Source organism: Snodgrassella sp. W6238H11 (genome assembly GCF_016100525.1).
GTDB classification, from domain to species: domain Bacteria; phylum Pseudomonadota; class Gammaproteobacteria; order Burkholderiales; family Neisseriaceae; genus Snodgrassella; species Snodgrassella alvi.
Map to the genome: position 1 here is coordinate 173,015 of NZ_JACFSH010000001.1, position 57,671 is coordinate 230,685.

Genomic DNA, 57,671 nt, shown 5'->3' on the forward strand with positions numbered 1-57,671 from the left:
CGGCGCCAGCGGACCGAAAGTTTCCTCACGGGCAACTTTCATGTCCTGAGTAACATTTTTCAGTAATGTAGGCTGGAAGAATAATTCACCGTGATTATCTGCGGTTCCGCCGGTAACGATTTCCGCCCCTTTGCCAATAGCATCAGTAATATGTTCCTGAACTTTGTTAACCGCACCTGCATCGATTAATGGTCCGACAGTTACACCCTGATCCAGTCCGTTGCCTATTTTCAGTTTGGCAATGGCCTGAGCCAGTTTATCCACGAATTCATCATATACAGCACTTTGTACGTATAACCGGTTTGCACATACGCAGGTCTGGCCGGCATTGCGGAATTTGGAAATCATCGCACCTTCTACGGCTGCATCGATATCAGCGTCATTGAAGACGATAAATGGTGCATTACCACCCAGTTCCATAGATACTTTTTTTACAGTACCGGCGCACTGAGCAATCAGTTTACGACCTACTTCTGTAGAACCGGTAAAACTGAATTTTTTTACCCGATCGTCTTCAGTTAATACTTTACCGATTTCACTGGAGCTGCCGGTAATGACATTGACTACTCCGGGCGGGATGCCGGCACGCTGTGCCAGCTCAGCAATGGCCAGTGCAGATAATGGTGTTTGTGAAGCCGGGCGAATAACAAAAGTACAGCCGGCAGCCAGAGCCGGAGCAATCTTGCGGGTAATCATCGCATTCGGAAAGTTCCATGGCGTAATGGCTGCACATACGCCGATTGGCTGCTTAAGTACCATAATCCGTTTGTCGTTTGACGGTGCGGGTATGGTGTCACCATAAATACGCTTGGCTTCTTCTGAATACCATTCCAGATAGGATGCACCATAGGCAATTTCACCTTTAGCCTCAGCCAGCGGCTTCCCCTGTTCTGAAGTCAGGATAATGCCCAGATCTTCCTGATGCTGCATCATTAGCTCAAACCAGCGGCGCAGAAGATTACTGCGTTCTTTAGCGGATTTGGCTTGCCATGGTTTCAATGCTGCATGTGCTGCTGCTACAGCACGTTCAGCTTCTGCTGTACCCATGCGGGGCACGTCTGCCAGATTGTTTCCGGTAGCCGGATTGATAACTGAAATAACTGCGCCATTATCGGCGTTCAGCCATTGTCCATTTATATAACACTGGGTTTTTAATAATGCAGAATCATGCAATTGCATAGTTTTTTCCTAAAAAAACTGAAACAGACATGACAGGCTGCCGGTAAAATATTCTACCGGATCAGCCTGCAGACAATGAATATTATTGAGCCTGACGCAGGGCAGTTTCAAGTATATTCAATGCTTCATCAAATACATGATCTTCAATAGTAAGCGGATAGAGACAACGAATTACGTTGTAATACTGTCCGCAGGTCAGAATCATCAGACCGTTTTCCAGCGCCAGTTGCTGTACTTTTTTGGTACGTTCAGCATCTGGTTCTGAGGTACCGGGTTTAACTAATTCAATGGCGACCATAGAGCCTGGTCCGCGTACTTCTGCAATAGACGGAATAACTTCTTTTAAATTATTAAAGCGTTCTTTCAATCTGTTACCCAGAATATTGGCGCGCTCGCACAGTTTTTCTTCTTCGATAACATCAATAACTGCATCAGCAGCAGCCAGTCCCAGCGGACTACCGGCGTAAGTGCCGCCCAGGCCGCCTACTACAGGAGCATTCATGATGGCTTCTTTGCCTACTACACCGGAAAGCGGAAAACCGCCGGCCAGGGATTTGGCAATGGTCATTAAATCAGGCTGTACGCCGGTCAGTTCGGTAGCAAACATTTTTCCGCTACGGGCAAAGCCGGACTGAATTTCATCAAAAATCAGCACAATTCCGTGTTCATCCGCCAGCTGGCGTAAGGCACGCAGAAATTCATTTGGTGTAACATTAAAGCCGCCTTCACCCTGAACTACTTCGATAATAATAGCAGCAACATCGCTGGGTGCCAGATGGCATTTGAAAATATTATGAAGACCGTGCAATGCATCTTCAATGCTAACGCCATGCAGTGCATTCGGATAAGGTGCATGTACGATATCAGCAGGGAATGGCCCGAAATCTACTTTATAGGGTGCGATTTTGCCAGTTAAAGCCATAGTGAGATTGGTACGGCCATGAAAGGCACCGTTAAATGCGATTACACCACGTCTTTTGGTATAGGCACGGGCAATTTTAATGGCATTTTCAACAGCTTCAGCACCAGAGGTAACAAACATTGTGCGCTTGTCGCCGGCAATAGGTGCTCTGGCATTAATTTTTTCAGCAACCTTAGCATACAGCTCATATGGAACAGTATTAAAACAGGTATGCGAAAATTTCTGCAACTGATCAGCTACTGCTTTTTGTACTTTGGGATGCAGATGACCAGTATTCAGAACGCCGATACCTCCGGCAAAGTCAATATAACGTTTACCTTCAGGAGTCCAGAACTCAGCATTTTTAGCGTGATCAATATAAAAATCGCACATGAAACCGACGCCACGAGGGGCTGCGGCCAGTTGACGCTGACGAACATTGCTTGTTTGACTCATAATATTTTCTCCAAAAAAGTGCAGACCGGCCTAAGCAGGTTTTTACTAATATCAACGGTATGATATGTGTTCTGACAATATAATTAACTGACTGAATTTATCAGTCTTATAATTGATTGGTTTATTCGGTTAAATTACGGGATTAAATTTATACTGTCAATCTGGATAAATATTCTTCTAACGTATAATATTAAAAAAAATTCAATAAGAATGAAATTAAATGTTTTTATAATTGGTATTATTGGCAATTAATATTAATTATAAATATTATTTTAAGAATTAATTGCTTAATTTATGCGTATATTCTTAATTGCTGAGCGTCTGCAGGCAGGCAAATAAAGTGCAGCCTTATTTGATTATTGATTTCAATGATGTATAGATGTCAGTGTTAATTAAAAAGGCTAAACCGGTTGGATTTAGCCTGATAGAAATTGGTGTTGTGTAAAGTTATTCAGTTAAAACTAATCAATACTGTTGTTAAGAAACAATTTTGGTATGGACTGGTTTAGTAATAATCAGACAGAAAATAAATGAAACAGACACCATTGCAAGTGCAATGACATAAATAATGTGATGGCCGAAGCTGGCAGAAATTACGTCCTGTAACAAACCAGGCAGAATAGTACTGTATAAAGGCAATTGTTAAACAAATTAGAAATTAAATAGTTCAATTGGGAAGCTGATCCTGAAAATACAAGATACAGACATTGACACCCTTGATTAATTTTTATTGAACATGTCGAAGTAGGTTTGGTTAACGAAAAAACTATTGTAATTCCCACTCATTTTTGATGTCTTCAATAGATGGATTAGATTTTACTTTACCATTTACAAATACCAGCGGAAAAGCCATTGTTTTGACATACTCAACTCTGTCAATCATCTGATTTATTTCTCTTTCTGACATATTGGCTAGATTATGATTGAAAGTGTAACCACTAATTCGGGTAGCAGGAATATTCTGTTTATTTAATTCTGTGGCCAGATAATCAGCAATCTTTGCCTGTCGTGACGGACAATTGATTGGAGCCATAATGACAATTCCCTTACTTCCGGGAAGATTAACTGATATATCCAGAAAACCATATTGATCAGTTCTGGATTTGATATCTTGATCAAAATCAAAATCAGTACTGGAGTTGATATCCTGAACAAATATTTTTTTTTCTTGTTTGCTTTTATGCCATTGATAACCCGCAAAACACAGGGCAAAGAATGCTACTATTGTTAAAATGAATCTGTTCATTAATCTTCCACTTTTTGAGATTATCCGGTTATTTACAAATGTATATGCTTAATATCAAAGTAGAACCAAGCAAAAATAAAGTACGGGTTTATCAATTGGTTTTGCATCATGCGGATTGTAAACTTTCCTTGTCCTATTCGCAATATTTTGTATATTAATGTTAATTAAAAAACAATTTGTTAAATTCAAATAGGCTTTTTATCACTGAATGACGGAGAATTTATTTTTCTTTCTAAATTGTCTGAGTAATTCAGAGAAGCTCCTATTATTCTTTTGATAATAACTTTTGTTAATATATGATTTTTCCCAAACACCCACATTGCAACCAAACCTGTAACTATTTAGCGCCTTCAATGATGGCATCTTGAGTATGTTCAATAATTTTGCTACTGCCTGACTATCAATCAAAGGGCTTACGTTAACACCTGCATCCATACCGTGACTAAGGTCAAATTGTTGATAGTTTCTTAGAATTTAGGCACAAACTGGTCGTTGACAGCGCTTTGCACATAAATATGATTGGCACAGACTTAGGTTTGTCCGTCATTGTGGAATTTGAAAATTATGGCGCTGGTTACTGCTGCATCAATATCTGTATCATTGAAAACAATAGATAAAGCTTTCCCCAAGTTCTATAGAAATTTTTTTACTGAAAATGCTTATTACGCAATAAGTTTTGTTCCAACTTCGTTTTTAAAGTAATCCGGGTGGCAGTTACCGCACATACAGCTTCTGTGGTAACCATTTTAGGATTATCAGCCAGTTTTTCACCGATTGCAGGATTGGATACGGGTATGATTTTTTTATTATCAGCATTTAACCATTCACCATCAACTTAGCACTGGGTTTTGAATAACTTAGAATCATATAACTGCGTTTTATTTTCCCTGAAATATGACTATTTAAATGTTTTCAATTGTTAAACGATAATATGATTATGTCGGATAGTTTAGGAAAATATTTGTTTGTTAATGCGGATTTTTTCGCGGTATGAATTTATTTATTACTACAGTGCTTTATTGATATTGATAATAGATGTTTTAAGATAAGCCTATAGTCAGTTTTAGAACCTTGTTAGAATGGTGATTACGGTGCTGATCAGTGATTAACCTTTGAGGGCGATTTAATTGCTGAAGGCGGTGGCTGAATAATCAGGCACAAGATGAAAGATAAAATTACCATGGCTAAAGAAATGGTATAGATACTCTGATGTCCGAAGTTGGCCGAAATTACGCCCTGCAACATACCGGCCAGAATAATACTGCAAGAAATACAGTTATTAAACAATGTAGAAGCAACACCCGTACGTTTAGGTAATAAATCCTGGAAATAAATCAGACCGATACTGGCTATTATGCCGATAAATAAACCATTAAAGAATTGTAAACCAATCAGCATCCATTCGTTTTGGGTAGAAACCATACCGATATAAAATATGATGCCGCAAATGACTGCAAAACAAATCAGATTTTTATTACCAAAGCGCGGTACCAGCATGCTGGCAATCAGCATAGCGGGAATTTCAATGGCAGCAGCTATGCCCATCAAATGTCCGGGCAGTGAAGGTGAACCGGGCAGAATATCATCAATATATAAAGGCATATCAATCAAATACATCATATTGGCTGTACCCATACTGATTGAAGCGATAAACAGTAAAATGACATTAGGATTATTGAAAATCTTTTCTTTTGGCTCTTGTTTTTTAGTAACAGATGCCGGACGTTTTATGACAGGAAAGCACAGAAAAACGATTAGCATGGCTACAAAAAACATAGCTGCCGCACTCAGATACATAATGGTAAATCCGTAATTCACGGCTAATGCAAATGATAATGGCGGACCGATTACCCAGGCCAGTGACAATTGTGCCCGTAAAATGCCATTGAAAACGACAACGTTGCGGCCAGTTTTATCTGTATATTCACGTGCAGATGCAAAAATTTGCGGCATAGCTGCAGAGGTAAAAGCTGAAAAAAATATGCCTACGGTAACGAGGATAAAGTATTGGCGCGAAAATGCAAACGTAATGCAATTTCCTATGCCCATCAGACAACAAAATAGAATAATATTCCGTCGAACACCTTTATTATCAGAGTATTGTGCCAGCAGAAAGCTGATGACAATGCCGGCAACGGCATTGATTGAGTAAAACAAACCTACCTGATATGGATTAACCTTCACATCTTCGGCAAGATAACGGCTGAGTGTCGGTGCCTGCAATGCACCGGCAATACCAATAATAAATGCGGCAACCAGAAAAGAACCCAGAATAATATAAGCCTTTTGTTTTATCGCAAGGTTTTCTTCCATAACTGACTTTTCTATTCTGAAAAGAAAGAGTTATATCATAAATCATGGTTATAGGTATTTAAAACTCTTAATAAAATATCATATTTTTTTATTAAGTACATAAGTTGTTGTTAATTTGTTAATTAAATTTCAAATTGTGGATATTTATTTAATTTGAATTTATTAATAATAAATATAAATGCAGTATATATGAAATCGTGTTTGATAAAAAATAGGCACATGACTATAAAACCCGATAAACTTTTATTTAAAAATAATTGGCAGAGACCAGCGTTTGTATAAAGATATTTGATTATTACAAACTGGTTTAAATGATTAATTTTAAATGAAATTTTTTGGAAAATTTGAACAGTTTTTCAACGAAAGTTTCTAGTAATTGAGGATACAAAAAGTTGTTAATAGCTTTTTATAGTATCGACGATACCGGACTAAGCTATCAGAAGCTGTTTATTAACAAAAATTTTGCAGGATTAATCGGTTACAGGGTAAGCCGGATAATCCTGCAAAAGTAAATATTTAAATCAGCTTCTGTGTATGCAGCAGATTTTCAATTTGTTCTTTATTCCAGTTATTGCTTACAGCCAGTGTCAGGATAGCCACAGCAGTTTCCAGATTACATTTACCGCCGTTGATAACGCCGGCTGCACGCAATTCATGTCCTTGTGCGTAAACAGCAGAGGCACATCCCTGTAAAACCTGACTGATATTCAGAACAGGTATAGATTGCTCACTAATCTGTCTGATTGCAGCCAGAAAATTCCTATCATTAGGTGTATTGCCATTGCCATAGCTTTGTAAAATTACTCCGTCAGGCGGATTGTGAGTAAGACTGGTGGTAATCATTGCCAGATTAGCACCCGGAGTCAGAGTAAAGCAGTGAATTCTGGCTGATGTACTGATGTCATATTGTGCAGATAGGTTTGAATTGCCGGCAACAGGCAGATTAGTATTAAACCATCCTTCAGATTCTGACCATTGAGCCAAGGAACCAAACTGCGGATTGGCAAATGCGTCTGCCTGTTCTGTACTGATTTTGCTGCTGCCGACAGCCGGCCAGAGCTGTCTGTTAAAGGCAATGGCAGTTTGGGTAAAACCCGGCAGGCTGAATGCAGCTAGTGCAGTACGCAGGTTTTGTGGTGCATCACTGTTATCAGCTTCCAGGGGTAGCATGGCTCCGGTAAGGATAATGGGGATATTCAGTTTCGGCCGTGCCAGCGCAATTATATTGGCACTGTAGGCCATGGTATCGGTACCGTGCAGAATGAGCAGACCATCATAATTTTCAGCTTTGCTGTCTATCCAGTTAAGCCATGTCTCCCAGTTTGAAAGGGTAATCGCTGAAGAATCAATCAGTGGTTCACAAATAAACCAGTCGCATTTGAGCTGGTGACTGTATTCCTGAAAAATGGGCGCAGCCAGGCTGGCAAGATTGGCAGCCGGAGCCAGTCCGGCCGGTGTTTGCTGCATACCAATGGTTCCGCCAGTGTAGTAAACAGCCAGATGTTTCGGGGAGTTCATATATGCAGCCTTTCATACGGTTACTGGTATTAGTGCAAGCATATCACGAACGGGTTTTGTTTACTCTGGCTTACGCGTACAATAAGGTTTTTTCTGTGTCTGAAGAATGGTAATCATGATTCGTACTCGTTTTGCTCCCAGTCCTACCGGTTTTTTGCATATTGGTGGTGTGCGCACTGCTTTGTTCTCTTGGGCATTTGCACGTAAACATCATGGTAAGTTTATATTACGAATTGAAGACACGGATCTGGAACGTTCTACGGCTGAATCAGTGCAGGCAATTATGGATGGTATGCACTGGGTTGGTCTGGACTATGATGAAGGTCCGTTTTACCAGACAAAGCGCTTTGACCGTTATGCAGAAGTTTTACGTGAGTTAGTGGCTTCCGGTCATGCCTATTATGACTATACCAGCCGTGAAGAACTGGAAGCAATGCGGCAGGAAGCTGAGGCACGTGGTGAACACTTCTGGTATGACCGCCGCTGGCGGCCGGATGAAGGCAAAACACTGCCGCCTGTACCCGAAGGTGTTCAGCCGGTTGTACGTTTTAAAATGCCGCTAACTGGTGAAACGGCATGGGATGATTTGGTTAAAGGTCATATTGCCATTGCCAATCAGGATCTGGATGATCTGATTATTGCGCGTGCCGATGGTACGCCTACCTATAATTTCTGTGTAGTTGTAGATGATTATGATATGGGTATTACGCAGGTTATCCGTGGTGATGACCATGTCAACAATACACCTAAACAGATTAATATTCTTTTGGCTATGGGTGCAGCTTTACCTCAATATGCTCATTTGCCGATGATTCTGAATGAAAAAGGCGCAAAAATGAGTAAGCGCCGGGATGCAGTTAGTGTGGTTGATTATAACCGGCAAGGTATTTTACCGGAAGCTTTACTGAATTATCTGGCACGACTCGGCTGGGGACATGGTGATGATGAATTCTTCACGATGGAACAGTTTGTTGAATGGTTTGATTTAAAAGATGTCAGCCCTTCAGCCAGCCGTTTTGATCATGAAAAGCTGTTGTGGCTGAATGCGCAGCATATTAAAGCCAGTGATAATTCCCGTCTGGCTGAGCTGGTGCGTCCGCGTCTGACACAGCAGGGCATTGAAGTGACTGAGCAGCCGGATTTGGCTGAAGTGATAGCACTGGTTAAGGAACGTGCTCAGGATTTAAATCAGCTGGCTGAAGAATGCAGATATTTTTATGCTAAAGCCACTCCCGGAGAAAAGGAAGTAGCTAAACACTGGGATGCTGATGCTCCGGCACGTATGCAGCGCTTTGCAGCCCTGCTTGAACAGTTATCACACTGGGATGCGGAAAGTATTCACGCTCTTTTTGCACCATTTTGTGAAACAGAAAATATTAAAATGGGTAAATTGGGTATGCCTTTACGTCTGGCTGTATGTGGTACAGGAAAAACCCCGTCGATTGATCAGGTGCTGGCTTTATTAGGGCGCGATGAGGTATTGCGCCGTCTGCGTCAGAACTGAGTTTGATTTGCATTTACACAGGCTGCCGGTCTTGTGATTATTTGTCTACAGACAGATATTACAGTACCGGCAGTCTGTGTTATTTAGGCTAATAGTATTGAGTAAAAATTTTTTTTGTGTAAATAAAAAGCTGATTATGGATGTAAATTGTGTATTTATGGCATTTTTTGTAAGTTTGATACACAATTAATTATGCCGGCAGGTTGCTGCTGTGTTCTGCCTGTGGCACAATCTGCGCCGGTTTTGGATGAATGTAAATGAATACAAAAGCAAATTTATCACAACGTATTGTTGTTGGCATGTCCGGTGGAGTGGATTCATCGGTTACAGCCTGGCTGCTCAAGCAGGGCGGTTATGATGTGCGCGGTGTCTTCATGCAAAACTGGGAAGACGATAACGATGACGAATATTGTTCTATCAAGCAGGATTCACTGGATGCAGTAGCAGTGGCTGATCTGATTGATATGGATATTGATATTGTTAATTTTGCAGGTCAGTATAAAGATAATGTCTTTGCATATTTTCTTCAGGAGTATCAGGCTGGTCGCACACCCAATCCTGATGTATTGTGTAATGCAGAAATTAAATTCAAATGTTTTCTGGAACATGCGCTGAACGGTGGTGCAGATCTGATTGCAACAGGACATTATGCACGTAAGGATGTACGCGATGGCGTACATTATCTGCTCAAGGGGCTGGATCAGAATAAAGACCAAAGCTATTTTCTGTATCGACTGCAACCATACCAATTACAGCGTGCATTGTTTCCGCTGGGTGATCTGGAAAAATCTGAAGTACGCCGACTGGCGGAGCAGGCTCAGTTACCCACAGCCGGAAAAAAAGACAGTACCGGAATCTGCTTTATTGGTGAACGTCCGTTCAGACAATTTTTACAGCGTTATCTGCCTACTAATCCGGGTGCAATGGTGACGCCGGAAGGTAAAATTGTAGGTGAGCATGAAGGACTGATGTATTACACACTGGGGCAGCGCAAAGGTTTGGGTATTGGTGGCGACGGTGAGCCATGGTTTGTTGCCGGAAAAAATTTGTCGGATAATGAGCTTCTGGTTGTACAGGGACATGATCATCCACTGTTGTTCAGTCGCAGCCTGATTATGCATGATTTAAGTTTTACGACACCAGAACGTCCGGCAGAAGGGCGCTATGGCGTGAAAACACGTTACCGCATGCCTGATGCGGCGGCTCAATTGCGTTATCTGGCTGATGATTGCGCGGAACTGGTGTTTGATGAACCACAATGGGCAGTGACACCCGGTCAGTCTGCTGTACTGTATGCTGGCGCTGTGTGTCTGGGTGGTGGTATTATCAGAGATACCGACAGTCATAGTATTCAAAATAATTAATTTAATCACTTATATCAACAGACTGGCTGGCTACAGTCAGTCATCTTGCAGACAATGCTGATGTTCTGATTTGATGTTTTCTTTGCAGTCTGTTTTGACTGATATTTCCTTACTTCACTTTAAATTAGACGCATTGTTGCAGAGGAAAAAGATAATGGAAAAAATCTGGTTACAAAGTTATCAGGAAGGGGTGCGGGCAGAAGTAGATGTGCGTGCATATTCGTCAATTATTGACGTTCTTGACACCAGTGTGAAGAAATTCGGCCCGCAGCCAAGCTTTTCCAATATGGGTACTACACTCACGTATACTCAAACTGCTACTTTTGTAAATCAGTTCACCTCATATTTGCAGAATGTACTGAATCTGCAAAAAGGTGAGCGGGTAGCAATTATGATGCCTAATGTATTGCAGTATCCGATTGCGGTATTTGGGGTGTTACAGGCTGGCGGGGTAGTTGTGAACGTCAATCCTCTGTATACGCCGAGGGAATTAGCTCATCAGTTGATTGATTCCGGTGCGACTGCGATTATCGTACTGGAAAATTTTGCGCATACTGTGGCTCAGGTTCTGGAGCAGACTGCAATCAAGCAGGTGATAGTGGCCAGTATGGGCGATATGCTTGGCTGGCTGAAGGGTACTGTAGTGAACTTCATGCTGCGCAAAGTCAAAAAAATGGTGAAGCCTTTTCAGATTGAGGGGGCAGTTACTTTTCTGCATGCTCTGGAATTAGGGAAAAAACAACGTTTTACTCCGGTACCGCTTGAGCTGGAAGATTTGGCTTTGTTGCAATATACCGGCGGAACAACCGGTATGTCTAAGGGCGCAATGCTGACGCACGGTAATATTGTAGCCAATATGCAGCAGGCATCAGAATGGATTAAGGCAAATCTGGTGCTCGGAAAGGAAGTAGTAGTAACACCGTTGCCGCTATATCATATTTTTTCACTTACTGTGAATATTATGATCTTTGCTAATGCCGGTTCCAAAAATATTCTGATTACCAACCCGCGTGATATTAAAGCGTTGGTTAAGGTTCTGAAAAACAATCGGGTAACGGTAATGAGTGGTGTTAATACTCTGTTTAATGCACTGATTCATAATGAAGAATTTAAAACGATTGATTTTTCAACCTGGAAGCTTGTGCTAGGTGGCGGAATGGCAACTCAGAAAATGGTGGCGCAGGAATGGAAAGCCATTACGGGTGTGCCCATTATTGATGCTTATGGTCTAACTGAGGCCAGCCCCGGCGTGTGCGCTAATCCGCTGAATAATCCTGAATATACGGGTACTGCCGGTTTGCCGGTTTCGAATACAGATATTGAAATTCGTGATGATAACGGCAAGGTTCTCGGGGTTGGTGAAGTAGGCGAGTTATGGGTTCAGGGGCCGCAAGTAATGAAAGGCTACTGGAACCGACCAGAAGAAACAGCTAAAGTTCTTGATAGCCGTGGTTTTGTGGCTACCGGTGATATGGCTGAAATTGATGCTAAAGGTTATGTAAAGCTGGTAGATCGCAAAAAAGATATGATTCTGGTATCGGGTTTTAATGTATATCCGAATGAGGTAGAAGAGGTTGTAGCCGCTATGCCTGAGGTGCTGGAAGTAGCTTGTATCGGTGTACCTAATGAAAAATCAGGCGAAGCAATCAAGTTATTTGTAGTAAAACGAGATCCGAATCTGACTCGTGAACAAATTATTGCCTATTGCCGCCAGAATCTGACCGGCTATAAAGTGCCTAAAGATATAGAGTTTTGCTCAGAACTGCCCAAATCTGCTGTAGGAAAAATTTTGCGTAAGGATTTGCGAACAGAAAAATAATATTTTGTTATAAAAAACGGATACTGCTAATATAAGAGCAGTATCCGTTTTTTATTCAGTAAATAAAATGTAATAATTTATTTATTATGGGTATCAAATATAATAAATGATATAAACATATTTATAGGTTTTATTTGTTTAATATCCAAATCCTGTCTGGTTGTAATAAATAAATGAATTTACTAATTTTTTAGCTTAATTTATTGTTAAACTGAATCTTAAATCAGTCCAATTCTGATTGTAATTCAAATGGAATATTTAATTTAGAATGAATATTTTTAGTACTTGTTGTTGGCAATAATAAGAAAGCTGGAATTTTATTTTTAATTTTAAATTGTATTCTACTTTCAGTTATTTAGCAGAAATTCTTTAGATTAAGTTGATAACTAAAAAACTGATATTGCTTTCTGGAGCTGATTCTAATCATGTAAATATGCTCATGCTACTGAGGATAATAGTCAATTTTCTTTCTTATTTGAATACAATTAATATCAATAGCATAATGATATTATTCAGTATATTTATGCAGCAAATATGTCTGAATTAAGTAGTAATCAGGCTGAAATGCTGGGTAAATTCATATCCAGAACACTTTGTTTCTGGCTTTCACGAAATTCTGCCAGTTTTTGTGCCAGCTGCGGATTGTCATTGGCCAGCATGGAAATGGCAAATAAAGCAGCATTGGCTGCACCAGCTTCACCAATAGCAAAAGTGGCTACTGGTACGCCTTTAGGCATTTGGACAATAGACAGTAGTGAATCTTCACCGCGCAAATATTTACTTGGTACAGGTACGCCCAGAACAGGAACGGTGGTTTTGGCAGCAACCATGCCCGGCAGATGAGCAGCCCCTCCGGCGCCGGCTATAATCGCTTTCAAGCCTCGGGAACGGGCGGTTTCAGCGTATTCAAACATTAAATCCGGAGTACGGTGTGCGGATACAACCTGTATTTCATAAGGAATACTGAATTGCTGCAGAAACTGCTCTGCCTGCTGCATAATCGGATAGTCACTATTGCTACCCATAATAATGCCGATTTGCGGAGTGTTCATCGAGTTCCTTTTTTGATTGGTAACAGGTTTTTTAATTGATGCCTGGCTTTAACAGCGGCATTACTGTTGGGATAACTACTGATAATGTGCTGATAAGTAAGGCGGGAAATATCCTGCTGCTGTAAATGAGTCTGACATTGTGCCACCATATAAAGAGCGTTGGCACTTTGACTGTTTTGCGGATAAAGGCTGTTAAAGCGCTTGCCGATATTAATTACTGATTCACAATTATTCAAACGAGAATGGTTTTGCAGCAGCAGCCACATGCGCTCTTGTGCCTGGGCGCTGCCATTGCCACCACTATCAGCGTTTTTCAGCAGACGAATGCTTTGGCTATAAAGACCGGCATTATATAGCCGGCGTGCTTCGCTGGTATTATCATTAGTAGCGGAGGCTTTGACCGGAGTAGTGTGGCTGACCGGAGTACGTACATTCAGGTAGCGCGATAATGTATCTTGTTGCTGACGAATATCATTCATCTGGTTTTGCAGGCCATTGATCTGTATCTGTAAAGCATTCAGCTGCGCCTGAATCTGGCCAATCTGTTCAGTGGATTGGTTACTATTTGTGTGTACTTCTTCCGCCGCAGAAGTGCTAGTCACAACAGAGGAGGATGGTAGGTTACTGCAAGCACTGATGCAAAATGTAACTATCAGGATTAGGCTGAAATGGTATTGATTTAAACGTGAATTCATGTATTTTTCTCCTCTGGTTGTTTGTTATTATCTTTTCTGAATAAGTGTTAAACCATCACCAAGTGGTATAGTTAACGGAATTATCCGCGTATCGTTTATCAGGCCGGCATTGAACTGACGCATGATATGAACACTTTCTGATTCATTAGCGTTGGCTGTCTGTGCAACACGACCGTGCAATAAGACATTATCAATGGCGATAATACCGCCGGGACGAACCAGTTGCAGGCAGCGCTCAAAATATTGAGGAGTGGGTATCTTATCCGCATCTATCAGAGCAATATCGTAATAATTGTTTCGATTACTTGTAATCAGTTTATCGAGGGTTATTATTGCCGGCTGCAGATACAGCTGGATTTTATGGCTGACATTAGCCTCTTGCCAGTAGCGGCGGGCAATATCGGTATAGGTTACGTTAATATCACAGGCAGTGATATGTCCGTCTTCCGGCAGTGCCATTGCCATAGCTGTACTACTGTAACCAGTAAAAACACCAATTTCCAGATAGTTGCGAGCCTGAATCATCCGTGCAAGCCATACCATTAATTGAGCCTGTTCCGGTGCGATACTCATATTACCCTTGCGATGCCGTGCCGTTTCAGCACGCAGCTGTGCCAATAGTGGCGCTTCTGCAGGGTTTATTCCGGCAAGATATTGCCTCAGCTCCGGGGTATTCAGACAACCGTTCTGGCTCATAACGGGTTAAACAGAGATTATTCAGTTAGATAGGTATAACCTTTTTTCGGCAATTTGGCGGCAGCAAAGTTTGCTTCATCTTCCGGATTGAGCTGTACATCCCATAGCATGCCGCGATGTTCGATTTGTGCTTGTGCTTCTTCCGGGTGCTTAGTTAGAAATTCATTCAGAAACTGGGTAGTGTCAGACTGATAATTATACATATCGGTTTCTTCTTACATGATGAGTTCAGAAACGGGTGTATTATATACAAAGTAGGCAGTGGTAGTGAAGAAAATGCCGGCAGATTGCACTTGTCCGTGCGGTGAGGAATGATGAGATACGGATAGATAGGTTATACTATAGTACTTTATCGGTCGTGGTTGCTGCGGCACGCGAGTATTTTTTCACAAGCTTTTGTATTATTTATGCTAACAAAGTGGTTACACAAGGTTTTGCCGAGAAAGTCTGCCCGGCGTGGCAAAAGGCGGGAAATCTCATTGGCACAACACCATATTCAGGCAGATGATCTGAGTTTTGCAGCGGAAAAGGTTATCACCCGCTTGCAGAAGGAGGGTTATCAGGCTTATGTGGTAGGTGGTGCTGTGCGTGATTTATTGCTTGGTGTGACACCTAAAGATTTCGATGTGGCAACAGATGCTACACCCGAACAGATACATAAACTTTTCCGGCGCAGCCGCATTATCGGCAGGCGTTTTCCGATTGTGCATGTTATGGTTGGTCCGGAAACTATCGAGGTAACAACTTTTCGGGGCGGGGCAGTCAACAGCCATAATGAGCTAGGCCGGATTATGAAGGATGTGAGTTTCGGTACGCTTGAACAGGATGCAATGCGCCGGGACTTTACTGCCAACGCTCTATACTATGATCCGAAACAGCAGGTAGTTCTGGATTTTCATCATGGCGTTGAAGACATACTTAACCGGCGTCTGGTAATGATAGGTAATCCGGCTGAGCGCTATCAGGAGGATCCGGTGCGCATGCTACGGGCAGCCAGATTATCTGGCAAACTTGGCTTTACCGTAGATAAACATACATCTAAACCGATAGCTGAATGTGCGCAGTTGTTAAAGCGGGAACCGCCGGCACGGCTATTTGATGAAGTACTGAAAATATTGTTCAGTGGTTATGCACAGGCATGTTTGCGCCAGATGAATAATCTTGGTCTGAAAGATATTCATCCTCTACTTGATGCATTAATGCCGGGCGGCGAAAGTAATGATAATATTGTCGCATTGGCTCTGCACAATACTGACGAACGCCTGCGGGCAGATAAATCTGTATCTATGGGCTTTGTACTGGCGGCTGTATTATGGCCGCATATCAAAACAGTATGGCAGCGGGAACTTAATAGTGGTATGCGCTCCAGTGCGGCGATGAATGCGGCGATTACTTCAGAACGTCAGCATGTAGATAAAAACTGGGGTGTGCCGCAGCGATATAGTGTAACCATGCGTGAAATCTGGAGTTTGCAGCCGCAGTTTGAAATTATGCGCGGGGCGCGTCCTTACCGCTTACTCGGACAGCCGCGTTTTCGTGCTGCTTTTGATTTTATGTGTTTGCGTGCCAGTCTGGGCGAATTATCACAGGAGACAGTTCAGTGGTGGCAGGCTTTTCAGCATGGTTCAGATGTAGAGCGTGAGCAATTAATTCGTACTGCTTCGCAATCAGAAAAAAATTCAACAAGACAAAAAAGATACCGTAACAGACGTACCAACAAACCTAAGCAGGAGGAAGCATGAATTTAGTTACAGCGGTAATTGCTTTAGGGGCTAATCTTGATAATCCACGTAAACAGGTTGAAACAGCTCTGGCAGCTTTGAATCAGATCAAAGAGGTTCGGGTCAAGGCAATTTCACCACTTTATATTACTAAGCCGGTAGGGATGACTGATCAGCCGGATTTTGTCAATGCTGTTGTTCTGGTTCATACCACTTTAAGTGCTCATGAACTATTAAATTCTTTATTGGATCTGGAAAACCGACTGGGACGGGTACGTGAGGTTCCAAACGGACCGCGAGTGATTGATCTGGATATAATTGATTATGATCATCAGGATATTAATGATGCGGATCTGACACTGCCGCACCCGCGTGCGTGTGAACGTGCTTTTGTAATGGCACCGCTGGCTGCAATTGCGCCTTATTATGTAATTGGTACTCATGACAGTGCTTCTGTGGTGGCCGCGGCATTATTAAAGAAACAGCCGGATGCAGTAACTATAATTACTGAAATTACTGACGAACAGGAATAAAAACAGGGGAGCAGGGAGTATGGATTATCGCTACATTGTCGTAGAAGGATCTATTGGCAGTGGAAAATCAGCTTTAAGCCGCCGTCTGGCACAATATTTTGATGCTCTGCTGCTGTCGGAAATTCCGGAAAGCAATCCGTTTCTGGAAAAATTTTATCTGAATGCGACTAATCACGGGCTAGCCACAGAGATGCATTTTTTAATGCGTCGTTGCGAGGCAATAAATGTGATTTATGCAGAGGATGAGCGACGCTCGCGGGTTATTGCTGATTTTCTGCTTGAGAAGGATCAGATATATGTGCCGGTAATTTTGCGTGAAGAGGAACAGACTCTGTACTGGCAAATTAAGCAAAAAGTAATGCCGAAATTTCCGGTTCCGGATCTGGTGATTTATCTGGAAGCTGATGACGAGTTGCTTGATAAGCGTTTGCGTCAGCGGGATGACGGAATGGTTAATCTGTTTCCGGCTGGTTATTTACAGCAAATTCACGCTGAGTATCGCCGGTTTTTCCATTTATATCAGCATGCTCCGCTATTGATTGCTAATACTAATGAACTGGATTTTCTTGGTAATGACGATCATTTTGAACTGTTGCTCAATACCATTGCCAATATGCAGGGCAGCCGTAATTATCTCAATTTAAGCGAATAGTTATTTAAAATTGTTTGGTGAAATAATTATTTCCGTTGTCTGCGTGGATATTTCAGTCAATCTGATTTGTCGTAAATTAGCTATATCGGCATTTTATGCTGTTTAATTTGAGTAAAAAAATATCAATGACATTATTCTGTTAATTTGGTATTTATTTTCTCTTTGCGATGGATTTCAGACTTACAAACTGTACTTTTTATAGAAAAAAGTACAGTTTTTGTATATGGAATTGCAGAATTCGGATACGTATTTTTCCGGCATTACCGAGGATGAAATTACTGGTTTAGTACCAACATTGGATATATCCATATTAGATAAATAATTTTAAAGATATTCCAGTCATCAGATGGGAATAAAGGATGGCAAAATATTTGTTAATCTGTTCTGGTTTGGCTGTAGTCTGTGGTATTTTGCCGGTCATTACAACTAGCCGGATATTTGTTGTAACAAATTTGGGTTTCTTTAGCCGGAATGCAGGTTAAAAATAAATAAGCTGTTATTACCGGCAGTATTTTCTGATAAAACATAAATAGCGGATTTATCTGTATATGCATACTATTCATACTTTAAGGAAAATGAAGGCAGCCGGTGAAAAAATTGCCATGCTGACTTGTTATGATGCCAGTTTTGCCCGTCTGATGAGCGATGCCGGTGTTGATATATTGCTGATTGGTGATTCGCTTGGTATGGCGGTACAAGGGCAAACATCTACTATACCGGTTAGTGTTGATGATATCTGTTATCACACGGCTGCTGTAACACGAGGTAATCAACAGGCAATGATTCTGGCTGATCTGCCTTTCGGTGCCTATCAGCAAAGCAAAGAACAGGCTTTTGCTGCTGCAGTACGCCTGATGGTTGCTGGTGCACATATGGTGAAACTGGAAGGAGGTGCATGGATAGCAGAAACCACACAGTTTTTACAGCAGCGAGGTATTCCGGTATGTGCACATATCGGTCTTACGCCGCAATCCGTTCATACACTCGGTGGCTATAAAGTACAAGGTCGTGGTGAAGCCGCGGCACAATTAATGGCCGATGCTCAGGCTCATGCACAGGCTGGTGCTGATATGGTATTAATGGAGTGTGTACCCGGCCAGCTGGCAGCAGAGGTGACAGCAGCACTTAGCTGCCCGACAATCGGTATTGGTGCAGGTGTCGACTGTGACGGACAAGTTTTGGTAATGCATGATATGCTGGGTATTTATCCGGGTAAAACAGCTAAATTTGTCAAAAATTTTATGCAGGATCAGGATAGTATTCAGGCAGCTGTCAGTGCTTATGTTCGCGAAGTAAAAGCAAAAACTTTTCCGGCAGCAGAACATATTTTTGCTGATTGAAAGTTTGAATTAAATTTCTGTTTTTAATTGAAAATATTATATTTTTATGTGGTTTTTTCTTTACAAATAGTCAATAGGCATATTTTGCGGATATTTATACGGGCTTGTTTTTTTTTCTGGAAGTATATATAAGTTAATTCGTTGACAAATAAAAATTTTCAGGGAGATGCTTATGGCGCTCGCCAAGCCTTACCCCCGTGCTTTAACTATTGCCGGATCTGATTCCAGTGGCGGAGCAGGTATTCAGGCGGACTTAAAAACTTTTGCTGCGCTGGGCGCATATGGTACCAGTGTGATTACAGCCATCACTGCACAGAATACTTTTGGCGTACAGCAGGTTATGGTAGTAACGCCGGATATGATAGAGGCTCAGTGTGCGGCAGTGATGTCTGATATTCGTATTGATGCGGTCAAAATCGGTATGCTGGCTGATATTGACAGCATCCGTACGGTTGCTCAATCACTGCAACAATATCATCTGCCTTTTACTGTACTGGATCCGGTTATGGTGGCTACTTCCGGTTCAGCTTTGTCGATAGAAAATACTGTGCAGACAATGAAGCAATTGCTGATGCCGCTGGCTGATATTCTGACACCTAATCTTTTTGAACTTTCTATCATGACACATAAGCCGATAGCCACTACGGACAAAGAAATGCTCGAACAGGGACAGATTTTACTGGATGAAGGCTGTCATGCAGTACTGGTAAAAGGCGGGCACCGTAATAATTCTGAAGATGCTGCAGACTGGCTGATGGAACGGGATAATGAACCGGTATGTTTTAAAAGTCTCCGGATTCATACTTCACATACTCATGGTACCGGCTGTACTCTTTCAGCTGCGATAGCCGCTTTGCGACCACAGCATGAAAATCTGGCCAATACAGTCGCAGCTGCCAAAAGTTATGTACATGGTGCGATTGAGGCAGGGCAACACTGGCATCTGGGACATGGGTATGGTCCGTTAGCGCATTTCTGGCGTATAAGGCATGATTAGTAGTTTTGCCGCTATGCTAAAATTGGCAGCTTGACCGGTATAAGGCCGACTGCAAGGCATAAATTGCCTTTTTATCAGACAGGGGAAGTTCTAATGCAGACATGGCATCAGGCAATTGGTGCAGAAAAACAGCAACCATATTTTCAGCATATTCTGGAAACAGTACGTGCTGAAAGGCTGGCCGGTAAGGTGATTTATCCACCGGCACAAGATGTGTTCAATGCGTTTAAGGCAACTGAATTTGCCCAGGTTAAAGTGGTTATTCTTGGTCAGGATCCTTATCATGGTCCGCAGCAGGCGCATGGTTTGTCTTTTTCTGTACGGCAAGGTGTAGCCATTCCTCCTTCACTAGTCAATATATATAAAGAACTGGCTGAAGATATACCCGGCTTTCGTATTCCGCAGCATGGCTATTTGCAGCACTGGGCAGAGCAAGGTGTATTGTTGCTTAATACCGTTTTAACCGTGCGCGCCGGTCAGGCACATTCACATGCAGAGCTGGGCTGGGAAACTTTTACCGACCATGTGATTGCTGTCTTGAATGCTGAACGTGAACATATTGTATTTATGCTTTGGGGCAGCCATGCACAAAAAAAAGGTGCTATGATTGACCGGAAAAAACATCTGGTATTAACTGCACCTCATCCGTCTCCTTTATCTGCATACCGTGGTTTTTTCGGATGCAGGCATTTTTCACGGGCTAATGCATATCTGCAGGAGCACGGAATAAGCCCGATAGACTGGCAATTGTAAGATATCCGGCTGACCAGAAGCCGGCCTGATAAACAGTACGGTTGTGTTTTTGCCGGAAACATCAATAAAACCATGTTAAATCTGAATCCGCAACAACACGAAGCTATTCACTATCTTGATGGACCATTACTGGTGCTGGCTGGTGCCGGCAGTGGTAAAACGCGTGTTATTACTGAAAAAATTGCTTACCTGATTACACAAGCACACTATCCTGCCCAGCAGATAGCTGCAATTACTTTTACTAATAAAGCGGCACGGGAAATGCAGGAGCGTGTTGGTCATTTATTAAGTAAACCGCAAACCCGCGGTTTAACTATATGTACTTTTCATTCGCTGGGTATGCGCTTTTTGCGTGAGGAAGCAGCAGCTGCGGGATATAAAAAACAATTTTCTATTCTCGACAGTGCCGATGCGGGCAAAATCATCAGTGAATTACTGGGCAGCACCGGCAGGGAAATGGTGTTTAAAGCCCAGCATCAGATTTCACTGTGGAAAAATAGCCTGCTTTCTCCAGAAGCTGTTATTCGGCAGGCTGATGATACATGGACACGTCAGATGGGACAGTTATATGCCTCTTATCAGGATACTCTGACCAGCTATCAGGCAGTAGATTTTGATGATCTAATCCGGATACCGGTTGAGCTGCTCCAGTCACAGGCAGATATTCGCTATAAGTGGCAGCTTCGTTTGCGTTATCTGCTGGTAGATGAGTGTCAGGATACCAATACCTGTCAGTATGCGCTGATGCGTCTGCTTACCGGTGCAGAAGGTAAGTTTACTGCCGTAGGTGATGATGATCAGAGTATTTATGCCTGGCGTGGTGCCAATATGGAAAATCTGCGTCTGCTGCAACAAGATTATCCGGATTTAAAGATTATTAAACTGGAGCAGAATTATCGTTCTACTGCACGTATTCTGCGTGTAGCCAATCAGGTGATTGCCCATAATCCCAAACTTTTTGCTAAAACATTATGGAGTGAATACGGGTTGGGTGACATGATTGATGTTATTGCCTGTAAAAATGAGGCTCACGAAGCTGATGTAGTCGTCAGCAGAATTGCTCATCAGAAATTGATTGGTGGTGATGCCGTACATTACCGGGATTTTGCGATTTTATATCGGGGTAATCATCAGGCGAGAGTTTTTGAAGAGGCATTGCGCAGCCGGAGAATTCCATACAGACTTTCAGGCGGACAAAGTTTTTTTGATAAGGCCGAAATCAAAGATGTACTGGCTTATGTTCGTTTACTTGCTAATCCGGACGATGATCCGGCATTTCTGCGCGCAGTAACGACACCACGGCGAGGAGTAGGTGAAACCACACTGGCTAAGCTGAATAATTATGCCAAAGTAGCACAATGCAGTTTATTTGAAGCTGCACGCAGTATGGATGCGCTGGCAGAGTTGTCAGCAAAAAGCCGTGAACCGTTACAGCAGTTTATGGCTTTGCTGGCTGATTATCAGGCACGTGCTACTGTGGAAGATGCCGGACAATTGTTGCACAGTTTGCTTGCCGATATAGCTTATGAAACACATTTGCTCAATACAGAGGAAGGACGGGCCGGAGAAATTAAATGGCGCAATGTGCAGGATTTGCTCAGCTGGATAGGCAAAAAAGGTGAAGAAGATGGCCGGAATATTCTGGAAATAGCCCAGACTATAGCACTAATGACATTGCTTGATGGTAAAGAAGATGAAGATGCAGATATGGTGAGTATGTCCACTCTGCATGCGTCTAAAGGTCTGGAGTATCCGCATGTGTTTCTGGTAGGCTGTGAAGAAGGAGTATTTCCGCATGCTGACAGTATCGAAGAAGGCAATATTGATGAGGAACGCCGGCTGATGTATGTGGGTATCACCCGTGCGCGGCAAACTCTTACTCTTACACATTGTCATAAACGCAAACGTGCCGGTTCCTGGGAATTTCATGAACCCAGCCGTTTTATTGATGAAATGCCGGGCGAAGATATTCGTTTGCTGGGACGTAAGGGCAGTGAACCCATTGTTAGTCAGTCGGAAGGTAAAAGTATTCTTGCCGGAATGATGGCACGGCTGGATAGTCTGCAATAGCAGTCTGTAACGTCATGTGGTTTGCACCATTACATGTTAAAATACAAATTGTTTGCTGCCTGTGCAGCTTGATTATGGAAAAAAATTATGAAAATCGCCAAAAATTCTGTTGTGACACTGGACTATGAAATGTTCAATGCTGATAACCAGCTGATCGATAAAACTGAAGAACCGATTAGCTATTTGCACGGTGGCTATGACGGTATTTTTCCGTTGGTTGAAGAACAGTTACATGATAAGACGGTTGGCGATGTAGTAGATGTAAAACTGGCACCAGATGATGCATTTGGCGAACAGGATGAAGATCTGATTCGTATTGAACCATTGGATGTGTTTCCGGTTGAAGTTGAAGTGGGCATGATGTTTGAAGCAGATGACCCGGAAACTGGTGATGTAATGGTTTATCGTATTACCGATGTAGCAGATGGTAAAGCTGTAGTCGATGGTAATCATCCGTTGGCTGGACAGTGTATTCGTTTTAAAGCAACAGTAAAAGACATTCGCCCTGCTACGGCTGAGGAGCTGGAACATGGTCATGTACATGGAGCGCATGATCACCATCATCACTAATTAGTTACATCATTGGATAATTAAATCTGAAAAAAGGAAGTTTCGCCGAAAGCGCAAACTTCTTTTTTTATTTCCGGCAATATTCAGCTTCTCACTGAAATACTGCATGTTATTGTCTCTGAATTACTGATTCACAGTATTAGTTTCAGACGGTATGATAAACCATGCATTCATATTCTTATTAATGCCATTATGACTCCCGAACAAATTCTTGCAGCAGCACGTCCGTATTCATTGTTTCTAAGCCGTTTACTGGATAATCAGTTACTTAATACAGACAAACTTTATCCTTGGCTGGAGCGGCAACTGACCATTGATGATTTCCGGAATTTCGCTGACTGGGCGCAATTACAGAGTAGTGAAAATGAAGATGAACTGGCACGCCAGTTACGCCTGCTGCGCCGTTATGTAATGGCACATATTATGGCTCGTGATTTGGCGCGGGTAAGCGATTTAAATGAAGTCACTGTAACTATTACCCATCTGGCGGATTTCGCTATAAATATTGCTGAGCAGTATGCACATGCCTACTATGCTGGTTTGTACGGACAGCCAGTCGGCCAGTACAGCGGGGATAAGCAACGCCTTAGTATTGTAGGTATGGGGAAAATGGGTGGCTATGAGCTGAATGTATCTTCTGATATTGATTTAATTTTTGTGTTTCCGGAAGCCGGAAATACTGATGGTAAACGACAGAAGAGCAATCAGGAATTTTTTACAAAAGTCGGACAGAAAATCATTGCTTTGTTAAATGATATTACCGGAGATGGTCAGGTCTTTCGGGTTGATATGCGTTTGCGTCCAGATGGTGATTCTGGAGCTCTGGTAATCAATGAAACCGCACTGGAGCATTATCTGATTCAGCAGGGACGGGAGTGGGAGCGTTATGCATGGACAAAGGCGCGTCTGGTCACTGACTATCCGAATAATATTGCTGCACTGGTACGACCTTTTGTATATCGCAAATATCTGGATTTTAATGCTTATGACGGCATGCGCAACCTGCATAGGCAGATACAGCGTGAAGTTACCCGTAAAGGTATGGCTGATAATATCAAACTTGGTGCCGGTGGTATCCGTGAGGTGGAATTTGTTGCCCAGATATTCCAGTTAATACGGGGCGGACAGGTACGCAGCCTGCAATTAAAAGGTACACAGGAAACGCTGCATGCTTTGCTTCAGCACGGTATGCTGTCGGAGGATAGTGTCGATACATTACTGAAAGCCTATTATTTTTTGCGGGATACCGAACACCGGCTGCAATACTGGGATGACCAGCAAACCCAGATGTTACCAACTGGTGAAAAGCAACAGCAAATGCTGGCACAAAGTATGGGATACAGCGACTATAAGGATTATCTGGCTGCCCTGAATCAGCACAGACAGGCTGTGCACCAGATTTTCGAAGCAATATTTACTGAACCGGAAGACAAAGCCAAAGTAAACGATCCGGATATGCTGCGTGTATGGCAGGATGAAAGTGACAACAAAGAAAAAATCGCTTTGCTGACTGCGCACGGGTTTGATGCGAAAAATGTATTGCAGCGTCTGCAACAACTGCATCATGGTAGTCAGTACCGCCAGTTATCGTCCACTGCGCAACAGCGCTTTGACGAAATCATACCGTCAGTGCTTAGTATTGCCGCAAAATGTCCGCAAGCAGATGTCACTTTAGCCCGTTTACTGGATTTTCTTGAGGCCATCGGCCGGCGCAGCTCTTATCTGGCATTTATGCATGAGCATCCTGAGGCTCTGGAAAAACTGGCTGGTTTAATGAGCCAGAGCAGCTGGGTGGCTACTTATCTGCAGCAGCATCCGGTATTGCTGGATGAGCTGCTCAGCAATGAATTAATGCGTATAGATACTGATTGGGCAGCTCACTCGATTGAACTCGAGCATCAGCTTAATGAGTGTCACGGTGATGTTGAAGCCCAGATGGATGTTTTACGCCGGTTTCAGCATGCATGGACTTTCCGTCTGGCTGTGCAGGATCTGGCTGGCTTGTGGACAGTTGAGTCCTTATCTGACCAGCTTTCCGCTTTAGCAGATCTGATTATTCAAACTGCACTTACAAGAGTGTGGACTGAGTTACCACGCAGGCATACTGATACTGCGCACTTTGCTGTGATTGGTTATGGCAAATTAGGCGGCAAAGAGCTGGGCTATACTTCTGATCTGGATTTGGTTTATGTATTTGATGATAATCATCCGGATGCTGTCGATACTTATACTCGTCTGGCACGCCGCTTGACCAGCTGGCTCACTGTTCCGACTGGTGCCGGCATGCTCTATGATATTGATTTACGTCTGCGTCCGAACGGAGATTCCGGTTTTACCGTCACACATATACAGGCTTATGAGCGCTATGAACGTGAAAGTGCATGGACATGGGAACATCAGGCTTTAACACGTGCCCGCTTTATTGCCGGAGACAGTGTAGTTGGCAGACGCTTTGATGCTATACGGAATGAGATACTGTGTCGTCAGCGTGATGCGGAACAGCTTCGGAAAGAAATTATTGCCATGCGCGAAAAAATGTTCCCTACACATCCCCCAGTTGACAGTAACGTAAAATATGCCCGCGGCGGTGTCGTTGATGTGGAATTCATTGTGCAGTATCTGATTCTTTCTTTTGCACATCAGTATCCGCAATTATTACAAAATTATGGCAATATTGCTTTACTCAGTATTGCTGCTGAGCTGGGGCTGATTGACACTAAACTGGCGGAAGGCAGCCGTACTGCGTATCGTTATTATCGACAGCTACAGCATAACACCCGTCTTCGTGACGCAGTCACTACGCCCATAGATGCTTCCTTACTTGAATATTATCAGATAGTGAAGAAACTATGGAAACAGGTATTTGCCGCCGAACCGTCGGAGTAAATATTTTATCTGTCGGTTTTCACTTCCGTTAAATATAAAATCCTTATTCATCAGTTAAATTCCATCGTTATGCTGCTTGATATGAACTAAGCAGACAGCTACAATCAAAGGTCGCACTAGCTTTCAAACTGGTCTACTGTAGTGAACCAACTGATATTTGACTTTGACGATCGTAGCTATCCCGGATTTGATAAATTTCTTGGTCATACCAATGCGGAACTGATTTATGTGTTACAGCATCAGGCTGACCCGTTTATCTTTGTCTGGGGGGAAGCAGGCAGTGGTAAAAGCCACTTGCTCAAAGCATGGGTGGCACAAGCACAGTCACGCGGGCTGAAAGCTGAATATGTTGATGCAGCCAGAGAAGGCCTGGGACACTGGCTGTTCGATCTGGATTGTGTTGCCGTAGACCAGATTGAATTACTCAGTGCCACTGAACAGCAGCAACTATTTTCTCTCTTCAACCATTTTCGCAACAGCCGGCACGGTAATCTGCTTTTAAGTTCAGCAATCCCCCCTCAGCAGCTAATGATCCGTGAAGATTTACGTACACGCATGGCCTATTGTCTTGTCTACGAAATCAAACCATTAAGTGATGAAGAAAAATTCAATGCTCTGGTAGGCATGGCTCACGCACGGCAAATACCGGTTGACGCAGAAGTAATCCGCTATTTGCTGGCTCACTGGCGCAGAGATCTGGATAGCTTGCTTCTGATGCTTAATACCCTGAATGATTATTCACTGGCGCAGGGTCGACGCATCACTCTTACATTATTGCGCCAGTTACTTAAACAACAGGAAAATGCATGAATCTGGCTATTTTTGACCTTGACCACACACTGATTAACTGTGATTCAGATAATGAATGGCCGAAGTATCTGATGCAAAAAGGGCTGGTAGATAAATCGTTTGTTGACATGAAAAACGACAAATTTTACCAGGATTACCTGAATGGCTGTCTGGATATTGATGAATTTCTGAAATTCCAGCTTGCACCACTGGCGCGCTTTAGCCGCGCAGAGCTGGATGAAATGCATAATGAGTATATGCGCGATTTTATCGTGCCGCATATTTCTACTATGGCTAAAATGCTGGTACAAGGACACCGCGATGCTGGTGATGAAATGCTGCTTTTGTCTGCTACTAATGAATTTATTATCGCACCCATTGCAAAAGCGTTTGGTATTCAGAATATTATCGGCGTGCAGTTAGAAACAGATGCAGATGGTAACTATACCGGACACTATACAGGTACGCCCAGTTTTAAAGAAGGCAAAGTTACCCGCTTGCAGCAGTGGCTAGCACAGCGCGGGCAACAACTGGACGATTTTAGTAAAGTGTATTTTTACAGTGATTCGCATAATGATTTGCCTTTGCTCAATTTGGTAACTGATCCGGTTGCCGTTAATCCTGATGAGAAACTGGTGCAGTATGCCCATCGCCATGGCTGGCCGATTCTGAATTTTATGTAATGATGTATCATAACTTTGGCAGACAGCGTACAGATTTCAGTCTAAGTGATCGCTATCAGTCCGCTTTACGTGATTTAAATGCAGCATGGCTGGCCAATTGAAATGGAAGGTGGCAATTATCAGATACTGGATAATCCTAAGCTGGCTGTAAAAAACTCTATGTTGAAATTCATACTAGTCTGAAGCCGGCGTTCCTGATATCAGATGCGCCTGCTTATTGATATACCAGTTAAAATTTGCTGAAATCATTGTCTGATTAATAGCATAGTTTTTATTTAAATAAATCATATTCTGAATAATATGGTCAGATTATAAAACTATAATTTCTCTTACAAATTAGTTTAACTGAACTGTATTTCCTGAATTTATATAAATTAATCAGCAGGTTGTATTATATGAAATATAATGATTCAGACTGAATATAAATTAACCGGTAAAAATAATTTTAATAAATACTGACTGTTGTTTTATAAAAATAAGAAAACGTATTTTCCGGTTTAAAGAATAGTTGTTTTAAATCCAGCAGAATCGCAAGAACCGGATGTTTACAATGAATGGCAATTGATTATACTGATAATAAAGCGGTGTATGATTTTGTTAATTAACGCTATAATGTGAATAACTTTTATCTTGGCCATATTTAGTAAATTGCTCGGGTAAAAGTGACTTTTTAGCGTGCTCTTTCAAGAACAGCTTACTGGTGTTGAAAACCTAAGACTGAGAAAAGATATGGATGAATTAATCAAAGAAGCAGCATTACATTTTCACGAAGAACCCCGTCCCGGTAAAATTCAAATTACGCCTACCAAACCATTGGCTACCCAATATGATTTGTCACTGGCCTATTCACCGGGTGTGGCTGCACCGTGTATGGAAATTCACCGTGATCCCCTGAATGCATACAGATATACTGCACGCGGTAATCTGGTTGCAGTTATTTCCAATGGTACAGCGGTACTGGGTTTGGGTAATATCGGTGCTCTGGCTGGAAAACCGGTGATGGAAGGTAAGGGAGTACTGTTCAAAAAATTCGGTGGTATTGATGTATTCGATATCGAAATTAATGAAACTGATCCAGACAAACTGGTAGATATTATTGCTTCATTGGAGCCGACATTTGGCGGTATTAACCTTGAAGATATTAAAGCACCGGAATGTTTTTATATTGAGAAAAAACTGCGTGAGCGTTGCAACATTCCGGTATTCCATGATGATCAGCATGGTACAGCAATTATTACTGCAGCAGCGATTAAAAATGGTCTTGAAGTTGTTGGTAAAGATATCAGTCAGGTTAAACTAGTATGTTCCGGAGCCGGTGCAGCAGCGATTGCCTGTCTGGAGCTGCTGGTTGCGCTGGGTATGAAGCGTGAAAATATCACTGTGTGCGATTCAAAAGGTGTGATTTACCAGAATCGTGAAGAAAACATGGTGGAATCGAAAAAATTATTCGCCATACCGGATAATGGTCAGCGTAAGCTTGCTGATGCTGTTCATGACAAAGATATTTTCCTTGGATTATCTGGTCCGAATGTGTTGAGCGTGGATATGCTCAAAACTATGGCCAAAGATCCGATTATTCTGGCTATGGCTAATCCGACTCCGGAAATCTGGCCGCCTGAAGCTAAAGCTGCACGACCGGATGCGGTAATTGGTACCGGACGTTCTGATTTTCCGAATCAGGTAAATAATGTTCTATGCTTCCCGTTTATTTTCCGTGGTGCACTGGATGTAGGTGCAACTACCATTAATGAGCAGATGAAGCTGGCCTGTGTGCATGCTATTGCTGAACTGGCCAAAGCTGAGCTAAGTGATGAAGTTTCTGCTGCTTATGGCAATACCGAGCTTTCTTTTGGACGTGAATATCTGATTCCGAAGCCATTTGACCCTCGTTTGATTGCTGTAGTGGCGCCTGCTGTAGCCAAAGCAGCTATGGATTCCGGTGTGGCAACCCGTCCGATTGATGACATGGAAGCCTATGTAGAGAAACTGAGTCAGTTTGTCTATAAATCCAGCCTGTTTATGAAACCGGTATTCTCTCAGGCGAAAAAAGAACTGAAACGTGTGGTATTGTGTGAAGGTGAGGATGAGCGTGTTCTGCATGCAACGCAGCACATTGTTAACCACAAGCTGGCCTTTCCGATTCTGATTGGCCGGCCGGCAGTAATTGAAGCACGTTCGAAAAAACTGGGTCTGACTATACAGCCAGGCAAGGATTTTGAGATTGTAAATAATCAGGATGATCCTCGCTACCGTGAATACTGGCAGGCTTATTACGAGCTGCGTAAACGTCACGGTGTCACCGAGGAAATGGCTCGGCGCCGGATGATTAGCAGTTCTACTCTGATTGGTGCAATGCTGGTGCGGATGGGTAGTGCTGATGCATTACTGTGTGGCACGGTAGGTCGCTTCCATGATCATTTCAATATTCTGGAAGAAGTAATCGGCTATAACAATCCTGAACAGAATGCCTGTGCTATGAACGCACTGATTATGACCTCAGGTAATATGTTTATTGCTGATACCTATGTTAATCCAGAACCGACTGCAGAGCAGATTGCTGCTAATACACTGATGTGTGTTGATGAAATGAAACGTTTTGGTATAGAACCAAAAGTGGCTTTGTTGTCCAATTCAAACTTCGGTTCACTTGATCAGCCAAGCAGCACCAAAATGCAGGAAGCGCTTGCTTTAATTAAAGAGGCAGCTCCGGAACTAAACGTGGATGGTGAAATGCAGGGTGATCTTGCACTGGATGAAAAACTGCGTCAGAAACTGATGCCGGACTGCAAACTAAAAGGTGCAGCAAACTTGCTGGTAATGCCGAATGTTGAAGCAGCGAATATCAGTTACAATCTGTTACGTACTTCATCTCATGGCGTAACAATTGGCCCGATTCTGATGGGTATGAATGAATCTGTACATATTGTTACTCCTATGGCTTCTGTACGCCGTATAGTAAATATGGTGGCTTTGGCTGCTGTAGATGCCCAGCGTAAATAATCGCTGAATTCTGGAAGAATCGTGCAGGCTGTCTGTGTTTTCAGACAGCCTTTTTGTGTCAATTATGGAGACAGTTTATGAGTAATGTGTCAGCACCCCAGACTGCACCTAATTATATTACCCCTTCGGGCCATCAGGCTTTACAGGATGAGCTTTATCAGCTTGTTCATAAAGAACGCCCTGAAATTGTTAATGTGGTGAACTGGGCGGCGGGTAATGGTGACCGAAGTGAAAATGGTGATTATTTGTATGGGAAACGCAGGTTGCGTGAAATTGACCGACGTATCCGCTTTCTGACTAAAAGACTGGAAGCTGCACAGGTTATTGATCCGGAAGCACGTGAACCCAGTGATCAGATTTTTTTTAGTGCTACTGTAACTATTTTACGCGGCAATGGTCAGGAGCAGACTGTACATATTGTTGGTACAGATGAAATTGATACCAGTAGAAATAAAATTTCCTGGGTTTCACCGCTTGCGCGTACTTTATTAAAAGCACATGAAGGTGATGAAGTGCGTTTGCATGGCCCTGATGGAGTGGAAAATATTGAAATATTAACAGTAGAATATATTCGCATTGAATAATGTACACATACTCATGAATAGTGTTAATATTCGTTATAAAATTTAATTTTAACAAATTATATACGTATGTATTGCTGCAAAAATATATGTATAAAATAAATTTTGTATAAATAATACAGAATTATTTCCAGTAGTTACATTTTGCGATAACAAACCCGATATCACTGCCGGATTTTTTATTATTACTGTATCCAAACATGAATCCAAAACTCGAACCGATTTTCAAACAACTCAATGCCCTTATTCTGGGCAAACAACAATTGCTGATACAAATTGTTACCTGTGTACTGGCACGCGGGCATATTCTGCTTGAAGATGTACCAGGAGTTGGTAAAACCACACTGGCGCATGCACTGGCAGCGGTACTAGGATTAAATTATCAGCGCGTACAATTTACTAACGATATGTTACCGGCTGATTTGCTGGGTGTCAGCATATTCCAGCCAAATTCCAATGAGTTTATTTTTCATCCGGGACCAGTTTTCAATTCTTTTTTACTGGCTGATGAAATTAACCGTGCTTCTCCCAAACTGCAATCGGCTTTGCTCGAAGCTATGGAAGAGGGGCAGGTATCTGTGGATGGTAAAACCTATGCGCTGCCGAAACCATTTCTTGTAGTTGCTACCCAGAATCCGACAGAACAGCTTGGTACTTACCCTTTACCTGAATCGCAGCTGGATCGGTTTATGATGTGTCTGAGTATTGGCTATCCGGCAGAAAAAGAAGAAAAACAGCTCTACATCTCTGGCGGCCGTCGCCAGTTTGTGCCACGCATTAAAGCAGTATGCAATGCGGAAATATTACAGCAATGGCAGGCAGAAGTATCCAAAATAAATTTATCTGCAGCTGCAGCGGATTATGTTTATCGGCTAGTTGCAGCTACGCGTACTCCGGGCACATTCGCAGTCGGGCTGAGTCCGCGTGCCGGATTGGCAGTAGTTCAGGCTGCAAAAGCATATGCATGGGTACAGGGAAGGGCACATGTTGTTCCGGAAGATGTGAAAGCTGTCTGGGTAGCAGTAGCGGCACACCGCCTGCAACCTTTACAAAGTCAGTCCCGAAGCAGTACTTTACTCACAGGAATGCTGGACCATGTGGCTGTGGTCTGAGACACCTGCTCCTACACTTATTGACGGGCACACAGCTTTGCGTGCACGTAATATACGTGTCAACCTGACACGTATGGGCTGGGGTGTGGCTATTGCCAGTTTTCTGTTATGGGTTATGGCAGTTAATTATCAGGTAAACGTAGCTCATGCACTGGTGTTCTGGTTAGTGGGCATTTTATTATTTGGTGCACTTGCCGGTGTCCGCCAGCTTACCGGGATAGTATTGGCGATTAAACCCCAACAGGAATATTTTGCCGGTAAAGAGTGTGTTTTGACTTTGCGAGCCTGTGACAGCTGCAAACGTACACGCTGGTTATGGCTGCAAACAGCACAGGAAATAACCGGTACAGCCAGTGATTGGGAATTGTGGACAATTACACCAGAAAATACTGAATTTCTCTGGAAATTACCTCCACAGCGCCGCGGTATTCTGCCACCGTTAATACTTGCCGGAGCCAGTATGGCGCCATTTGGGTTACTGATGATTAAAACTCAATGGGAATTTACTGAAGAACTTGTGATTTTTCCGGAACCTTTAGAACATACTATTTCAGCACAGCGTAGCAGTGATGACGAACCCAGCGTCCAAATCAGTCTGAGCGGTCAGGATCCGGCTTATCTGCTGCCTCATCAGAGTTCAGCTTCAATGCGGCAGATAGCATGGAAACATTATGCCAAAACAGGTGATTTATTGGATAAATATTTTGAACAGGGAGGTAAGCGGGTAGAGCCGCTACTGATTTCCTATCGGGATTATCCTCAGGGAACCAGCCTGGAAAAGATGGCGAGTATGATGTGCTATCGGGTACTGGCAGCAGATGCTATCGGGGAAAAATATATACTGGAGTTACCAAGACAGCGCTATGAGGCAACGACAGGTCAACGGACAAAATGTCTGAATGCTTTGGGTAGATGGTAATGTGGCTTGCTGATCCGGTTTTTTTACGTAAATCCCCATCTGTACGCACCCAGCTTATTCTGTTACTGATGCTGGCATGGGTATCGTTACCCTTATTATTTGAATTACCTCTGAGTGTGTGCGCTGCATTCGCTCTGTTGTGGATTGCGCGCGTTGCTTTGCTATTTACCAGTATTAAAAAATTGCCGTTATGGGCATTAATAATATTGCTGGTGGCTACTTCTGTATGGGTATATTTTCGTGTGGGAACGATTATTGGCCGGGATGCCAGTGTTTCTTTGCTCATGTTAATGATAATACTCAAGGCATTTGAGGGTGAAACTTTACGCGACTGGCAAATATTATTGTTAGCTCAGCTAGTACTGATGGGCGGCGGTCTGCTGTTTAATCAAAGTATATTAATGGCCCCCTGGCTGATTGTAGCGTTGTTCTGCCTGATTTCATCTCTGGGATTACTTGCGGGCATCAAACCTATGATGGCAATACGGCAGGGTGCAGTAATTTTAATTCTGTCTTTTCCACTGGCCGTTATTTTATTTATAGCGATGCCGCGCAGAAATACGCCATTATGGGGTGTGCCGCAGCCGCAGCAATCATCTGTTACAGGATTGTCGGATACCCTTGAATCAGGGAGTGTCAGCAATCTGATTTTGAGTAATGAACTGGCTTTCAATGTTATCTTTGATAATAATGCTATTCCACGCAATGCTGATATGTACTGGCGTGTAATGGTAATGGGTAATAACACGGATGGAAAATGGCATGCAGTAAAAGAACAGTATACGGATGAAGATACTTTACAGCTGCCAAGCAGAGCTTTGCTGGAACAGCGTACCGACAGTAAAATGGTAGGATATGAGCTGATTATTCAGGATGATCACGGGCGATTACCGGCTCTGGATCAGCCTTTGCCTAATGAACAGTTTGGTTTCAGCCGACGAGTAGGTAACGTTGTCAGGGTCAATAATAGTCGCGAAGGTCTGCGCAGGGTACATTTATATTCTCAGATGACACCATACCTGCGTCAGCAAATGGATCAGGGTTTACTGAATTATTATACCCAGTTGCCGGATGGACTGAATCCTGAAACCCGCAGACTGGCAAAACAGCTGGCCGATAAATCTGGCGGCAGCGAAGAGTTTATCAATCATATACTAACTTATTTCAAAAGCAGTCATTTTCAATACACTCTAACCCCAAAACGGAACAATGAAACACAGAATAAAATAGATTATTTTTTATTCGAGGGACATGAAGGTTTTTGTGAAGATTATGCAGACGCTATGGTGTGGCTGGCTCGTTCAATCGGTGTGCCGGCACGAATCGTAATTGGTTATCAGGGAGGAGAATATCACCCTGACAATAAGTTCTGGCAAATTCGCAGTAAGGATGCCCATGCATGGACTGAAATCTGGATTGCTGAAAAGGGTTTATGGAAACGGGTAGATCCGACCACGGCAGTTTCATCAGTGCGTATAGACAAAGGGGTGGAAAGTGCTTTACCGGCAGAACAGCGTGCCGGATTATCTTCAGCTTTTCCGTTATTACAGAAATATCTGGATAATGGTCAGTTTTACTGGCAGCAATGGGTGGTTAATTATGATAGGGGTAGTCAGAAGTCAATACTTAGCTGGCTGAATTTAAAAAATATACCTGTATATGTACTGATAATAGTCATTATAATCGCAATTGTCATTACGTCACTTCCACTGATTTTCTGGTTACGCCGTCAGGGTAATGTGCAGACTCAGCCATTAACCGATGGTATTAATCTGCTTAAGCAGACTATTGTAGAAGGTGAAGAGTCAGAATTATCTGCAATCGGTCCGCTTGAGTTACAAAATATTCTGGCAGAGCATAATTTGCTTAATGAAGATTTGGCTGCTTTATTGACACAGTATATAGACTGGCAGTATGGAGCAGCAGGAATGCCAGACATGCGCAGCCAGCGCAAATGGTTGCGTAAAATGAAGAAAGCTGTACGCAATCTGTAATTATGCCGATTATCCTGATACATCATATTGAAGTTGTCTGGATAAATTATTAAGTACAGAAACGAAAACTACCCAGCAATCAATGTTATCAAGAGCTGGGTAGTTTATTATTACATTTAATGACCATATTAATTTTTAGATCAGTCGTGTTCCCGTGTGGTCTGGAATGCCTGACTTTCCGAAATCACTACTGACAGATAACTTTTACTCGGTTTGAATAAAAGTTAAGAAATAACAATACTTTAAATTCTTTGGAATGAAAAGGAGTAATTAATGTTAATAATTAACTATTTGATTTTAAAAAATATAAAAATAGAATAGATTGTTGTTAAAAATATAATATTTTTTAATTTTGAAGTTGCTTTTAGATTGATGATACTGCCGGATATTTGTATCTTGCATCACTAAAATTTTATTTCATATTAATTAGCTATCTTTATGAATTAGAAAAATATTTTATGTTAAATGTATAAAAAATTTTGATGTCTATTTTCAAAATGTCAGAAGTTAAAAAAGAAATAAAGAATATTAACTAGCCACAGCGCCAGACTTTTTTTCCTAAAATTATAAAATTATCTAGATGATTAGAAGAAATTTTAATAGTTTCATAATCACTATTTGAGCTTATGAGATTTATACCATCAACAGTTTGACGGATTTGTCTTATAAAAAAATGTTTATTGTAAATAATAGCATATGTTTCACCATCAACAGGTTCAACATCATTAGTGTTTATCATAACAATATCGTTATTTTCCAAGTTAGGAGCCATGCTGTTACCTTTTACACGCATGGCACGCAAATCATCAGGGATTAAATTTTTTGATTTGAACCAATTATTATTTATGAGCAGGGGTTCTTCAAATTCTGATAAAATCCATTTGATATTTTCATGATTTTTTGATAAATCAATAGCGTATATCATAACTTTTTTATATCCCTCACTAGGACTGGGGTTTTCAGTTGGTTTTGGATTTTCATCTGTTTGTATAAAATTTTCCCCTGTATATAGCCATGTAACCGTTACTCCTAAAATTTTTGCTACTTCCTCTAACCGTTTTCTTTTTGGAGCTGTGGCTTTAGTCTCATCTTTATTTTCCCATAGTTGGATAGCTGTAATTGATATATTTAACTTCTCTGCTAATTCAGCTTGGGTTAAACCTTTATTAGTTCTAGCTTGTTTAATACGGCTATGAATAGTGTGCATAAATTTTGACTTATTTTTATTTCAAATAATAAGAGATTCAAGAATACAATTAAATTATTAATTTAAATAATTATTTTTGATTAATGTGTAAAAAAGTGCCCGCTGTATCAATCTGTCAGCGGGCCTGTTAAAAGGTTTAGATGTTATTTTTGATCATATCAATAACTTCTTTGCCTTTACCTTCGAGGATGGCTTTAGAACCATACCAGACCATGTTTTTCACATTTTCATAGCTGATTGCCGGTGGCATTATCAGTTCTTTATCACTAATTACGACATCCAGTAATGCCGGGCCTTCGTGTGCAAGGAATGTTTTTACAGCGGCCTCCAGCTCAGAAGATTTGCTTACGCTTTGAGCACTGAAACCACAGCCTTCTGCAATGGTTTTGAAGTCACCGTTTTTCAGGTCAACATAGACTTCTACCAAACCTTCGCCTTTTTGTTCCTGCTCTACGAAGTTCAGGGAACTGTTGTTGAAAACAACTATTTTAATCGGCAGATTTTCCTGTTTGGCAGTAAGCAAATCACCCATCAGCATGGCTAAACCGCCATCTCCGGATAAAGAAATGACTTGTCTGCCCGGAAAGGCTTTCTGGAAACCATAAGCCTGAGGCATACCGTTTGACATGGTGCCGTGTTTAAGGCTGGTCAGGAAGCGTCGTTTGCCATTCATGGTTAAATAACGGGCTCCCCACAGCATTGGAGTTCCTACATCTGCGGTAATCAATGCATCATCACTGGCATACTTATCTATCAATTCTATTAGTTGCTGTGGGTGAATTGGATGTTTGTCATCCGGAGTGGCATACGTTTCAAATTTATCCATAATTTTGGCAAATAAAGCGGTATGGTGCTCCAGAAAACTGCTGTCGTTACAAGTCTGTATTTTCGGCAAAATTGTTTGCAGAGTGGTTTTAACATCACCAACCAGCCCCAGATTAATCGGATGACGCAAGCCTAACTGAGTAGCTTCATGATCAATCTGGATGATATTGGCCTTTTCCGGATAATATTCAGACCATGCAAAGCTGCAACCGAGTAATAATAAGGTATCGCAGTTTTTGATGGCATCATAACCAGCCTTAGTACCAAACATCCCGGTCATACCCACCTGATAAGGGTTATCCCAGGCAATGCTGTCTTTAGCACGAGAAGTGTGTACAACTGGTGCCTTTAGTTTTTCTGCCAGTGCAATTACTTCATCATGTGCATCTTTAGCGCCAAAACCTGCGTAAATGGTGATTTTATTTCCCTGATTAATCGCTTTAACCAGTTCTTCGATTTCGTTATCATTCGGACGGGTAACTGGCTGCGGCTGCCATATTTTTACTGGTTTCTCAGCTACTTCCATTTTGCTGATGTCACTGGGCAGGATTACAACGGCTACACCGCGTTTATTAATGGCGGCCTGTGCGGCCTGAGTGAATATACGCTGAGCTTCTTCCGGCTGGTTTACCATCTGACAGAAAACGCTTGTATCCTGATAGACCTTGAGGAAATCCACTTCCTGCGGGAATCCGGTGCCCATAGAAGTGGCGGCCAGCTGACTGGCAATAACAATTACTGGTGCATTATTGCGGTTGGATTCGTATAAGCCGTTAATCAGATGCAAGCTGCCAGGACCACAGGAACCAGCACATGCAGTAAGTTTGTTTGTAATCAGAGCTTCAGCGCCGGCAGCAAAGGCAGCTGCTTCTTCGTGACGTGTATGCACCCAATTAATACTACTTTTTTCTATCGCTTTGCCAACAAAGTTCAGCGTATCACCGATGATGCCGTAACAGTTGCTGACACCGGCTTCGGTAAGAACATCAACCAATATTTCTGATACAGTTTTCGTTTTAGACATGCTGTATTTCCTCTTAAAATTGATTATTTATTTCAAAAATAATAAAGTAAAATATTTTCTTACTATTTATTTATATAACTATATGTTATAAATAAATAAAATATTTATATTAATTCTTTATCAATATTGTTTTATTGTAATATTGTGTAATCAACAAAACAAGATTATTGTTGAAAATCATTTAAAATCGATATTTTCGAATAAATTTTTATAAAAATGGCAGCCTTTATGTTTTGCCGGCTGCCAAAAACTGCTTAATAATCAGATTGCGCGGTCATTAAACAATGGAATGCGAGTAATCCGGCTAATGCTGTGCATATAATCCAGCACCGGCGCAGTCCATTCGATTCCTTTGACCATAGTCATATTGCGCAATAAAGGAAATAAAAGAATATCTTCCATTCCGAAAGTACCATTACTACCATGATCATTCACAATTAGCGGCGATAGTGCAATCAGATCGGCATTGAACCGGTTAATATAGGTTTGACTGTTTTGTAAATGGTGCTGAAAATCACCAAAAATAGCTGTTTTTTTGTTGATGAAATAGTTGATGGCATTCTGAGTCGCAAACTCAGGCAGGTTAATACTGATGCAGCGCGGTAAAGTCAGGAAATTACGGTAAGTATCAACAATTTTTATCCAGCCCTCAATTTCAGGGCGTACTGTATTGTTTATAAGAGTAGTACCAGAAAGCTGGTCAATGTAGTGAACGATATCCAGACTTTCACCCATGGCAGTACCATCGTCTTTTACCAGAATCGGTACCATTTTTTTTCCGATTAATTTATTTGGGGTATCTTCGTCATCATTCAGCAGATAGATATTTTCTACCGGTACTATTTTTTTACCGAATATCATTCTGGCTCGTACACAGTAGGGACAATGGTCATAAATATAAAGTTGCATTCAGATTTCCTTTTCGGATTTAGTGTGTTGATTAAATGTACAATATACAAAAAATATCATGTTTTAATATTTATACTGATAGTTTCGTATTGTTAAATAAGTGATAAATACTGTCAGGTAACAATAATACTGATTAAAATAATCTGTTATTGTAGATTGTGTATTACAAATATTAATTAATATTATACATATATTAATTAAACTTAGTTTACGGTTTTTTCATGAGTTGCGATGTCTTTAATCAAAATCTGGATTTTTTTCAAAATTTACAATTACATTTGGCTGATGCCCTGGCAAGAGAAGATGGTACTGCGGGGTTTGTAACAGATGAATGGTCTGGCAAATTGGGAAACGGGCGCAGTATGGTTCTCAAACAAGGAGCTGTGTTTGAACAGGCTGGCGTTAATTTTTCTCATGTTAAAGGTACTGCTATGCCGGCTTCAGCTGTGCGAAAACGCCAGTATCTGGCAGGAGCTCCTTATGAAGCAATGGGGGTGTCAATGGTGGTACATCCGTGTAATCCATATATACCTACCAGTCATGCGAATGTACGTTTATTCATTGCATATCCGGAACGCAGTAATCCGGTCTGGTGGTTTGGCGGCGGTTTTGATTTGACCCCCTTTTATCCATTTATTGAAGATGTAGTGCATTGGCATAAGGTTGCTTATGATGCGTGTCTGCCTTTTGGTGAAACGGTATATTCTGAATTTAAAGAGTGGTGTGACCGTTATTTCTATCTGCCTCACCGGCAGGAACAGCGAGGGGTAGGCGGTTTATTTTTTGATGATTTAAACCGCTGGGATTTTGCTCGTTGTTTTGCTTTTGTACGTGCAATAAGTGCTGCTTATTTACAAGCTTATCTGCCTATTGTGGCGCGGCGCAAAAATATGGATTTTGGCGAGCGTGAACGTCAGTTTCAGTTATACAGGCGCGGACGTTATATTGAATTTAATTTATTGTGGGACAGAGGCACTCAGTTTGGTTTACATGCCGGCGGGCGAACAGAATCTATTCTGATGTCTATGCCGCCTTTAGCCCGCTTTGAATATCAGTATGAACCGGTACCTGGTTCTGCTGAAGCCGGTCTGGCCGGATATTTACGGGCGCGTGACTGGCTGGCAGAAGCAGAAAACTGTCTGGTTTGAGTAGTAAAATTATTATATATACTGTTTAACTTTGTTTTTTGTTCAATCCTTGCTGGCAGGATAGTGCTGTAAGCAGACACAGGCAAATTGGCATTATCATGTCGGGCGTAATATTGGTTATTTCCAATACAAATAATATGGCGGTAAGAGGCATTTTTTGCTGTACTGCCAGAAAAACGGTAGCTCCGGTCACAACTGCGGCGACTATGGGAACAGGTGGCAGCATGCTGTTCCATGCAGTGGCTGCCAGTAATGCAATCAGACCGCCAAGCATCATTGAAGGAGTAATAAATCCCCCGTATGCTCCGGCACGGGTGGCCAGTAGAAGCGCCAGCCATTTACCGATTAATAGTGCCAGAGCATAATGCCAGCTTATCTGGTCATTAAATAACAGTTCATTACCGGCTTTTCCGTTACCAAGTATCTCCGGCAGTTGCATGGACAAAACCCCGATGAGTATAAAGGCACCGATACTGATAAAGATCAGCTTGGGGCTGGTACGTACAGCCGGTTTGCAACAGGCGAGCTGGTATTGTAACAGCCATGAGAATGCAACAATCAATGGTCCCAGCAACAACGACCAGATTAACAGTGGACTGTTCAGGGTAATTGCCGGTAGCTGATAGGCTGGCTGGCTACCCAGTCCGATCCGGCCTACCCATGCTGCGGTTGTACAGCAGATTAAAGCCGCAATAACGGTATTGCGCTGGAAACTGAATAATAAAGTTTCCAGTGCAAACAGAGCACCGGCCAGAGGTACATCAAAAACCGCGGACAGACCGGCGGCTGCACTACAGGCAAGCAGGACTTTTCTCTCTTCTGTACTGATGTTAAATCGCCGGCCGATAAAATCTGCAATGGCTGAACTGATTTCACGTGGCGCTGTCTCACGTCCGAGAGGTGAACCCATGCCTACTGTGAATATCTGTAACATACCATGAAAGAAAGTAGAAACTAACGGTATAGGTGTGGCATTGTTGCCAATTGCTTCCCTGATATCAACCAGTTTGGGGGCAAAACGGTGCAGCAGGTACCAGCCTGCGCCCGCTATTACGCCACATGCACTTAATGCAAGTAAACGATGTATGGCTGTGGTTTGTTCGACAATATTACGAAATGTGATACCGTCTGTACGGACTATTCCGTACACTAACTGCTGAATGAAATGCAATAATCCGATAAGTGACATGCCTGCCACGCCGGCAATGGCACCACAAAATAGTAATAAGGCAATCAGTTTCGGATTTAATCTGAACATGGCATGATAAATTTGCGATAAATCAAAGGTACTTTTACATTTTAAATAACGATATTGTAAACGACAGCACAGACTTTGCCGAATTTTGGCACGTGTCTGTGTTAAAATCAGAATATTTTGTCAGGAATTTAAAGGAAGTATTGCAGTGATCAGTACCAATAATATTACGATGCAGTTTGGCGCGAAGCCATTGTTTGAGAATGTATCGGTTAAGTTCGGTGGAGGCCATCGTTATGGGTTGATTGGTGCTAATGGCTCGGGTAAATCAACTTTTATGAAGATTCTCGGCGGTGATCTCGAACCCACTAGTGGTGAGGTGGCCATTGATCAAGGCCTGCGTCTGGGTAAGCTGAGACAGGATCAGTTTGCGTATGAGGATATGCGCGTACTGGACGTGGTACTGATGGGGCACACAGAAATGTGGGCAGCCATGACAGAACGCGACTCCATTTATGCTAATCCGGATGCCACTGAAGATGATTATATGCGTGCAGCCGATCTGGAAACAAAATTTGCCGAGTATGACGGCTATACAGCTGAGGCACGGGCGGGAGAATTACTTGCCGGTGTCGGTATCGATGAGCATCTGCATAATGCCAGCATGAGTGAAGTAGCACCGGGTTTTAAACTGCGCGTATTACTGGCACAGGCACTGTTTTCCAAACCGGATGTGCTGTTGCTGGATGAACCGACCAATAATCTGGATATTAATACTATTCGCTGGCTGGAAGGTGTGTTGAACAGCTATGAATCCACCATGATTATTATTTCGCACGATCGCCATTTTCTGAATGAAGTATGTACTTATATGGCCGATGTAGACTATGGTGGCATTACATTGTATCCGGGCAACTACGATGATTATATGCTTGCCTCTGCACAAGCACGTGAACGTACTTTAAAGGATAATGCTAAAGCTAAGGAAAAACTTCAGGAATTACAGGAGTTTGTGGCACGTTTTTCTGCCAATAAATCCAAGGCAAGACAGGCAACCAGCCGGGCGAAACTGGCTGATAAAATTAAGGCAGATATGGTGGAAGTGAAACCTTCCAGCCGTCAAAGCCCGTTTATCCGCTTTAATTTTGATGATAAGAAAAAGCTGCATCGGCAGGCGCTTGAAGTTGAGGATTTATCAAAACGTTTTGACCGGCAATTGTTTAAAAAGCTGAATCTGATGCTTGATGCCGGTGAACGTCTGGCAATTATCGGTCCTAACGGTGCCGGTAAATCTACACTGCTGAAATTACTGGCTGGTGCATATAATGAAGCATACACTGATGGCATTAAAGCAGATAGCGGTACTATAAAATGGGCAGAGAAAGCACAGGTTGGCTATTACCCGCAAGATCATGAAAATGATTTCGATGTATCTATGACTCTGACTGAATGGATGCGTCAGTGGGGCAAGGAAGGCGATGATGAGCAGGTGATTCGCGGTACTTTAGGCCGTCTGCTTTTTGGCAGTAATGAAGTCGGCAAGCAGGTACAGGTACTTTCCGGTGGTGAAAAAGGCCGTATGCTATATGGTAAACTGATTTTGCAGGAACCTAATGTGCTGGTAATGGATGAACCTACAAATCACATGGATATGGAAAGTATTGAGGCGCTGAATATGGCGCTGGAAAAATTCCCGGGTACTCTTGTGTTTGTATCTCATGACCGCCAGTTTGTTTCCAGTCTGGCTACACAGATTATTGAGCTGGATGGTGAAGGTGGTTATGAATATTATCTGGGTGATTATGAAGGTTATCTGGCTAAAAAAGGTGTAGTTTAATATTTGTAAGCTGCCTGTGTTTACAGGCAGTTTTTTTATATGGGAAAAAAATGAATACCGGCAAAAGTAACGCAGTTGAGCTGATTGAATGTAATGAAAAGGAACATGCGGCAGCCATTCTGGCGCTGTTTAACGATACTATCGCCACCTCAACTGCACTGTATGATTATGAGCCCCGTTCACTATCATTTATGCATGGCTGGTTTGCAGCTAAACGTGAGCGCAATTTTCCGGTTATCGGTGCAGTTAACGGTCAGGGTGAACTGATGGCTTTTGCTTCATGGGGTGCATTCCGTGATTATCCTGCCAATAAATATACGGTGGAACACAGTGTATATGTGCGTAATGACTGTCGCCGGCAGGGGCTGGCACGCAAACTGATGCAGGAACTGATTGTACGTGCACGTCAGGCTGATTTACATGTATTAATGGGTGTGATTGATGCAGCCAATGACAGCAGTATTGCTCTGCATGAACAGCTTGGCTTCAAACATGTTGGCACATTGCCTCAGATTGGTTTTAAATTTGGTCACTGGCTGGATGCGGCATTTTATCAGTTAATTCTGGATACACCAGCTCAGCCTGTCGATGGTTAATAGTAACTCGGTTTTTTACAAAGCTCGTCATCAATACAAAATCATATCTTAGCCGGCTTTAATCCACCAGTGCACAGTTACCAAACCCAGAATAGTCAGCAGTAAAGAACCGCCTGTATGCAGCAGTATATGTGTTACTGCCAGAGTATAACGTTGTGACAAAAGCATTTGCACGGCTTCGAGTGAGAAGGTGGAAAACGTAGTCAGCCCGCCGAGAAAACCAGTAATAACAAACAGACGCCATTCCGGAGCGATCTGGGTAAAATGTATACACAATGCACTGAACAGACCAATCAGATAAGCACCGATCCAGTTTGCCAGCAGTGTGCCATAGGGCAAACCGGAATGAAGCGTATTCAGCGAGATTCCCAGAAGCCAGCGCATGATGGCACCCAGAGCTGCGCCGGCAGCAATGGCAAATAAAGATAAATACATAATCAATCCAATCATACAACGAATATACAATTAATAATTTTAAACTAAAGCCGGACATGCCATATTGCCTTCTGCTGCTGAAATGACTACGCTAGTGTTTTTAGACATGTAGAAAGTATCAATATGGATCTGACTGAAACCAAAATTTCCAGTAAAGAAGTTTATCGCGGTTCCTTTTTAAATGTTTCAGAGGACACTGTTCGTTTACCCAATGGCAACCAGGCACAGCGGGTAGTTGTACAGCATCCGGGTGCCGCGGCTGTACTTGCGGTTACGGCTGAGCAAAAAGTGGTATTGGTACGACAGTGGCGCTATCCGGTAGGTGAGGCTTTACTGGAAATCCCGGCAGGTAAGCTGGACGGAAAAAATGAAGATCCTGCGCATGCTGCTTTGCGCGAGCTGGCTGAAGAAACCCCTTATACTGCTGCTGAAGTAAAACTGATACATACTTTTTATACTGTTCCCGGTTTCGGTGATGAAAAAATGTATCTTTATCTGGCTGAAAATGTGCAACCAAATAGTGCTCTGGCGGCGGATGAAGATGAAATTATTGAACCAGTGTTGCTCAATCGTGAGCAAGTGCGTTCGGCACTGGCAAATAATCAGATTCATGATGGAAAAACGCTGATTGCTTTGCAGTACTGGTTGTTATATTGTTAATAAATTTATATTTGTCATGAAAATAATCCCGTTACCCGCTCTTTCTGATAACTATATCTGGCTGTTGCAGCAAGAAAATCAGGCTATAGTAATTGACCCGGGCGAAGCACCTGTTGTCATAAATTATCTGACTGAACACAACCTGACCCTGGATGCTATCTGGCTTACTCATTCTCATTATGACCATATTGATGGGGTGGCGGAATTAAAAAAACATTATTCGCAATGCCAGATTACCGGTTGCATTGATTGGCATATTGTGAATATACCCGTAACTGAAGGCAGTAAATTTCAGGTATTCGGTCAGCATGTAACAGTTTGGCATATTCCCGGGCATACTACAGATCATTTGGCTTATTTAGTATGCGATTCTGCCGGTCGTTACAGAGTATTTTGTGGTGATACGCTGTTCAGTGCAGGCTGCGGACGAGTGAATGGGACTATGGCACAATTGTTCAGCAGTTTGCAGCGTTTAAACAGTCTGCCGCCTGATACCTTGTTTTATCCGGCACATGAATATACCGCAGCAAATTTGAAATTTGCACAAGCCGTTGAACCGAATAATTCTGCAATCAGAAAAGCATTAGTACAGGCAGATAAATTACCTACCTTACCGGTAAGTCTGGCACATGAACGCACAATCAATCCTTTTTTGCGTACCAGTCAGCCGGAAGTGATGGCCACATTACGCCAAAAAGGCCTCTCAGAGCATCAGCTTGCCCAACCATTGGCAGTGTTTACTTATTTAAGGGAGTGGAAAAATCATTTTTAAAATTAATCACAATGTGACTTTCTGCATGCTATGATTATTTCAACATAATAACGAAGGAATAAATGAGTTGAAACTGAGCTAAAGAATGGCGACTGATAATCTCAGCCGGCATATAAAGCTTTCAATTTATCTGAATATGAAAAAATCATCATATTGCATGGACTGGACTAAGTTGCTCAGTACCCAGCGCTTTAAGCCGGAAAATGGGTGTATTGTGCCTACAGTGACCGCTTCAAGTGAAGAGGGGGCGGATGCACTGCGTACTGATTTTCATATTGATTATGATCGAGTGGTTTTTTCCAGTGGTTTTCGCCGTCTCGCCCGTAAAACGCAGGTTCATCCGTTTGCCTTACATGACCATACGCATAATCGTCTGACTCATAGTGTTGAAGTTGCCAGTGTCGGGCGCAGTCTTGGAAATCGGGTCGGTGTAATGCTGAATGCCGGCCATTTCCTGCCATCTGGCAGCCATGCTGCTGATATCGGGGCGATTGTACAGGTTGCCTGTCTGGCTCATGATTTCGGTAATCCGCCATTTGGCCATACAGGTGAAGATGCATTGCGTGAATGGTTCCGTGATCCACAGCATGCTCATTATTTACAGGAATTGAGCAATACAGAACGCAATGATATCGAAACTTATGAAGGAAATGCACATAGCTTGCGTCTGGTAGCCAGTCTGGAAATGTATCAGAATGATGGCGGAATGCGTCTGACTGCTGCTGTTATCGGTGCTTTAATTAAGTATCCGTGGACCAGTTCTGCGCCGCATAGGCGGAATAAATTCAATATTTATCAGACTGAGCTGCCCTTTATGCGTTGTATTGCAGAACAGCTGGGGTTACCGCAAACCGGTGAAAATCAGTGGATGCGCCATCCGCTTTCATATTTAATGGAAGCTGCTGATGATATTTGTTATGCTTTGCTGGATTTGGAAGATGCTGTCGAAATGGGATTATTACAGGTGGCAGATGTAGAGCAAATTCTATCCAGGCTGACAAATAAAGAATATTTCTGGCAGTCTTATAGCAGTCAGGAGCGTTGTGCCCGCTTGCGCGGAATTGCCATCGGAAGAGCAGTAGACGATATTGCACATACTTTTATTAAGCATCATCGGGATTTATTGAATGGTTCATTTCGTGGTAAGGATTTGCTTGCTCTGGCTAGTCCGGATGTTAGTGAAGCCCTGAACGCTGCAAAAGAGCTGGCTCGCACACGTATATTCCGCCATCAAAGCAAACTGATTACTGAAATAGCTACTTTTCCTTGTCTGGGTTCGATACTGGGTTTGCTTGTACCTGCGGTACATGCCTTTATTAAAACCGGTCAGCTTAGTAAAAGGCAAGAGCTGGCATTGTCATTATTAAAAGAACAAAAACTGGATAAAAAGGATGGTTTATATCTGGGATATATGAAAGTTCTGGATTTTGTAGGTGGTATGACTGACAATACTGCGGCAAAGCTGGCGCGTGAAGTATCCGGAATCGGAATGCTGTAGATTTTTTGCTTATATAGTTGCAAAATAAATATATAAAAATCAAGTATTTATCTATTTGTTTTCATTTTTATCTATTTTTGGCTTGCCAAAAGACCATTTATTGCGTATTATCGCGCTTCTTGATTTTCGGTGACTCTTAAACGAGTTCGAAAGCAGTGCACCCGTAGCTCAGTTGGATAGAGTATCTGGCTACGAACCAGAGGGTCGGGCGTTCGAATCGCTCCGGGTGCACCATCAAGCTATGCGCCCATCGTCTAGCGGTTAGGACATCGCCCTTTCACGGCGGTAACCGGGGTTCGATTCCCCGTGGGCGTGCCAGATTTTAAAACCTGTTTGATTTTGCAAACAGGTTTTTTTATTTTAGCTTGAAATATTGCTGGTTTAATTGTTTAGTCCTGAGAATATAGCTGCTAAATTTTGTCATTAAATTTTTCAGGTTTCACTGGAGCTGTTAATACAGATAAATATTTTATACGCCCAAATAAGCAGACCGTTGAGATAGCCACCGTTGCAAGTGTTTATTGACTACTTCAGGTTGCTGGCTAATCAGAACAGGCGCTAAATCACGTGCTTTTTCCAGTATGGGCAGATCTTCTTCCAGATTGGCAAAACGCAGCATCGGCACACCACTCTGGCGTGCTCCCAGAAACTCTCCCGGTCCGCGAATATTCAAATCTTGTCGGGCAATTTCAAAGCCGTCGGTATTTTCATAAATTACTTTCAAACGTGCTTTGGCAACATCACTAAGAGGTTCACTGAATAACAATACACAGCGGCTGGCTGCTGCTCCACGTCCCACCCGACCGCGAAGCTGATGCAATTGTGCCAGCCCCATACGTTCAGCATGTTCTATTACCATCAGACTGGCATTGGGTACATCTACACCAACTTCAATCACTGTTGTAGCTACCAGTACCTGAATACTGCCTTCAACAAATGCTGTCATAACAGCTGCTTTTTCTGCCGGCTTGAGCCGTCCATGTATTAAGCCTATATTCAGTTCCGGTAACGCCGTCTGTAATTGAGCAACTGTATCTACGGCAGTTTGCAATTGCAGTACTTCAGATTCTTCAATTAACGGGCAGACCCAGTATACCTGCCGGCCTTGTGCACAGGTATGCTTTACCAGTTTTTCAACTTCCTGACGGCGGGCCGTGTTTACCAGACGGGTTATAACAGGTGTTCGTCCGGGAGGCAGTTCATCAATGACAGAAACATCCAGATCGGCAAAAAAACTCATTGCCAGTGTGCGGGGTATTGGTGTTGCGGACATCATCAGCTGATGTACATCTTCACCTTTATTTTTTAATGCCAGACGCTGGGCAACACCGAATCTGTGCTGTTCATCAACAATAATCAGACCCAGATTATGAAAAGTAACATCATCCTGAAATAGAGCATGCGTACCTATTGCCAGCTGAGCAGTACCATCTGCCAGTTCTTTCCGTGCTTCATCACGGGCTTTTTTGCGCATACTGCCTGAAAGTCTGGAAATCCGGATTCCTAAAGGTGAAAACCATTGTGTAAATTTTAGATAATGTTGTTCAGCCAGAATTTCTGTGGGTGCCATGACCGCTACCTGAAAACCGGCTTCTATTGCTATTGCCGCAGCCAGAGCACAAACAATAGTTTTACCGCTGCCCACATCTCCCTGCAGTAAACGGTGCATCGGGTGTGTCTGGGCTAAATCATCAGTGATTTCAGCAAGAGCACGCTGCTGAGCTTCTGTTAAGGTAAAACTCAGGTTAGCTAGTAAATGCTCACTAATATGGCCGTTACCAGTTAAAGCTTTTGCATGCCCGTTTAAGCGTTGCTGGCGTGCCAGCCTCATGGATAACTGCTGAGCCAGCAATTCATCAAATTTCAGTCTTTGCCATGCCGGTAAAGTACCTTCATGTAAATCACGCGCAGTGTACTCTGGTGGCGGAGAGTGCAGAAAAATCAGGCTTTCCAGCAGGGGAGGTAATTGTAACTGCTGTAATAATTCAGCCGGCAGTGTATCATCTGCCGGCAAGTGCTTAAGTGCAGCCTGAATCAGCCGGCGAAGAGCAGGCTGGTTTAGTCCGTTAACGGTGGGATAAACAGGAGTAAGACTTTCTGCCAGTCCTTTATCAATATCAGTGCGAATTTTTGGGTGCACCATCTCATCGCCAAAAAAACCATGTCTGATTTCACCCAGAGCCCGAATCACATTACCTTCTGCCAGTTGTTTTTGCTGATTAGGATAAAAATGTAAAAATCGCAGGTACAAGACATGTCCGGATACGTCCTGAACTTGTACTACCAGCTGTTTACGCGGACGGAATTGTATTTGCTGATGAATAACCGTCGCTTCAATCTGTACCGGCACCCCGTTCTGTGCATCAGCAATCGGCGTAATATGTGTCTCATCTTCATAGCGTAACGGTAAGTGTAAAGCCAAATCCCAAATATTAGTAATATTGAGTTTGGTCAGTTTGGCAAGCGTATTGGCACTTACTGGAAAGGGAAATTCAGCAGCAGACATAGTGACAAACAGTAAAAGCATATTACAACATGGTTACAATAGCATGTTTGCACATATAGCGCTAATCTGACCACTTTAATCATATTTAAATAATTGGTCAAAATATCAAATTAATGCACTGTGTATTTTGATTAAAAAATAAACCCGCTTCGCTATCCAGACAGCGAAACGGGTACTCTGACAGAATAAATTAATCTTGTCGCTCTACCTGTGTTACATCACGTACAGCACCGGTATCAGCACTTGTAGTCATGGCTGCATAGGCACGTAAAGCAACAGAGACATGACGCTGACGTTTAACAGGTTTCCATGCACGAGCACCACGACTTTCCATTTCTTTGCGGCGTTGTACCAACTCTGCATCAGATACAGCCAGATGTATCCGGCGTTCAGGAATATCAATTTCGATGATATCCCCTTCCTGTACCAGCCCGATATTGCCGCCTTCAGCAGCTTCAGGAGAGGCGTGTCCAATCGAAAGACCCGAGGTGCCCCCGGAAAAACGACCGTCTGTAAGCAGAGCACATGCTTTACCCAAACCTTTAGATTTCAGATAACTGGTCGGATAAAGCATTTCCTGCATTCCTGGGCCACCTTTGGGACCTTCATAACGGATAATAACTACATCACCAGCTACTATTTGATTACCCAGAATGGCTTCAACAGCTTCATCCTGACTTTCAAACACCCGGGCGCGACCGGTAAATTTAAGGATGCTATCATCTACACCAGCCGTTTTAACAACACAGCCGCGTTCTGCCAGATTACCGAATAACACAGCAAGACCGCCGTCCTGAGAATAAGCATGCTGTTTATCACGGATACAGCCATTTTCACGATCCAAATCCAGAGAAGGCCACATCGCGTTTTGTGAGAAAGCCTCAGTTGAACGGATTCCGCCCGGTGCAGCGCGATAACGTTGTATTGCCTCAGTATTGTTCTGATTGCTTACATCCCAGTGCTTAATCGCATCTGCCAGTGTAGGCATATGTACAGTATGTACACTGGTATCTAGTAAACCGGCATGATTAAGCTGGGATAAAATGGCCATAACACCACCGGCACGATGCACATCTTCCATGTGATATTTTTGTGTAGCCGGAGCTACTTTACACAGGCAGGGTACATGGCGGCTTAACTGGTCAATATCAGCCATTTTAAAATTAACACCGGCCTCGGTCGCGGCTGCCAGCAAGTGTAATACCGTATTGGTAGAACCACCCATAGCAATATCCAGACTCATAGCATTATTAAAAGCTGCCTTAGTTGCAATACTGCGCGGAAGCACACTGGAGTCATCCTGTTCATAATAGCGTTTGGCTAATTCAACAATACGCCGGCCTGCTTCAAGAAAAAGTTCTTTACGTAATGCATGAGTAGCGAGTAAAGAACCATTACCTGGTAAGGATAAACCCAGAGCTTCAGTCAGACAATTCATTGAATTAGCTGTAAACATACCTGAGCATGAACCGCAGGTAGGGCAGGCACTACGCTCCACTTGTGCAACCGTTTCATCGCTGATTTTATCGTTACCAGCCTCAATCATTGCATCAATCAGATCCAGTTTGCGGATTTGTTGCTCACCATTGGTGGCTGCGATTATTTTACCCGCCTCCATCGGACCACCAGAGACAAAAATAGTTGGAATGTTCAGGCGCATGGATGCCATCAGCATTCCGGGAGTAATTTTGTCACAGTTGGATATACATACCAGTGCATCAGCACAATGTGCGTTGACCATATATTCCACACTATCCGCAATCAGGTCGCGTGAAGGCAGGCTATAAAGCATTCCTTCATGTCCCATAGCGATGCCATCATCAACCGCGATGGTATTAAACTCCTTGGCAATACCGCCAGAACGTTCAATTTCACGTGCTACCAGCTGACCTATATTATGCAAATGCACATGTCCGGGAACAAACTGAGTAAAAGAATTGGCTATAGCAATAATCGGTTTACCAAAATCACTATCAGCGACACCTGTTGCACGCCAGAGTGCGCGTGCACCGGCCATATTGCGCCCATGTGTAGATGTTTGTGAACGGTATTGTGGCATTATGCATTCCCTTGTATTGGTTTTTTATCTGTAAATGTAAAACAACTGCCAGCATGGTACGCAGACAGTTGATGTTTGTAAACTTAGAACTGAATTGATTATATAATTTTAACAGGTTAATTTTAGACTACACAGAAATTAATATAGCTGACACAGTATATCAATATGTAATATTCTCAAGTATATATAATTATACTTTTATGACAATTGTTTTGGCTAAATAATCTTGGAAAGTACGTCGATTGGCCTCTGTTCTGAACAACATTAAAAAGCAAACAAATGTAATTAAATAGTTACATATTTGCTTAGTAGATTCCTGATTAAGATTGAAAATTTTAATCAACAAGTATGAAAAAATACCGACAATTGTATAAAACACAATTTCACGAATTAATACAGTACCGACAAATCCCGGATTGCGTCCGTCAAGATTAATAACTTTAATTTTTATCAGGCGCTTACCAAAGGATTGACCAGTTTTACTCATCATAATCCATTGTGCTATGATTAATGGTATTGAAGGTATTAAAAGATATATGGTCAAAGCTATGTCATCTATATGCATAGATACAGGCAGGGAACCCTGGTGAAATATATATAGCCTTGCACCCTCATAACAACAGACTAAAAAAATGCAAAGTTAATTAAATATGCAGCAACCCTTTGCCATGGAGTGGCGAGTTCAACTTCTATTTCCGAATCATGAAAATCATCATAATCATAATTTTTCTTTGAAAAATTCTTCTGAGTATTGGGCATAGTGTATTTCCTTAAAATTTGTTAAAAAGTATTATATAAATTTATTTTTTTAATTATAAATTTATATACTTATATACTTCAATAAAGATAAAGTATATAAAGTTAAATTTTAAATATAGTAAGTTATTTTATTTTGTTCCCTGTCAATCGTCAGTCATAGCTTTTAATATTTATTTTTCTATACAGGGTAAACTTGCAAAAATCAAAGTAGTATAAAATATTTCAGAATAGCTTTATAAAAAAATTATTAATATTATTTGAATAATTTTAAATTTAGTCAGCCTCAAGAAATTTTAATTTTTCCTGAGGCTTCTTAGTTATTTAATTTTAACGACGATTGTATTAGCCAAAAAGTCTTGCAGTGTACGATAATCTGATTTTCTTATAAATAACATAATTATACAAATAAAAAGAAATAAAGTTGAAAATTCAGTGAATATACATAAAATCCTATATAAATAATTTAAAAATTTATAAATAAAATTCTGGTAAACTCCAACATTTTTAGCGAAATCCATTAGATTGGTTGGCACATCTATTATTATTATTAACATTGTAAAAAGGATAAGAGTAATGAATGTATAAAAAATTTCACGGACTAATACTACATTGAAAAAGCCAGCTTTCTTACCATTCTTTTTAATAACTTTGATTTTCATTAATCGCTTACCAACAGATTGACCTGTTAGACTCATTTGTATAAATTGAAACACAACATAAATGAGTAAAGGTAATATGATATATAAGAATATTCGTAATGGTTGATGTACACCTCCCTCAAACTCATCATCCATAAATAAGAATGAAAAAATAGATTCTATTGGCTTATCAGTTCTATAATTTGCAAAAAACCATAATTCAAAAGGATTTATAATATTTTGTGAATGATTCGATTCATAATCAGTTTGAAAATTGTAAACATGTAAAGAAATGTAAAATATAAAATAATAAATTGCATAATTAATTAGATATGCTGTAACTCTTTTCCATGGCGGAGCCAGTTCAACCAGGCCGCCTTTTTCTGTCATTAAGAAATTATGTTTATCATTTAATGCTGAAGATTGTTGAGTACAGGACATAAATTTATAAATCTCTTAGTGTGAAATCAAATTCAATATGCTTATAAATCAGCAATGTTTAAGTTAATTTTTATAAAAAATAATATTATATATTTACATAATATTATTTGATAATAATATCAGAATTTATTTATATTTTATTAGATTTATTTGGTAAATATGTTTTTTTTATAAATAAAACAGATATTTTTAAATAAAATATCTGTTTTATGATGTAGCTAATCCGTTTTTATATCATGCAGATGTTCTCAATTCAGCCGAGAGTTTATCCAGAATACCATTAATGAATTTATAGCCATCGGTACCACCAAAGGTTTTAGTAATTTCGATAGCTTCATTGATGATTACTGGATGGGGTGTTTCCGGCATGGCAGAAAGTTCATGGCAGGCCATCAGCAGTACAGCCCGTTCAACTGGATTAAGCTCATCTTCGTGGCGGTCCAGCAGAGGACGGATCCGTTTCATGTAATCACGCTGATTGTTATAGGCACCAAAAAATATCTGGGTAAACAATTCTTCATCAGCTTTGGCGAAATATTCATTATCACGGATATTCTGCGCAATAATAGCAGCTGATTCTTCGTTATTCAGTTGTGCCTGATATAAAGCCTGAACAGCAAACTGACGGGCACGACGACGTGGTGTAATCATTGACATGTATACAATGTCCTTGTTTAATAAATAATCAATATTGAATTTTAAGCAGATTGGCCATTTCTACTGCCACTATAGCCGCTTCACTGCCTTTATTGTGCATACGTGCCAGTGCCTGAGCATCGTTTTCGGTAGTCAGTATAGCATTGGCAATGGGTATATTGTGATCCAGACTAACTCGGGATACACCTGCGGCGGCTTCGTTGGACACTAGCTCAAAATGATAAGTCTCACCGCGGATAACCACTCCGATGGCCACCAATGCATCAAATTTGCCGCTGTCAGCCATGCTTTTTAATACCAGAGGTACTTCTAAAGCACCCGGTACAGTAGCCAAAGTTATATCGCTCTCTTTAACCCCCAGTTTAATTAAACGGCTGCAACAGGCTTTGACCAGCTCTGCTCCGATAGGATTAGTAAAGCGTGCCTGTACAATGCCTATACGCAGGCCAGAGCCGTTATGTTCCGGGGTGATGGTATTCATTCAGTTTCCTTTTTTCATCTGTTACGTCTCAAGCACCCTTGCATTGTCCAGAATAAAATACTTATATCACAGACACACAAGTATTTATGCTTAGCATTCTGATTTTACCGAATTTGCCAATAGGGTGGAATCTTTAAACTGTTTTTTTCTGTTTGTGTCTGGGCTTAAGTGAGCCCAGATAAATGGCCAGTAAGGTCAGTGCCGTACCAGTCCATTGCACAGTATTTATCGGTTTATTCAGCAAGAAAAAATCGATCAGAATCGCAGCAACAGGTTCACTTAATAATAATAAACCGGTTAAAGTCAGTGACAGCAACGGTACGGCATAAGCAATTAACCCCCAGGCAAAACACTGCATGACCACACCATAAATCATGATCAGAAGAATATCTTTTGTGTTAGTAGGCCAGAAATGACCTGAATCAATGAGAATACTTGGCACAATTAATGCACCGACTGCTCCGACACTGACCAGCAGCATTAGCGGAAATAATGCAACCGGCTCTGCCAGATGTGCCTGACGAATACATGCCATAGAGGCAGCCATTGCTGCACCGGAAATCAGACCGATAAAAATACCATAGCCACCATGTGAATTGTGTCTGAGTTCAGGGTGGGCGATCAGTAAAATGCCGATTACAGACAATATCATGCTGAATAGTTGTAATTTGCTCTGTCGTTCACCGAAGAAAAACCAGGCAATTGCCGCCAGAAAAAAAATCTGCATACTGTTGAGCAGAGTAGAAATTCCCGGACCTACTGCATGAATGCTTTCATGCCAGAATGCCAGATCAAAACCTAAAAATACACCTGATAGCATACAAAACCGTTTTGCTTTATTGCTTTCAGGCAGTTTCTGACCAAAATAGCGACTTAAAAACAGAAAAACGATACCACCAATGAATACACGCCATAATGCGATGGCATAAGAACCAATAGATACAAATTTAACAATCAGGCTGCCGAGTCCGAAAACAACGCAGCCGAAAGTTAAACCGGAAGCAGCCCATTTTTGCGGGGTCAGTTGCATTAGATACCATCCTTAAATAACAGCCATTACAATAGGCTGTCGGAAAATACCCGATGCCGGTGTTCCATGGCAACAGATAATTCAGACAGCCTGAGGTAGGGTATTGTATTTAATTGTGTTACTAAAATATATACTTGTTTAGTAAAGAATTATTATCGGGATGGTTCTTCAAACCCGGTAACTTCGAGACCAAATCCATTCAGGCCGGTAAAGGCAGAAGGCTTACCCATTACCCGCATGCGTTTGACTTTTAAACCAGCCAGTATCTGAGCACCGATACCATAAGTTTTACTATCCCACTGTCTGGTCTGATGAGTGCCTTTGGGTAAGGTGCGGTCTAATAAAGTGGCTCCGGTTTCAGTACGGTGCATCAGTATAATTATACCGGCATCAGCTTGCTGTATACGTGCCATAGCTTCAGGTAGTGGCCATGTATGCAACTGATCCGGTTGCAGAAAATCCATGGCGCTAAATGGTTCATGTACTCTTACCAGCACTTCACCGGCAGTTTCCGGATCGCCTTTAACCAGTGCCAGATGGGTTTCACCGGATAATTGATCAACATATACATGCTGAGTAAAATCTCCCCATGTTGTATGGATAGTATTTACTCCCAGTTCTTCTATCAGACTTTCGTGACGGCTGCGATATTCAATCAAATCAGCAATAGTGCCAATTTTAATATCATGTTTTTCAGCAAAAACCATCAGCTCCGGCATACGGGCCATAGTGCCATCGTCATTAATGATTTCACAGATAACGGCTGCCGGAATCAGGCCGGCCAGTTTGGCTAAATCAACGCTTGCCTCAGTGTGTCCGGTACGAACCAGAACGCCGCCTTTTTGTGCACGTAATGGAAAAATGTGACCCGGCTGGACAATATCTTCTGCTTTGGCTGTAGGGGAAACTGCTGCCTGTACAGTATGGGCACGGTCTGCTGCGGAAATACCGGTAGTAATACCATGTGCTGCTTCTATGGAAACCGTAAAATTAGTACCATACTGAGCGCCGTTATTCTGTGTCATCAGTGGTAAGCGGAGGCGATCTACTATTTCTTCTTCCAGAGGCAGGCAAACCAGACCCCGGGCATATTTAATCATGAAATTGATGGCTTCAGGTGTGACAAACTGTGCAGCCATGATTAAATCACCTTCGTTTTCACGGTTTTCTGCATCAGTAATAATAACCATTTTACCGGCTTTTATGTCGGCAATAATTTCAGGAATGGTGGCAATACTCATGATAGTAAACAACGCTCCCTTAATAAAATAAGAGTTATTTTACTCTGGATTACCGGGGCTGGTGCGCTTTTATCTTAGCGTTATTCGAATGCCGGCTACGAAATTACCGGAATAAAAAAATTAAAATAAACAGATTAAGCTGCAATATCATTAATCGGGCAGGAAATTATATAAATAATAATGATTTTTTACTCAAGTTACAGAATAGGCAATAAGATAATAAAATTTTACTCGCAGGCATTATTGATGGATAAAACATGAGTCAGTCGATTTCTTCGGTTATTCAGGTATTGACAAGCTGAATTTTTGAAAAAGGTAAAGTTCAGTCAGTTAGCAAATTTTTCTCACAAAACTTGCCAACTCACCAACAAAGATTATTCTGGCAGTCATAAGATTATACAATTTACTAT

At 42.0% G+C, this 57,671-nt stretch carries 47 protein-coding genes, 2 tRNA genes and 1 pseudogene (1 of these 50 cut by a window edge); 27 read left to right on the forward strand and 23 right to left on the reverse strand.

Annotated elements, in window-relative coordinates:
• From H3V00_RS00775 to H3V00_RS00795, 5 genes are all read right to left on the reverse strand, one after another.
• Nucleotides 1-1,179, reverse strand: the 5' portion of a protein-coding gene (locus H3V00_RS00775) for an NAD-dependent succinate-semialdehyde dehydrogenase (protein WP_078474311.1). The gene continues 279 nt to the left of window position 1, outside the view; 1,179 of the gene's 1,458 nt are visible here — the first part of the coding sequence; it begins with the start codon at nucleotides 1,177-1,179; its stop codon lies off the left edge, out of view.
• A gap of 82 nt (nucleotides 1,180-1,261) precedes the next feature.
• Nucleotides 1,262-2,536 (reverse strand): 4-aminobutyrate--2-oxoglutarate transaminase, encoded by a 1,275-nt coding sequence (gene gabT, locus H3V00_RS00780; RefSeq protein WP_078474312.1) that lies wholly within the window; start codon nucleotides 2,534-2,536, stop codon nucleotides 1,262-1,264.
• 766 nt (nucleotides 2,537-3,302) lie between these two features.
• Nucleotides 3,303-3,782, reverse strand: coding sequence for a hypothetical protein (locus H3V00_RS00785; protein ID WP_078474313.1), 480 nt, complete (start codon nucleotides 3,780-3,782; stop codon nucleotides 3,303-3,305).
• Nucleotides 3,783-4,880: 1,098 nt separating this feature from the next.
• Nucleotides 4,881-6,095: a sugar efflux transporter gene (locus tag H3V00_RS00790; protein ID WP_025330335.1), complete on the reverse strand. Its 1,215-nt coding sequence runs from the start codon at nucleotides 6,093-6,095 to the stop codon at nucleotides 4,881-4,883.
• A gap of 516 nt (nucleotides 6,096-6,611) precedes the next feature.
• Complete coding sequence (locus H3V00_RS00795) at nucleotides 6,612-7,613, reverse strand: asparaginase (RefSeq protein WP_198206674.1); 1,002 nt, start codon at nucleotides 7,611-7,613, stop codon at nucleotides 6,612-6,614.
• Nucleotides 7,614-7,725: 112 nt separating this feature from the next.
• On the opposite strand from H3V00_RS00795, the gene gltX reads away from it, so the two are divergent.
• From gltX to H3V00_RS00810, 3 genes are all read left to right on the forward strand, one after another.
• Entirely contained in the window at nucleotides 7,726-9,117 is a 1,392-nt protein-coding gene (gene gltX / locus H3V00_RS00800; RefSeq protein ID WP_171991470.1) for a glutamate--tRNA ligase, read from the forward strand.
• Nucleotides 9,118-9,374: 257 nt separating this feature from the next.
• Nucleotides 9,375-10,481, forward strand: a complete 1,107-nt coding sequence (mnmA, locus tag H3V00_RS00805) for a tRNA 2-thiouridine(34) synthase MnmA (RefSeq protein ID WP_025330338.1) — start codon at nucleotides 9,375-9,377, stop codon at nucleotides 10,479-10,481.
• A gap of 154 nt (nucleotides 10,482-10,635) precedes the next feature.
• Complete coding sequence (locus H3V00_RS00810) at nucleotides 10,636-12,300, forward strand: AMP-binding protein (RefSeq protein WP_025330339.1); 1,665 nt, start codon at nucleotides 10,636-10,638, stop codon at nucleotides 12,298-12,300.
• 554 nt (nucleotides 12,301-12,854) lie between these two features.
• Here H3V00_RS00810 and purE read toward each other — a convergent pair.
• Genes purE through H3V00_RS00830 form a run of 4 tightly spaced genes read right to left on the reverse strand, consistent with a single transcriptional unit; the run spans nucleotide 12,855 to nucleotide 14,946 of the window.
• A complete protein-coding gene (gene purE, locus H3V00_RS00815; RefSeq protein WP_025330340.1) occupies nucleotides 12,855-13,352 on the reverse strand; it encodes a 5-(carboxyamino)imidazole ribonucleotide mutase in 498 nt (165 codons plus the stop codon).
• The gene (locus H3V00_RS00820) at nucleotides 13,349-14,047 is read right to left on the reverse strand and encodes a hypothetical protein (RefSeq protein ID WP_051506406.1); all 699 of its coding nucleotides are present in this window, start codon (nucleotides 14,045-14,047) and stop codon (nucleotides 13,349-13,351) included. The genes purE and H3V00_RS00820 overlap by 4 nt, the downstream gene beginning before the upstream one ends.
• A 27-nt stretch (nucleotides 14,048-14,074) precedes the next feature.
• Nucleotides 14,075-14,743: an O-methyltransferase gene (locus H3V00_RS00825; protein ID WP_084586785.1), complete on the reverse strand. Its 669-nt coding sequence runs from the start codon at nucleotides 14,741-14,743 to the stop codon at nucleotides 14,075-14,077.
• 17 nt (nucleotides 14,744-14,760) lie between these two features.
• The gene (locus H3V00_RS00830) at nucleotides 14,761-14,946 is read right to left on the reverse strand and encodes a DUF3460 family protein (protein ID WP_025330343.1); all 186 of its coding nucleotides are present in this window, start codon (nucleotides 14,944-14,946) and stop codon (nucleotides 14,761-14,763) included.
• A 204-nt stretch (nucleotides 14,947-15,150) separates the two neighbouring features.
• Here H3V00_RS00830 and pcnB point away from each other — a divergent pair, with 204 nt between their 5' ends.
• The 16 genes from pcnB (at nucleotide 15,151) to H3V00_RS00910 (ending at nucleotide 35,343) form a co-directional block, all read left to right on the forward strand.
• Nucleotides 15,151-16,485: a polynucleotide adenylyltransferase PcnB gene (gene pcnB / locus H3V00_RS00835; protein ID WP_084586784.1), complete on the forward strand. Its 1,335-nt coding sequence runs from the start codon at nucleotides 15,151-15,153 to the stop codon at nucleotides 16,483-16,485.
• A complete protein-coding gene (folK, locus tag H3V00_RS00840; RefSeq protein ID WP_198206673.1) occupies nucleotides 16,482-16,997 on the forward strand; it encodes a 2-amino-4-hydroxy-6-hydroxymethyldihydropteridine diphosphokinase in 516 nt (171 codons plus the stop codon). Before pcnB ends, folK begins: the two co-directional genes overlap by 4 nt.
• Nucleotides 16,998-17,016: 19 nt before the next feature.
• Entirely contained in the window at nucleotides 17,017-17,649 is a 633-nt protein-coding gene (locus H3V00_RS00845; RefSeq protein WP_025330346.1) for a deoxynucleoside kinase, read from the forward strand.
• A 548-nt stretch (nucleotides 17,650-18,197) separates the two neighbouring features.
• Nucleotides 18,198-18,989, forward strand: a complete 792-nt coding sequence (panB, locus tag H3V00_RS00850) for a 3-methyl-2-oxobutanoate hydroxymethyltransferase (RefSeq protein ID WP_198206672.1) — start codon at nucleotides 18,198-18,200, stop codon at nucleotides 18,987-18,989.
• Between the two features lie 172 nt (nucleotides 18,990-19,161).
• On the forward strand, nucleotides 19,162-19,986 hold the full coding sequence (gene thiD, locus H3V00_RS00855; protein ID WP_025330349.1) for a bifunctional hydroxymethylpyrimidine kinase/phosphomethylpyrimidine kinase: 825 nt from the start codon (nucleotides 19,162-19,164) through the stop codon (nucleotides 19,984-19,986).
• A 93-nt stretch (nucleotides 19,987-20,079) separates the two neighbouring features.
• Complete coding sequence (gene ung / locus H3V00_RS00860; RefSeq protein WP_025330350.1) at nucleotides 20,080-20,739, forward strand: uracil-DNA glycosylase; 660 nt, start codon at nucleotides 20,080-20,082, stop codon at nucleotides 20,737-20,739.
• A gap of 72 nt (nucleotides 20,740-20,811) precedes the next feature.
• Nucleotides 20,812-22,809 carry a DNA helicase Rep gene (gene rep, locus H3V00_RS00865; RefSeq protein ID WP_100125280.1) on the forward strand — a complete coding sequence of 666 codons (1,998 nt, stop codon included), beginning with the start codon at nucleotides 20,812-20,814 and terminating at the stop codon, nucleotides 22,807-22,809.
• 87 nt (nucleotides 22,810-22,896) lie between these two features.
• The gene (locus H3V00_RS00870) at nucleotides 22,897-23,379 is read left to right on the forward strand and encodes a peptidylprolyl isomerase (protein WP_025330351.1); all 483 of its coding nucleotides are present in this window, start codon (nucleotides 22,897-22,899) and stop codon (nucleotides 23,377-23,379) included.
• Between the two features lie 192 nt (nucleotides 23,380-23,571).
• Nucleotides 23,572-26,265 (forward strand): bifunctional [glutamate--ammonia ligase]-adenylyl-L-tyrosine phosphorylase/[glutamate--ammonia-ligase] adenylyltransferase, encoded by a 2,694-nt coding sequence (glnE, locus tag H3V00_RS00875; RefSeq protein WP_198206671.1) that lies wholly within the window; start codon nucleotides 23,572-23,574, stop codon nucleotides 26,263-26,265.
• 141 nt (nucleotides 26,266-26,406) lie between these two features.
• Nucleotides 26,407-27,075, forward strand: a complete 669-nt coding sequence (hda, locus tag H3V00_RS00880) for a DnaA regulatory inactivator Hda (RefSeq protein ID WP_025330353.1) — start codon at nucleotides 26,407-26,409, stop codon at nucleotides 27,073-27,075.
• Nucleotides 27,072-27,737, forward strand: coding sequence for an HAD family phosphatase (locus tag H3V00_RS00885; protein WP_198206670.1), 666 nt, complete (start codon nucleotides 27,072-27,074; stop codon nucleotides 27,735-27,737). The genes hda and H3V00_RS00885 overlap by 4 nt, the downstream gene beginning before the upstream one ends.
• 729 nt (nucleotides 27,738-28,466) lie before the next feature.
• Nucleotides 28,467-30,737, forward strand: coding sequence for an NADP-dependent malic enzyme (locus H3V00_RS00890; RefSeq protein WP_025330355.1), 2,271 nt, complete (start codon nucleotides 28,467-28,469; stop codon nucleotides 30,735-30,737).
• Between the two features lie 77 nt (nucleotides 30,738-30,814).
• Nucleotides 30,815-31,321: a transcription elongation factor GreB gene (gene greB, locus H3V00_RS00895; RefSeq protein WP_084547692.1), complete on the forward strand. Its 507-nt coding sequence runs from the start codon at nucleotides 30,815-30,817 to the stop codon at nucleotides 31,319-31,321.
• Between the two features lie 197 nt (nucleotides 31,322-31,518).
• A complete protein-coding gene (locus H3V00_RS00900; RefSeq protein ID WP_025330357.1) occupies nucleotides 31,519-32,430 on the forward strand; it encodes a MoxR family ATPase in 912 nt (303 codons plus the stop codon).
• Nucleotides 32,414-33,349 (forward strand): hypothetical protein, encoded by a 936-nt coding sequence (locus H3V00_RS00905; protein WP_110414068.1) that lies wholly within the window; start codon nucleotides 32,414-32,416, stop codon nucleotides 33,347-33,349. The genes H3V00_RS00900 and H3V00_RS00905 overlap by 17 nt, the downstream gene beginning before the upstream one ends.
• Nucleotides 33,349-35,343 carry a DUF3488 and transglutaminase-like domain-containing protein gene (locus H3V00_RS00910; protein ID WP_232339794.1) on the forward strand — a complete coding sequence of 665 codons (1,995 nt, stop codon included), beginning with the start codon at nucleotides 33,349-33,351 and terminating at the stop codon, nucleotides 35,341-35,343. Before H3V00_RS00905 ends, H3V00_RS00910 begins: the two co-directional genes overlap by 1 nt.
• A 532-nt stretch (nucleotides 35,344-35,875) precedes the next feature.
• On the opposite strand, the gene H3V00_RS00915 is transcribed toward H3V00_RS00910, so the two are convergent.
• The 3 genes from H3V00_RS00915 to grxB form a co-directional block, all read right to left on the reverse strand.
• On the reverse strand, nucleotides 35,876-36,550 hold the full coding sequence (locus tag H3V00_RS00915) for a LexA family transcriptional regulator (protein ID WP_198206668.1): 675 nt from the start codon (nucleotides 36,548-36,550) through the stop codon (nucleotides 35,876-35,878).
• A gap of 136 nt (nucleotides 36,551-36,686) precedes the next feature.
• Entirely contained in the window at nucleotides 36,687-38,399 is a 1,713-nt protein-coding gene (locus H3V00_RS00920) for a thiamine pyrophosphate-dependent enzyme (RefSeq protein ID WP_198206667.1), read from the reverse strand.
• Nucleotides 38,400-38,660: 261 nt separating this feature from the next.
• Nucleotides 38,661-39,308 carry a glutaredoxin 2 gene (grxB, locus tag H3V00_RS00925; RefSeq protein ID WP_198206666.1) on the reverse strand — a complete coding sequence of 216 codons (648 nt, stop codon included), beginning with the start codon at nucleotides 39,306-39,308 and terminating at the stop codon, nucleotides 38,661-38,663.
• 221 nt (nucleotides 39,309-39,529) lie between these two features.
• Here grxB and hemF point away from each other — a divergent pair, with 221 nt between their 5' ends.
• Complete coding sequence (gene hemF / locus H3V00_RS00930) at nucleotides 39,530-40,456, forward strand: oxygen-dependent coproporphyrinogen oxidase (RefSeq protein ID WP_198206665.1); 927 nt, start codon at nucleotides 39,530-39,532, stop codon at nucleotides 40,454-40,456.
• Nucleotides 40,457-40,481: 25 nt separating this feature from the next.
• Here hemF and H3V00_RS00935 read toward each other — a convergent pair whose 3' ends face one another.
• Nucleotides 40,482-41,714 (reverse strand): chloride channel protein, encoded by a 1,233-nt coding sequence (locus H3V00_RS00935; RefSeq protein WP_198206664.1) that lies wholly within the window; start codon nucleotides 41,712-41,714, stop codon nucleotides 40,482-40,484.
• 145 nt (nucleotides 41,715-41,859) lie between these two features.
• Here H3V00_RS00935 and H3V00_RS00940 point away from each other — a divergent pair, with 145 nt between their 5' ends.
• Both H3V00_RS00940 and H3V00_RS00945 read left to right on the forward strand, forming a co-directional pair.
• Nucleotides 41,860-43,488, forward strand: coding sequence for an ABC-F family ATPase (locus H3V00_RS00940; RefSeq protein ID WP_198206663.1), 1,629 nt, complete (start codon nucleotides 41,860-41,862; stop codon nucleotides 43,486-43,488).
• 50 nt (nucleotides 43,489-43,538) lie between these two features.
• On the forward strand, nucleotides 43,539-44,084 hold the full coding sequence (locus H3V00_RS00945; RefSeq protein ID WP_198206662.1) for a GNAT family N-acetyltransferase: 546 nt from the start codon (nucleotides 43,539-43,541) through the stop codon (nucleotides 44,082-44,084).
• 48 nt (nucleotides 44,085-44,132) lie between these two features.
• Here H3V00_RS00945 and crcB read toward each other — a convergent pair whose 3' ends face one another.
• Nucleotides 44,133-44,519, reverse strand: coding sequence for a fluoride efflux transporter CrcB (crcB, locus tag H3V00_RS00950; protein ID WP_198206661.1), 387 nt, complete (start codon nucleotides 44,517-44,519; stop codon nucleotides 44,133-44,135).
• A 123-nt stretch (nucleotides 44,520-44,642) separates the two neighbouring features.
• On the opposite strand from crcB, the gene H3V00_RS00955 reads away from it, so the two are divergent.
• From H3V00_RS00955 to H3V00_RS00975, 5 genes are all read left to right on the forward strand, one after another.
• Nucleotides 44,643-45,179: an NUDIX hydrolase gene (locus H3V00_RS00955; RefSeq protein ID WP_025330368.1), complete on the forward strand. Its 537-nt coding sequence runs from the start codon at nucleotides 44,643-44,645 to the stop codon at nucleotides 45,177-45,179.
• A gap of 16 nt (nucleotides 45,180-45,195) precedes the next feature.
• On the forward strand, nucleotides 45,196-45,951 hold the full coding sequence (gene gloB, locus H3V00_RS00960; protein ID WP_198206660.1) for a hydroxyacylglutathione hydrolase: 756 nt from the start codon (nucleotides 45,196-45,198) through the stop codon (nucleotides 45,949-45,951).
• Between the two features lie 157 nt (nucleotides 45,952-46,108).
• Nucleotides 46,109-47,449, forward strand: a complete 1,341-nt coding sequence (locus tag H3V00_RS00965; RefSeq protein ID WP_025330370.1) for a deoxyguanosinetriphosphate triphosphohydrolase — start codon at nucleotides 46,109-46,111, stop codon at nucleotides 47,447-47,449.
• Nucleotides 47,450-47,606: 157 nt separating this feature from the next.
• Nucleotides 47,607-47,683: transfer RNA gene (locus H3V00_RS00970), tRNA-Arg, on the forward strand.
• 9 nt (nucleotides 47,684-47,692) lie between these two features.
• A tRNA-Glu gene (locus H3V00_RS00975) sits at nucleotides 47,693-47,767 on the forward strand.
• Nucleotides 47,768-47,918: 151 nt separating this feature from the next.
• Here H3V00_RS00975 and recG read toward each other — a convergent pair.
• From recG to ribBA, 9 genes and pseudogenes are all read right to left on the reverse strand, one after another.
• On the reverse strand, nucleotides 47,919-49,955 hold the full coding sequence (gene recG / locus H3V00_RS00980; RefSeq protein ID WP_198206749.1) for an ATP-dependent DNA helicase RecG: 2,037 nt from the start codon (nucleotides 49,953-49,955) through the stop codon (nucleotides 47,919-47,921).
• 190 nt (nucleotides 49,956-50,145) lie between these two features.
• Nucleotides 50,146-52,014 carry a dihydroxy-acid dehydratase gene (gene ilvD / locus H3V00_RS00985; protein WP_198206659.1) on the reverse strand — a complete coding sequence of 623 codons (1,869 nt, stop codon included), beginning with the start codon at nucleotides 52,012-52,014 and terminating at the stop codon, nucleotides 50,146-50,148.
• A gap of 190 nt (nucleotides 52,015-52,204) precedes the next feature.
• A complete protein-coding gene (locus H3V00_RS00990) occupies nucleotides 52,205-52,579 on the reverse strand; it encodes an RDD family protein (RefSeq protein WP_198206658.1) in 375 nt (124 codons plus the stop codon).
• Nucleotides 52,580-52,638: 59 nt separating this feature from the next.
• Nucleotides 52,639-52,773 carry a hypothetical protein gene (locus H3V00_RS11545; RefSeq protein ID WP_255516733.1) on the reverse strand — a complete coding sequence of 45 codons (135 nt, stop codon included), beginning with the start codon at nucleotides 52,771-52,773 and terminating at the stop codon, nucleotides 52,639-52,641.
• 317 nt (nucleotides 52,774-53,090) lie between these two features.
• On the reverse strand, nucleotides 53,091-53,852 hold the full coding sequence (locus H3V00_RS00995; RefSeq protein ID WP_198206657.1) for an RDD family protein: 762 nt from the start codon (nucleotides 53,850-53,852) through the stop codon (nucleotides 53,091-53,093).
• Between the two features lie 234 nt (nucleotides 53,853-54,086).
• Nucleotides 54,087-54,503: a transcription antitermination factor NusB gene (gene nusB, locus H3V00_RS01000; RefSeq protein WP_084586444.1), complete on the reverse strand. Its 417-nt coding sequence runs from the start codon at nucleotides 54,501-54,503 to the stop codon at nucleotides 54,087-54,089.
• 34 nt (nucleotides 54,504-54,537) lie between these two features.
• Nucleotides 54,538-54,990, reverse strand: a complete 453-nt coding sequence (ribH, locus tag H3V00_RS01005) for a 6,7-dimethyl-8-ribityllumazine synthase (RefSeq protein ID WP_100116341.1) — start codon at nucleotides 54,988-54,990, stop codon at nucleotides 54,538-54,540.
• A gap of 133 nt (nucleotides 54,991-55,123) precedes the next feature.
• Nucleotides 55,124-56,020 (reverse strand): DMT family transporter, encoded by an 897-nt coding sequence (locus tag H3V00_RS01010; RefSeq protein ID WP_084562634.1) that lies wholly within the window; start codon nucleotides 56,018-56,020, stop codon nucleotides 55,124-55,126.
• Between the two features lie 152 nt (nucleotides 56,021-56,172).
• Nucleotides 56,173-57,255, reverse strand: a pseudogene (gene ribBA / locus H3V00_RS01015) (bifunctional 3,4-dihydroxy-2-butanone-4-phosphate synthase/GTP cyclohydrolase II); the annotation flags it as partial.
• Between the last annotated feature and the right edge of the window lie 416 nt (nucleotides 57,256-57,671).

Bases quoted from the DNA above. Each gene is read 5' to 3' on its own strand.
- gabT (WP_078474312.1), bottom strand. From the start codon at position 2,536: ATGAGTCAAACAAGCAATGTTCGTCAGCGTCAACTGGCCGCAGCCCCT.
- H3V00_RS00785 (WP_078474313.1), bottom strand. From the start codon at position 3,782: ATGAACAGATTCATTTTAACAATAGTAGCATTCTTTGCCCTGTGTTTT.
- H3V00_RS00790 (WP_025330335.1), bottom strand. From the start codon at position 6,095: ATGGAAGAAAACCTTGCGATAAAACAAAAGGCTTATATTATTCTGGGT.
- H3V00_RS00795 (WP_198206674.1), bottom strand. From the start codon at position 7,613: ATGAACTCCCCGAAACATCTGGCTGTTTACTACACTGGCGGAACCATT.
- mnmA (WP_025330338.1), top strand. From the start codon at position 9,375: ATGAATACAAAAGCAAATTTATCACAACGTATTGTTGTTGGCATGTCC.
- H3V00_RS00810 (WP_025330339.1), top strand. From the start codon at position 10,636: ATGGAAAAAATCTGGTTACAAAGTTATCAGGAAGGGGTGCGGGCAGAA.
- purE (WP_025330340.1), bottom strand. From the start codon at position 13,352: ATGAACACTCCGCAAATCGGCATTATTATGGGTAGCAATAGTGACTAT.
- H3V00_RS00820 (WP_051506406.1), bottom strand. From the start codon at position 14,047: ATGAATTCACGTTTAAATCAATACCATTTCAGCCTAATCCTGATAGTT.
- H3V00_RS00825 (WP_084586785.1), bottom strand. From the start codon at position 14,743: ATGAGCCAGAACGGTTGTCTGAATACCCCGGAGCTGAGGCAATATCTT.
- H3V00_RS00830 (WP_025330343.1), bottom strand. From the start codon at position 14,946: ATGTATAATTATCAGTCTGACACTACCCAGTTTCTGAATGAATTTCTA.
- pcnB (WP_084586784.1), top strand. From the start codon at position 15,151: ATGCTAACAAAGTGGTTACACAAGGTTTTGCCGAGAAAGTCTGCCCGG.
- folK (WP_198206673.1), top strand. From the start codon at position 16,482: ATGAATTTAGTTACAGCGGTAATTGCTTTAGGGGCTAATCTTGATAAT.
- H3V00_RS00845 (WP_025330346.1), top strand. From the start codon at position 17,017: ATGGATTATCGCTACATTGTCGTAGAAGGATCTATTGGCAGTGGAAAA.
- panB (WP_198206672.1), top strand. From the start codon at position 18,198: ATGCATACTATTCATACTTTAAGGAAAATGAAGGCAGCCGGTGAAAAA.
- thiD (WP_025330349.1), top strand. From the start codon at position 19,162: ATGGCGCTCGCCAAGCCTTACCCCCGTGCTTTAACTATTGCCGGATCT.
- ung (WP_025330350.1), top strand. From the start codon at position 20,080: ATGCAGACATGGCATCAGGCAATTGGTGCAGAAAAACAGCAACCATAT.
- rep (WP_100125280.1), top strand. From the start codon at position 20,812: ATGTTAAATCTGAATCCGCAACAACACGAAGCTATTCACTATCTTGAT.
- H3V00_RS00870 (WP_025330351.1), top strand. From the start codon at position 22,897: ATGAAAATCGCCAAAAATTCTGTTGTGACACTGGACTATGAAATGTTC.
- glnE (WP_198206671.1), top strand. From the start codon at position 23,572: ATGACTCCCGAACAAATTCTTGCAGCAGCACGTCCGTATTCATTGTTT.
- H3V00_RS00885 (WP_198206670.1), top strand. From the start codon at position 27,072: ATGAATCTGGCTATTTTTGACCTTGACCACACACTGATTAACTGTGAT.
- H3V00_RS00890 (WP_025330355.1), top strand. From the start codon at position 28,467: ATGGATGAATTAATCAAAGAAGCAGCATTACATTTTCACGAAGAACCC.
- greB (WP_084547692.1), top strand. From the start codon at position 30,815: ATGAGTAATGTGTCAGCACCCCAGACTGCACCTAATTATATTACCCCT.
- H3V00_RS00900 (WP_025330357.1), top strand. From the start codon at position 31,519: ATGAATCCAAAACTCGAACCGATTTTCAAACAACTCAATGCCCTTATT.
- H3V00_RS00905 (WP_110414068.1), top strand. From the start codon at position 32,414: ATGTGGCTGTGGTCTGAGACACCTGCTCCTACACTTATTGACGGGCAC.
- H3V00_RS00910 (WP_232339794.1), top strand. From the start codon at position 33,349: ATGTGGCTTGCTGATCCGGTTTTTTTACGTAAATCCCCATCTGTACGC.
- H3V00_RS00915 (WP_198206668.1), bottom strand. From the start codon at position 36,550: ATGCACACTATTCATAGCCGTATTAAACAAGCTAGAACTAATAAAGGT.
- H3V00_RS00920 (WP_198206667.1), bottom strand. From the start codon at position 38,399: ATGTCTAAAACGAAAACTGTATCAGAAATATTGGTTGATGTTCTTACC.
- grxB (WP_198206666.1), bottom strand. From the start codon at position 39,308: ATGCAACTTTATATTTATGACCATTGTCCCTACTGTGTACGAGCCAGA.
- hemF (WP_198206665.1), top strand. From the start codon at position 39,530: ATGAGTTGCGATGTCTTTAATCAAAATCTGGATTTTTTTCAAAATTTA.
- H3V00_RS00935 (WP_198206664.1), bottom strand. From the start codon at position 41,714: ATGTTCAGATTAAATCCGAAACTGATTGCCTTATTACTATTTTGTGGT.
- H3V00_RS00945 (WP_198206662.1), top strand. From the start codon at position 43,539: ATGAATACCGGCAAAAGTAACGCAGTTGAGCTGATTGAATGTAATGAA.
- crcB (WP_198206661.1), bottom strand. From the start codon at position 44,519: ATGTATTTATCTTTATTTGCCATTGCTGCCGGCGCAGCTCTGGGTGCC.
- H3V00_RS00955 (WP_025330368.1), top strand. From the start codon at position 44,643: ATGGATCTGACTGAAACCAAAATTTCCAGTAAAGAAGTTTATCGCGGT.
- gloB (WP_198206660.1), top strand. From the start codon at position 45,196: ATGAAAATAATCCCGTTACCCGCTCTTTCTGATAACTATATCTGGCTG.
- H3V00_RS00965 (WP_025330370.1), top strand. From the start codon at position 46,109: ATGGACTGGACTAAGTTGCTCAGTACCCAGCGCTTTAAGCCGGAAAAT.
- recG (WP_198206749.1), bottom strand. From the start codon at position 49,955: ATGTCTGCTGCTGAATTTCCCTTTCCAGTAAGTGCCAATACGCTTGCC.
- ilvD (WP_198206659.1), bottom strand. From the start codon at position 52,014: ATGCCACAATACCGTTCACAAACATCTACACATGGGCGCAATATGGCC.
- H3V00_RS00990 (WP_198206658.1), bottom strand. From the start codon at position 52,579: ATGCATATAGATGACATAGCTTTGACCATATATCTTTTAATACCTTCA.
- H3V00_RS11545 (WP_255516733.1), bottom strand. From the start codon at position 52,773: ATGCCCAATACTCAGAAGAATTTTTCAAAGAAAAATTATGATTATGAT.
- H3V00_RS00995 (WP_198206657.1), bottom strand. From the start codon at position 53,852: ATGTCCTGTACTCAACAATCTTCAGCATTAAATGATAAACATAATTTC.
- nusB (WP_084586444.1), bottom strand. From the start codon at position 54,503: ATGATTACACCACGTCGTCGTGCCCGTCAGTTTGCTGTTCAGGCTTTA.
- ribH (WP_100116341.1), bottom strand. From the start codon at position 54,990: ATGAATACCATCACCCCGGAACATAACGGCTCTGGCCTGCGTATAGGC.
- H3V00_RS01010 (WP_084562634.1), bottom strand. From the start codon at position 56,020: ATGCAACTGACCCCGCAAAAATGGGCTGCTTCCGGTTTAACTTTCGGC.